Origin of the sequence: Acinetobacter sp. YWS30-1 (genome assembly GCF_033558715.1) — a bacterium.
Lineage (GTDB): Bacteria > Pseudomonadota > Gammaproteobacteria > Pseudomonadales > Moraxellaceae > Acinetobacter.
The window spans coordinates 2,710,563-2,768,233 of record NZ_CP114606.1; the positions used below are offsets into that span (position 1 = coordinate 2,710,563).

At 42.7% G+C, this 57,671-nt stretch carries 49 protein-coding genes, 2 tRNA genes and 1 pseudogene (2 of these 52 cut by a window edge); 22 read left to right on the forward strand and 30 right to left on the reverse strand.

Annotated features, from left to right (window positions below):
• Both O4M77_RS12895 and O4M77_RS12900 read right to left on the reverse strand, forming a co-directional pair.
• Window positions 1-519, reverse strand: partial view of a hypothetical protein gene (locus O4M77_RS12895; protein ID WP_323713541.1) — the 5' end (the start) only. Its footprint begins 1,419 nt before the window's first position; only the first 519 of its 1,938 coding nucleotides appear in the window; the start codon lies at window positions 517-519; its stop codon lies beyond the left edge, outside the window.
• Window positions 516-1,943, reverse strand: a complete 1,428-nt coding sequence (locus tag O4M77_RS12900; RefSeq protein ID WP_323713542.1) for a site-specific integrase — start codon at window positions 1,941-1,943, stop codon at window positions 516-518. The genes O4M77_RS12895 and O4M77_RS12900 overlap by 4 nt, the downstream gene beginning before the upstream one ends.
• 429 nt (window positions 1,944-2,372) lie before the next feature.
• Between O4M77_RS12900 and O4M77_RS12905 the strand changes: the two genes are divergently transcribed.
• Window positions 2,373-3,317: an Arc family DNA-binding protein gene (locus O4M77_RS12905; RefSeq protein WP_323713543.1), complete on the forward strand. Its 945-nt coding sequence runs from the start codon at window positions 2,373-2,375 to the stop codon at window positions 3,315-3,317.
• 60 nt (window positions 3,318-3,377) lie between these two features.
• On the opposite strand, the gene O4M77_RS12910 is transcribed toward O4M77_RS12905, so the two are convergent.
• Window positions 3,378-3,584, reverse strand: a complete 207-nt coding sequence (locus O4M77_RS12910) for a helix-turn-helix domain-containing protein (protein ID WP_004281170.1) — start codon at window positions 3,582-3,584, stop codon at window positions 3,378-3,380.
• A gap of 159 nt (window positions 3,585-3,743) precedes the next feature.
• Here O4M77_RS12910 and O4M77_RS12915 point away from each other — a divergent pair, with 159 nt between their 5' ends.
• Together O4M77_RS12915 and O4M77_RS12920 are read left to right on the forward strand one after the other, a co-directional pair.
• The gene (locus O4M77_RS12915) at window positions 3,744-4,010 is read left to right on the forward strand and encodes a hypothetical protein (RefSeq protein ID WP_178319230.1); all 267 of its coding nucleotides are present in this window, start codon (window positions 3,744-3,746) and stop codon (window positions 4,008-4,010) included.
• A 105-nt stretch (window positions 4,011-4,115) separates the two neighbouring features.
• The gene (locus tag O4M77_RS12920; protein WP_242757031.1) at window positions 4,116-4,736 is read left to right on the forward strand and encodes an HAD family hydrolase; all 621 of its coding nucleotides are present in this window, start codon (window positions 4,116-4,118) and stop codon (window positions 4,734-4,736) included.
• A gap of 42 nt (window positions 4,737-4,778) precedes the next feature.
• Here the strand turns inward: O4M77_RS12920 and O4M77_RS12925 are convergent, their stop codons facing one another.
• The 15 genes from O4M77_RS12925 to O4M77_RS12995 form a co-directional block, all read right to left on the reverse strand.
• Window positions 4,779-5,555 carry a hypothetical protein gene (locus O4M77_RS12925; RefSeq protein WP_227560706.1) on the reverse strand — a complete coding sequence of 259 codons (777 nt, stop codon included), beginning with the start codon at window positions 5,553-5,555 and terminating at the stop codon, window positions 4,779-4,781.
• 224 nt (window positions 5,556-5,779) lie between these two features.
• Window positions 5,780-6,310 (reverse strand): hypothetical protein, encoded by a 531-nt coding sequence (locus O4M77_RS12930; RefSeq protein WP_242757033.1) that lies wholly within the window; start codon window positions 6,308-6,310, stop codon window positions 5,780-5,782.
• Between the two features lie 319 nt (window positions 6,311-6,629).
• Window positions 6,630-7,190, reverse strand: coding sequence for a TPM domain-containing protein (locus tag O4M77_RS12935; RefSeq protein WP_323713544.1), 561 nt, complete (start codon window positions 7,188-7,190; stop codon window positions 6,630-6,632).
• The gene (locus O4M77_RS12940) at window positions 7,184-8,227 is read right to left on the reverse strand and encodes a TPM domain-containing protein (protein WP_416359234.1); all 1,044 of its coding nucleotides are present in this window, start codon (window positions 8,225-8,227) and stop codon (window positions 7,184-7,186) included. Before O4M77_RS12940 ends, O4M77_RS12935 begins: the two co-directional genes overlap by 7 nt.
• Window positions 8,228-8,263: 36 nt before the next feature.
• Window positions 8,264-8,857: a LemA family protein gene (locus tag O4M77_RS12945; RefSeq protein ID WP_004787108.1), complete on the reverse strand. Its 594-nt coding sequence runs from the start codon at window positions 8,855-8,857 to the stop codon at window positions 8,264-8,266.
• Between the two features lie 271 nt (window positions 8,858-9,128).
• Entirely contained in the window at window positions 9,129-10,550 is a 1,422-nt protein-coding gene (locus tag O4M77_RS12950) for an FAD-dependent oxidoreductase (protein WP_180025542.1), read from the reverse strand.
• A 72-nt stretch (window positions 10,551-10,622) separates the two neighbouring features.
• Window positions 10,623-15,098 carry a glutamate synthase large subunit gene (gltB, locus tag O4M77_RS12955; RefSeq protein WP_323713545.1) on the reverse strand — a complete coding sequence of 1,492 codons (4,476 nt, stop codon included), beginning with the start codon at window positions 15,096-15,098 and terminating at the stop codon, window positions 10,623-10,625.
• Window positions 15,099-15,548: 450 nt separating this feature from the next.
• Entirely contained in the window at window positions 15,549-16,400 is an 852-nt protein-coding gene (locus O4M77_RS12960; RefSeq protein WP_180016593.1) for a hypothetical protein, read from the reverse strand.
• A 12-nt stretch (window positions 16,401-16,412) separates the two neighbouring features.
• Complete coding sequence (gene aroB, locus O4M77_RS12965; protein ID WP_180013427.1) at window positions 16,413-17,492, reverse strand: 3-dehydroquinate synthase; 1,080 nt, start codon at window positions 17,490-17,492, stop codon at window positions 16,413-16,415.
• Window positions 17,493-17,520: 28 nt separating this feature from the next.
• Window positions 17,521-18,057 carry a shikimate kinase AroK gene (aroK, locus tag O4M77_RS12970; RefSeq protein WP_005233593.1) on the reverse strand — a complete coding sequence of 179 codons (537 nt, stop codon included), beginning with the start codon at window positions 18,055-18,057 and terminating at the stop codon, window positions 17,521-17,523.
• A gap of 36 nt (window positions 18,058-18,093) precedes the next feature.
• The gene (locus tag O4M77_RS12975; RefSeq protein ID WP_323714112.1) at window positions 18,094-20,217 is read right to left on the reverse strand and encodes a type IV pilus secretin PilQ family protein; all 2,124 of its coding nucleotides are present in this window, start codon (window positions 20,215-20,217) and stop codon (window positions 18,094-18,096) included.
• Between the two features lie 61 nt (window positions 20,218-20,278).
• Entirely contained in the window at window positions 20,279-20,806 is a 528-nt protein-coding gene (locus O4M77_RS12980; RefSeq protein WP_323713546.1) for a pilus assembly protein PilP, read from the reverse strand.
• Entirely contained in the window at window positions 20,806-21,522 is a 717-nt protein-coding gene (locus O4M77_RS12985; protein ID WP_180013423.1) for a type 4a pilus biogenesis protein PilO, read from the reverse strand. Before O4M77_RS12985 ends, O4M77_RS12980 begins: the two co-directional genes overlap by 1 nt.
• On the reverse strand, window positions 21,519-22,157 hold the full coding sequence (locus O4M77_RS12990) for a PilN domain-containing protein (RefSeq protein WP_005233586.1): 639 nt from the start codon (window positions 22,155-22,157) through the stop codon (window positions 21,519-21,521). Before O4M77_RS12990 ends, O4M77_RS12985 begins: the two co-directional genes overlap by 4 nt.
• Window positions 22,157-23,215 (reverse strand): pilus assembly protein PilM, encoded by a 1,059-nt coding sequence (locus O4M77_RS12995; RefSeq protein WP_180002742.1) that lies wholly within the window; start codon window positions 23,213-23,215, stop codon window positions 22,157-22,159. Before O4M77_RS12995 ends, O4M77_RS12990 begins: the two co-directional genes overlap by 1 nt.
• Window positions 23,216-23,381: 166 nt before the next feature.
• Here O4M77_RS12995 and ponA point away from each other — a divergent pair, with 166 nt between their 5' ends.
• A complete protein-coding gene (gene ponA, locus O4M77_RS13000; RefSeq protein ID WP_180033724.1) occupies window positions 23,382-25,910 on the forward strand; it encodes a penicillin-binding protein PBP1a in 2,529 nt (842 codons plus the stop codon).
• A 45-nt stretch (window positions 25,911-25,955) separates the two neighbouring features.
• On the opposite strand, the gene O4M77_RS13005 is transcribed toward ponA, so the two are convergent.
• The 11 genes and pseudogenes from O4M77_RS13005 to O4M77_RS13055 all read right to left on the reverse strand — a co-directional run bounded on the left by O4M77_RS13005 (window position 25,956) and on the right by O4M77_RS13055 (window position 38,393).
• Window positions 25,956-27,260 (reverse strand): IS4 family transposase, encoded by a 1,305-nt coding sequence (locus O4M77_RS13005; RefSeq protein WP_159124594.1) that lies wholly within the window; start codon window positions 27,258-27,260, stop codon window positions 25,956-25,958.
• Between the two features lie 112 nt (window positions 27,261-27,372).
• The gene (locus tag O4M77_RS13010; protein ID WP_180016597.1) at window positions 27,373-28,176 is read right to left on the reverse strand and encodes a putative RNA methyltransferase; all 804 of its coding nucleotides are present in this window, start codon (window positions 28,174-28,176) and stop codon (window positions 27,373-27,375) included.
• A gap of 58 nt (window positions 28,177-28,234) precedes the next feature.
• Window positions 28,235-29,353, reverse strand: a complete 1,119-nt coding sequence (gene mraY, locus O4M77_RS13015) for a phospho-N-acetylmuramoyl-pentapeptide-transferase (RefSeq protein ID WP_180025537.1) — start codon at window positions 29,351-29,353, stop codon at window positions 28,235-28,237.
• Window positions 29,354-30,757 carry a UDP-N-acetylmuramoyl-tripeptide--D-alanyl-D-alanine ligase gene (locus tag O4M77_RS13020; protein WP_323713547.1) on the reverse strand — a complete coding sequence of 468 codons (1,404 nt, stop codon included), beginning with the start codon at window positions 30,755-30,757 and terminating at the stop codon, window positions 29,354-29,356. It lies immediately after the preceding gene.
• 8 nt (window positions 30,758-30,765) lie between these two features.
• Window positions 30,766-32,262 carry a UDP-N-acetylmuramoyl-L-alanyl-D-glutamate--2,6-diaminopimelate ligase gene (locus O4M77_RS13025; protein ID WP_180033720.1) on the reverse strand — a complete coding sequence of 499 codons (1,497 nt, stop codon included), beginning with the start codon at window positions 32,260-32,262 and terminating at the stop codon, window positions 30,766-30,768.
• Window positions 32,263-32,273: 11 nt separating this feature from the next.
• Window positions 32,274-34,097, reverse strand: a complete 1,824-nt coding sequence (gene ftsI, locus O4M77_RS13030; protein ID WP_180033719.1) for a penicillin-binding protein PBP3 — start codon at window positions 34,095-34,097, stop codon at window positions 32,274-32,276.
• Window positions 34,098-34,112: 15 nt separating this feature from the next.
• Complete coding sequence (gene ftsL, locus O4M77_RS13035; protein ID WP_159122699.1) at window positions 34,113-34,445, reverse strand: cell division protein FtsL; 333 nt, start codon at window positions 34,443-34,445, stop codon at window positions 34,113-34,115.
• Window positions 34,446-34,455: 10 nt separating this feature from the next.
• Complete coding sequence (gene rsmH, locus O4M77_RS13040) at window positions 34,456-35,367, reverse strand: 16S rRNA (cytosine(1402)-N(4))-methyltransferase RsmH (RefSeq protein ID WP_034702209.1); 912 nt, start codon at window positions 35,365-35,367, stop codon at window positions 34,456-34,458.
• A 190-nt stretch (window positions 35,368-35,557) separates the two neighbouring features.
• Window positions 35,558-36,577 (reverse strand): sulfate ABC transporter substrate-binding protein, encoded by a 1,020-nt coding sequence (locus tag O4M77_RS13045; protein ID WP_180033717.1) that lies wholly within the window; start codon window positions 36,575-36,577, stop codon window positions 35,558-35,560.
• 242 nt (window positions 36,578-36,819) lie between these two features.
• Window positions 36,820-37,026 (reverse strand): annotated as a pseudogene (locus O4M77_RS13050) (sulfate ABC transporter substrate-binding protein); the annotation flags it as partial.
• 59 nt (window positions 37,027-37,085) lie between these two features.
• On the reverse strand, window positions 37,086-38,393 hold the full coding sequence (locus tag O4M77_RS13055) for an RNA-guided endonuclease InsQ/TnpB family protein (protein ID WP_131260640.1): 1,308 nt from the start codon (window positions 38,391-38,393) through the stop codon (window positions 37,086-37,088).
• 59 nt (window positions 38,394-38,452) lie between these two features.
• Between O4M77_RS13055 and tnpA the strand changes: the two genes are divergently transcribed.
• The 7 genes from tnpA (at window position 38,453) to O4M77_RS13090 (ending at window position 42,737) form a co-directional block, all read left to right on the forward strand.
• Entirely contained in the window at window positions 38,453-38,851 is a 399-nt protein-coding gene (gene tnpA / locus O4M77_RS13060) for an IS200/IS605 family transposase (protein WP_004970281.1), read from the forward strand.
• Between the two features lie 473 nt (window positions 38,852-39,324).
• Entirely contained in the window at window positions 39,325-39,630 is a 306-nt protein-coding gene (locus O4M77_RS13065; RefSeq protein WP_159122701.1) for a hypothetical protein, read from the forward strand.
• A gap of 139 nt (window positions 39,631-39,769) precedes the next feature.
• Entirely contained in the window at window positions 39,770-41,278 is a 1,509-nt protein-coding gene (gene gltX / locus O4M77_RS13070; protein ID WP_323713548.1) for a glutamate--tRNA ligase, read from the forward strand.
• A 57-nt stretch (window positions 41,279-41,335) separates the two neighbouring features.
• A tRNA-Ala gene (locus O4M77_RS13075) sits at window positions 41,336-41,411 on the forward strand.
• Between the two features lie 36 nt (window positions 41,412-41,447).
• A tRNA-Glu gene (locus tag O4M77_RS13080) sits at window positions 41,448-41,523 on the forward strand.
• A 143-nt stretch (window positions 41,524-41,666) separates the two neighbouring features.
• Complete coding sequence (locus O4M77_RS13085; RefSeq protein ID WP_004787163.1) at window positions 41,667-42,008, forward strand: hypothetical protein; 342 nt, start codon at window positions 41,667-41,669, stop codon at window positions 42,006-42,008.
• A gap of 318 nt (window positions 42,009-42,326) precedes the next feature.
• On the forward strand, window positions 42,327-42,737 hold the full coding sequence (locus O4M77_RS13090) for an SEL1-like repeat protein (protein WP_159122703.1): 411 nt from the start codon (window positions 42,327-42,329) through the stop codon (window positions 42,735-42,737).
• Between the two features lie 43 nt (window positions 42,738-42,780).
• Here O4M77_RS13090 and ettA read toward each other — a convergent pair whose 3' ends face one another.
• Entirely contained in the window at window positions 42,781-44,442 is a 1,662-nt protein-coding gene (ettA, locus tag O4M77_RS13095; protein WP_005233568.1) for an energy-dependent translational throttle protein EttA, read from the reverse strand.
• A gap of 319 nt (window positions 44,443-44,761) precedes the next feature.
• Between ettA and O4M77_RS13100 the strand changes: the two genes are divergently transcribed.
• The 11 genes from O4M77_RS13100 to O4M77_RS13150 form a co-directional block, all read left to right on the forward strand.
• The gene (locus O4M77_RS13100) at window positions 44,762-46,039 is read left to right on the forward strand and encodes a bifunctional O-acetylhomoserine aminocarboxypropyltransferase/cysteine synthase (protein WP_180016608.1); all 1,278 of its coding nucleotides are present in this window, start codon (window positions 44,762-44,764) and stop codon (window positions 46,037-46,039) included.
• 294 nt (window positions 46,040-46,333) lie between these two features.
• Entirely contained in the window at window positions 46,334-47,221 is an 888-nt protein-coding gene (locus O4M77_RS13105) for an SDR family NAD(P)-dependent oxidoreductase (protein ID WP_034169744.1), read from the forward strand.
• Between the two features lie 215 nt (window positions 47,222-47,436).
• Window positions 47,437-48,219, forward strand: coding sequence for a bifunctional phosphoribosyl-AMP cyclohydrolase/phosphoribosyl-ATP diphosphatase HisIE (gene hisIE / locus O4M77_RS13110; protein WP_159122705.1), 783 nt, complete (start codon window positions 47,437-47,439; stop codon window positions 48,217-48,219).
• A 19-nt stretch (window positions 48,220-48,238) separates the two neighbouring features.
• On the forward strand, window positions 48,239-49,741 hold the full coding sequence (locus tag O4M77_RS13115; protein WP_034590271.1) for an AAA family ATPase: 1,503 nt from the start codon (window positions 48,239-48,241) through the stop codon (window positions 49,739-49,741).
• A gap of 39 nt (window positions 49,742-49,780) precedes the next feature.
• Window positions 49,781-51,175: an AAA family ATPase gene (locus O4M77_RS13120; RefSeq protein WP_180033715.1), complete on the forward strand. Its 1,395-nt coding sequence runs from the start codon at window positions 49,781-49,783 to the stop codon at window positions 51,173-51,175.
• 437 nt (window positions 51,176-51,612) lie between these two features.
• On the forward strand, window positions 51,613-54,450 hold the full coding sequence (locus tag O4M77_RS13125; RefSeq protein WP_323713549.1) for a monovalent cation/H+ antiporter subunit A: 2,838 nt from the start codon (window positions 51,613-51,615) through the stop codon (window positions 54,448-54,450).
• Between the two features lie 4 nt (window positions 54,451-54,454).
• Window positions 54,455-54,820, forward strand: coding sequence for a Na+/H+ antiporter subunit C (locus O4M77_RS13130; protein ID WP_004787185.1), 366 nt, complete (start codon window positions 54,455-54,457; stop codon window positions 54,818-54,820).
• Window positions 54,820-56,628 (forward strand): monovalent cation/H+ antiporter subunit D, encoded by a 1,809-nt coding sequence (locus tag O4M77_RS13135; RefSeq protein WP_323713550.1) that lies wholly within the window; start codon window positions 54,820-54,822, stop codon window positions 56,626-56,628. The genes O4M77_RS13130 and O4M77_RS13135 overlap by 1 nt, the downstream gene beginning before the upstream one ends.
• A complete protein-coding gene (locus O4M77_RS13140; protein ID WP_180031280.1) occupies window positions 56,628-57,146 on the forward strand; it encodes a Na+/H+ antiporter subunit E in 519 nt (172 codons plus the stop codon). The genes O4M77_RS13135 and O4M77_RS13140 overlap by 1 nt, the downstream gene beginning before the upstream one ends.
• Window positions 57,143-57,418 (forward strand): monovalent cation/H+ antiporter subunit F, encoded by a 276-nt coding sequence (locus O4M77_RS13145; protein WP_004787192.1) that lies wholly within the window; start codon window positions 57,143-57,145, stop codon window positions 57,416-57,418. Before O4M77_RS13140 ends, O4M77_RS13145 begins: the two co-directional genes overlap by 4 nt.
• Before the next feature lie 10 nt (window positions 57,419-57,428).
• Window positions 57,429-57,671: the 5' portion of a Na+/H+ antiporter subunit G gene (locus tag O4M77_RS13150; protein WP_005233541.1), read on the forward strand. The gene runs 156 nt beyond the window's last position; the window shows 243 of its 399 coding nt (coding positions 1-243); the start codon lies at window positions 57,429-57,431; its stop codon lies beyond the right edge, outside the window.

Consider the following 57,671-nt stretch of genomic DNA (forward strand, 5'->3'; position numbering starts at 1 on the left):
AGCAATATCAATTTCATGACAATCAAATACATATGCGATCAGTTTTGCAACATAACGCTGATACTGCTTTGCGGTATGTGCAGCCAAGTTATCGTCATCAGTATCTGCAAGCAAAGTGCGATCAACTAAATATTTGCTGTAACGACGATAGGCATCGATCATGCTGTCCTTATTGGATAAATCAAAAACTTTCTTTTGCTGATCAATCCAGTCCAAAAATATTTTGATAATGGAATAGAACAACCCTTTTGATAGATCCGATCCATCCATTTGTAGTAAATAATCAGTGAAACATTTTAAAAAATAGCGTCTTTTTTCATCAAAAGAAGCAACAAGCTCATGGTCGGATACACCGGAAGAACATGCTCTTTTAGCAAAAAAGAATGTACCCATATCTAAAGTTTTAAAAGAAAATGAGGCTGTTTTATCTTTGAGCACAAGTATGAGATGCTCATGCTCAGTAATCTGCTTATGAGTATCAGTGATATGTACAAACAATGGAGTACGAATGAAATTCATGACAAATCTCCTGCTAAATTCACAGAGGACTGTACGTATTTCATCAAGCTAGACTCATACTCATGCTGAATTTTATTGCGCCATTGCAAGCGTGATTTATAGTTCAAATACTGCAAAGTCGTACTAATATTGCGATGCCCCATCCTAGCTTGCACATATTCGACTGCTGTCATAGCCGTATGCCCTTCGGGTAAATGCTGTAACTGGCTTTCCAATAGATTCATCCCAAAACTGGCACGTAAGTCATGGAATTTAAAGCTTGGAAATTGCGGATCAATCAAACGAATCTCGGGTAATAGCACGACTTTTAAATAACTACGCACCGCTTCACCTTCATATAGTTTAAGCCTCGCCCCAAACGAATCAGAGGCTTTGATCTTATCGATCAGTTCTTGCTGTTCAGCTTTGCTGGTGTAGAAAGGTGTGCCAAGCTTAGTGAGAAACACATAGTTTTCATCCGAGTCAGCATAGCTAGACTTCTGTCTACGCTGTTGCGCTTGTGGGCTATTAATATAAATTTTAAGATCTTGTGCCAACCAATTCGGGATGAGTAGCGTCATCGGCTTTTGAAATTTGGTATCAATGCCTGTACCCGACCCAATAGGTAGACGAATAAAACCCTGACTATCAGGCTTACAATTAAGTAAATTTTTGATTCGTAAAGTACAAATCGTCTGTAAGCGAGCACCTGTGAACAAAGCAAGATAGAACATCAACTGATATTCACGTGATGATTTTTGCAATGCTTTCAATATGACTGCTTGCGATTCAACACTGAGTGGGCTTAATTCACCATTATCCTTAATCACTTCAGAATTTGGGGCTTTGGCTGGAACATGAATCACAAGATCATGCGACTTAATTGCCATTTTTCTACGTGCGCCAAACTCATTATCTACAGCAATATATTTGTAAACATCTTGGAAAGGAAGTCCATAACGTTGATGGTCAACTAAGTCTTCCGTTACAAGAAATCGATAAAAGTTCACTACTGCATTAATTCGACCACGTGTAGAACTGGCTGAAATTAGACCTACATTCGCTTGCTCAATCAAACGAGCACGATATTTAAAAATCGCATTCGACTGTTTTAGTTTGTGGAATTTCAAACAGTCCAGCTGCTCATCTTCTAAAAAACGTTGAAAATCAACCAACTGATTCGCAATAGATGCAAACGTTTTAAAATCGTACTGTATTGTTTGCTGTAGTTTTTTCAGCAAGTACAGATTAAAAAATTCTGATGGGCTGCCATCTCCCTGAATAATCATAGGGAATTCTAGGTAAGCATCACCATATTTTTCGAATTCTGCATCATTTAAACAACGGGTTGCCTTAACCAACGTCAATAACTGAAATTTTTTAATGGTCACGACTTTAGCTTTAGACTGGTAGCGTGACTGACCATTTTTAAGTTTATTGCTCATTTTGAGCCTCCTGTTTATTAAAAACAGGCAAAAAGCGACTTTGAGGTAGGATTGACAAAAATGCCCCTATCCATCAAAATTGAAGTGTCTGGACGCCAATCAAGACATTCATAAAAGCTCATGTTCCCGCATGGGCTTTTATACTTTTTGCCGAATGAAAAAGTTAATTCAATTTTTTAATTGACCCTCCGTGTTTTGCTTAAATTGAGTTAGAATAAAATTCACTTGTGAATTTAATGATCTGTTTTGCAACAAAGCTTCTTCTTTCAACCAGCTTTTTAATACAGGTGAAATACGTAACTTGAGTTGTGTCGAAGAACTTGATAATTTCATATGAACCAACCTGGTTTAATAATGTGGTTCATCAATAAACCACTTTCCAATTAAAAATCTTTCCCATAATGTAGTCAATAATGGATTGTATTAATTATGTTAATATTACAAGATGCTCAACTGAAAATTCGTCTCCCAAGTGACCTAAAACAAAAAATTGAAGAAGTTGCAAATCAAGAAAAACGCTCAATGAATGCAGAGATAGTTGACCGCTTGGAAAAAAGCTTTCACTTTGTTACTCCCCCTGAAACAAACCCGAAAAATTTAAAACTTGCACACTATCAAATAATTGACCGAAAAGTAGAAGTTGCTGAAAGACTTGCTCATAGCCTAAATCTAATTAATAGCTTCAAAATGAATGCAGTAAAATACTCACACATTGCTCAAATATGTAAGTATGAAAATGCTGAAGTTTTTCTAAATTGGCTACAAGCCAAACAAGAACCTTCTTTTACTGAGTTAGAAAAAATTGCAGCCTATTTATATATTGATCAGGATTGGTTGATACACGGAGATGGGCATCCCATTCTATCCTCTAACTGGCAGATCGAAAATAATGTAGATTCAAACATCAATTCTCTGTTTTCTCATGTTGATCCTGTTTCCAAACAGGAGATTGAGGCTCAGAAAATCATTCTTGTTAGAAATATATCTGAAGAGGGCAATCTCCTTATCATTAAAGTATTACAAGACTGGCGTGTCGAAGTGCTAACTACCAATATTCACGTTTCTACGTACAATGGAGTGGGTGGACAAAATATGTTAGAAAGTTTTGCTCGCCTATGTTCACAACTATATAAATCTACAAAATATCTAACAAGAACAAATGCCTACTTAATTAATAATGAATTATTTGAAAAAATTCTAACGTGCGAAGAGCACCCATTAGCCCTATTAAAAAAAGAGCACACAAGTATTTGGTGGGAAGCCTTTTGGAATGCAACTGATTCTAATAACGTTCGAAAGGACTTTTTAGACGTATGGCATGACTGGGATCAAACATCCTCTATTGCCATTAATGCCCTTTCTAAAAAACTATAGATGAAGACTAATTTATGAAATCATCACAACTTTCAGCACATCACCCCATGTAGTGATGTGTTAACCATTGGTATATTCAAATAAATCCTGCATATTGCAATTAAAATATTTGCACAATGTATCAGCGACTGAAAGTTCAATTCGTATTGCTCGGTCATAGTAAAGGCTTGTTAGTGTATTGCGATTAATACCAGTCGCCTGAGCTACCTCACTTAACTTTAAAATTTTTCGCTCACCCATCAAATTTGACAACCTACATCTAATCATAACAACCTTTAAATTAAAAAATTAACCTATGGCAGGTTAATTTAACTTGATAAATAATCTTTAGCATGATAATTTAACCTATAGTAGGTTATTTTGTTTCATAGGGAAACAAGTCAACCTTTCTGTATATCATTATATAATTTCTATGCGAGTTCAGCTATGAATAACTATTTTTCTCCAAAATTCTCTGTTTCAGAAGAAGTCCGCTCAACTGCTATTGCTCTAATCAAAGAGTTTAATATTGACCGTACATTTGATTTAGCTTTGTTTCTGAATGTTAATCCCAACTTAAATGACCAAGATGCGACTTTAGCCTGGGTGAATTATTTTGAAAAAAATCAACATGATCTCAGTGACTTCAATCATGTTAGACGCCACTTCATGAAAAATTTTCCAAAAATTATGTTTGCAAATTTCAGTGAATAAAATAATCAAAGGGAGATATCAAATATCTCCCTTAATTTTTTATAGCAATGTCTCTTATGGTAATCTCAACAAAAAGTAAAATTCAATTTAATTGGTTGTAAAAATATGGAATCATTTATAAAAGCAGGCCATATGGAGCCTTCAGTCATTGTTTTTGACGTATTTGGCACACTTGTGAAGATAGGGGAAAGACGCTCCCCATATAGAAAATTAATGAAATGGCTTAAGGAAAATGGTCGACAGCCAAAACCTGATGATGCCAAATTTATTATGTCTCAAAATTTAAGTTTTACTGAACTTATAAAGTTGCTAGGGATAAATATTCCAGAGCAATTACTACAAGAACTTGCGCATGATTTAGACGAAGAAATACAATCTATTATTTTATATGAAGATACGCTATCAACTTTGGAAGAATTAAAAAAATTGGGATTCAGATTGGCATTATGCTCAAACTTAGCTATGCCATATGGAAAAGTTGTTTCTTCATTTTTACCTTCTCTTGATGCTTATGCTTGGAGTTATGAGGTTGGAGCAATTAAACCAGAGTCACAAATTTATCAATATTTAATTGATAAATTACAATGTCATGCCAAAGACATTTTGTTTATTGGAGATACAATTTTAGCTGATTACAGTGGTCCAAATGAATTTGGTATGTCAGCACGTTTAATTGATCGTAAGAATGGTCAAAAGCTGGCAGATGTTTTAAACGACATACTTTAACAACTCGTGGACGCCCCCCTAATAGTGAATACTCACAGCCCCTCATCTTTCCATTTTTTTAAATTCTGCAATTCGTTCATCAAGCTCCAGAACCCATGCTGGTTTTATATGTGGCACATCTGGACGCTCAACACCTTGATGGTCAAAAAACTTATACACCATTGCCGCCAACTTGATAAACGCCAGTTCAAACGTATCTGCCCAAACATCTAAACGATAATCATGATAATGCTCTTGGTATAATTTACCACCATCTTCTACTTTATTGAGATGTGAGCCAGTCTCTAAATAAATCACTAATTTCCCATCATCTTCATCATTATATGCGCCGTGATAAACATTTTGGCAATGCCCCCATGTATTCCAATGCCATGATGGTACATCGCCAATAACCGTCCAAAAAGCTGGGTGTGTATCAATAAAATGATAGGCAGTTAAAAAGTCCGTTGGATTTGCGAGATATGCTTGCTCATTTTCAAAGGCAGTCTGTAAAGCAGATTGTAAATGCTCAAATTTATTTTGATCGGTGTAGGAAAACAAACCACTAGAAAGATGCTCAGAGGTTTTAAAAAATAGGCAACCATTCTCTTTATCCTCACCAAAATATTGATAAACCTCTGGTAGAATCTGTAAATCTGTAGGTTTGACATGATGGATCTGGTGTTGTACGTCTTTTAAGCTTTCGTGAATTGCTTCCATACGATCAGGGTAAGTGACGACAAGTTTAGTATCTCGCAGTGATAAAATTGCTGGTTCAGTTATTTGGGGTAACTGTTCTAATAACCAGTCTGGTAATTGTTTTAATTCAGTCGGTTGCATTTTTAGTTATCCTATTTTTTAAAAATTTCAACTTGTTACATACGTTACACAACATAATTTGTGCAAGTTATTTATAGCATTGGTTATATAATGCCCGTATCATCTACTAAATAAAAATGAGTATCTGGAATGTTGCAAAGTGCCGTCCTAGATATTTTAAAAATAGAAAAAATGTGTTTTAACTGGTGGTATGGGTATATTTCCATTGAGCCATTATAGATTTTTCATCTTGGTTTAGATTTTCCTTTCTTTAGTTTTTCTATATAAGCCTCACATTGAGCAGGCAAACCAAGATGATATTTTAAAGTGCTATCCGCTTTTGCTGTCACATACTCAATATTTTGAATTTCACGCTGCTGAGCAAAAACTTGAATCGCAGGATATAACTGTTCTGAACAACTCGCATCATTACTAAAATATTTTAATGTCTTGGTTGTAGAATAATAAATGGCAGCAAACAATCGCCCATCTTTAAACACAATCGCTGATGAAGCATCTAAACTGCTTCCAGACCGACCTTCATAATACAGAGCCTCATCTGTTTTTAGTAAATAGGGCGCTGAGTAATTATCGAAATTAGATTGAAATTTTAGATAATCATGCTTTAACAATGTTTGAAGTTCTGTTTGGATTTTTGGATGCAAAACAATTTGAGGAATTGATGAAATATTTGAATATTGAATTAAGTCTAGTTCTTGAGCATGAGTAAAAACGGAGATCGAAAAAAGTAGAAAAAGATAATATTGATTCTTCATATCAAATTTATTATTTTTATGTCCATATTGACTTACTTATGGATTGTTCATTTTATATGGACACTTATGGAGTATCAATAAGGGTAAAACCCTTTTGTACTGTATTCATAACATTCTCCACAAATGTTTTTGTTTATTTATAAGCCTAAAGAAAAAGCTCATTTAGCTTAATTTTATATTTAGCACTAAGTGTGCCAAGTTTTATTATAATAAAATTGAGAGAAAAAACAGCAATTTAAAAAAATATTTTTATTTTTGTAATCTTTGTGTGTTCTTTTGTGCAACTAACTGACAAAAATTGTCAATTAGTTAACTAAAGTCACCCCAGTATGATTGGTTTATTCCCCAATTCATTGTTTAAATCATCTATTTTTCGATCATAGTAGTGATTTAAAATTTCTCCAATCTGCTTAATACCCAAAATCACCCCATTCTTATACTTCTGTTGCTTCAACTGCTGAATAATATTTTCACAAATCTGATCCCATACATCTTGGGTGGTTGCCTGTTTAATTCCTCGATCAATCACAATTTCTACTTTATGATCACAGAGGTTTAAATATAAAAGCACGCCACTATTATGCTCTGTATCCCACACACCCAATTCAGCAAAAAGTTGTCGGGCACGACACAGCGTATCTTGGTAATAAGCAGAACGAGAAGGTAGAGATCCTTCAATCACGACCTGAATTTCCCCCACATGCCCATGCTCTGCTTCTTCTACAGCTAATGCAATCGCATGCTGATCCTGCTTGGAGAAAAACCGCTTGGTTGCAGGCATATAAAAGAAGTGCTTAAGCCAGCGCTTAAAACTTGGTTGGGCATGCTCTTCCAGCTTAGGCTGCGTGACAATATCTGTTGTATCTGTAGTTGTTACCATGAGCCTGATGCTCCTCCCCCACCAAAACCACCGCCGCCTCCACCGAAGCCGCCGCCTCCAAAACCGCCACGCCCATTACTACCGCCACGACCTCCACCTGCCATGAAAGCATGCAGGATCAACTGAGCAAGTGAGGTCACGAGTAAAAAGAAAACTCCAGCACCAATTAATAGGCTAGCGATCAATCCCATTCCATTGACCAACCCAGCTGCAGTTCCAGCCACTGCGGCAGTGGCCGCACTCAGCTTCCTGCCAAAGATCATGGAACCAATAACACCAGCAACGATAATGAAAATAACCGAACCAAAAGTCGCTTGAGATGCTTGCTGCGCTTGATAAGCCTGTTCCTGACGTTCTTTAAGCTCAGCTGCTGCTTGAGCTGCAATTTCAGGATCCAGATTTAGAATACGCTCGATTTCTGCCAGCCCAGCATCTATCCCTTGTGCATACTGACCCTGCTTAAACAAAGGTGTAATTTTGTTATTAATAATCCGTCCAGCCACAATATCTGGCAGAACGCCTTCTAACCCATATCCAGTTAAAATCTGGATACGATGGTCATTTACCGCAATGGTCATTAACAGGCCATTATCGTGTTCTTTTGATCCCAGTTGCCAGCGATCTGCCACACGCATGGAATAGTCAAAAATATCTTCCTGGCCCGTGGTAGGGACAATTACTACGCCAATCTGAGCCTTACCCGCCTGATAAAGATTGATAATTCTTTGACTAAGTTGCTGTTTTTCTGCCGCTGTCAATAAATTTGCCTGATCAATGACTGGCTCATTCATGCTGGGCAAGTCGCGCTGAACCTGACCTTCTGCCATATCATTGGCAATTTTTGGCTGCGGAGCTGTAGCGGCTGATTCTACATTTTGATCCGTAGTATTCTTTTTAGGCTGCAAAATTTCACGTGCAACAATGACTTCTTCTGTATCAGTTGCCGTTGCTGTTTCACTCCAGGCAGGATTCATCAGGCTCATAATGAGGCTGAGAAATAGACCTATATAAAGTTTTACAGCGCTTATATGCATCATTGCAGCCACCTTATTAGTGATTACCCAAGATCAAGCTTAGTCAAATGAAACCTTAGGTGCCTGTTGCGCACTCTGCTCTGCACTAAAGTTTGGCTTGGTATCCATTCCAATCACTTTAGCCGTCATCACCTGCGGGAACTGACGTGCATAAGAGTTGAAATCTTGTACAGTGGTAATATAGCGGTTACGTGCTACTGCAATACGGTTTTCAGTACCTTCAAGTTGTACCTGCAGATCGCGGAACTGCTCGTTGGCTTTCAGATCAGGATAATTTTCAGTTACTGCCAGTAGACGTGACAAGGCACTGGTCATTTGTGCCTGTGCTTCCTGATAGCGCTGGAACAGTTCAGGATCTTCCAGCACTTCACGATCAACTTTCAAACCTGCTACATTGGCGCGTGCCTGAGTCACTTCAGTCAATACCTGCTCTTCATGCGCTGCATAGCCTTTTACCACATTCACCAGATTCGGCACCAAGTCAGCACGGCGCTGATACTGGTTCTGCACTTCAGACCATGCCGCAGTTACTGCCTCATCCTTGACTTGTAAGGTGTTATAGCCACAACCTGTAAGCGTCAGGGTACTGGCTAACATCAGAGCAATGAAAGATTTTTTTAATACAGGGATCATCTTTTATCCTCAATTCTTTATTGATATTTATTTAATTAATTTGATTTTAAACATATTTTTCCTAGTTTTTGTTAATTTTTATAATTTTTTACTTTTATCGTTTTTATTCCTTCTGTTCTGCTTCAGAGCTACGAATTAATATTGGATATATCTATAAGTTCAAATTCATATTTTATAAGCTCATAGGATTAAGCTAACCAAATATTCAAAACAAAGAAAAATAAAAAAACCCGCCGTAGCGGGTTTTTTTTAAATAGATGATTAAATTAGATTAAATATCAAGATAATCGAGAATACCTTCTGCAGCCTGACGACCTTCCCAGATCGCAGTCACCACCAGGTCAGAACCACGGACCATGTCGCCACCAGCAAAGATTTTTGGATTTGAAGTCTGGAATTTGTATTGCTGTTGTTCAGCTGCAAGTACGCGACCCGAACCATCCAGGTTAATTTCTACGTCAGTAAACCAGTCTGCAGGGCTAGTACGGAAACCAAATGCCAACAATACCGCATCTGCAGGCAGAATTTCTTCTGAACCTGGAATTGGTTCCGGACTACGGCGGCCACGGCTGTCTGGTTGACCCAGTTGAGTCGTTACCACTTTTACGCCAGTCACTTTGCCATTTTCACCCACGATTTCGATAGGTTGACGGTTGAACTGGAATTCCACACCTTCTTCACGCGCATTTTTTACTTCACGACGTGAACCCGGCATGTTCGCTTCATCACGACGATAAGCACAAACCACTGACTCAGCACCTTGACGGATTGAAGTACGGTTACAGTCCATCGCGGTATCACCACCACCCAAGACAATCACTTTTTTGCCTTCAACGCTGATGTATTCGGATGGATCTTTTTCCCACCCCTGGCAACGGTTCACGTTAGCAATCAGGAAATCCAGTGCATCATATACACCATCCAGATCTTCACCAGCAAAGCCACCTTTCATATAAGTGTATGTTCCCATACCCATAAAGACAGCATCATAGTCAGCGAGTAACTGGTCGATAGTAACATCGGTACCAATTTCAGTATTCAGACGGAATTCAACACCCATACCCGTGAAAATTTCACGTCGGCGTTTCATCACGTCTTTTTCCATCTTGAATTCTGGGATACCGAAAGTCAGCAGACCACCAATTTCAGGACGTTTATCAAATACAACTGGCTTCACACCATTACGTACCAGAATATCAGCACAACCTAGACCGGCAGGACCCGCACCAATGATGGCAACTTTCTTGTCAGTCCATTTCACATGAGACATATCTGGACGCCAGCCTAAAGCGAAAGCAGTGTCATTAATATATTTTTCAGCATTACCAATGGTGACTGCACCAAAACCATCATTTAAGGTACAAGCACCTTCACACAGACGGTCTTGGGGACAAACACGACCACAGACTTCTGGCAAAGTATTGGTTTGGTGACACAGTTCTGCTGCCTGGAAAATACGGCCTTCTGCCAGTAACTTCAACCAGTTTGGGATGTAGTTATGAACCGGACATTTCCATTCACAGTACGGGTTACCACAACCTAGACAACGATGTGACTGATTTGCAGCCACTTCTGTTGTGAAAGGTTTATAAATTTCCACAAATTCTGCTTTGCGGACGTCAATCTCTTTTTTCTCTGGATCTTGGCGTGCGACATCCAGGAATTGAAAGTCATTATTTAGGCGCTCTGCCATCTCTCTCTCCGTGGGTAGACCCAAGGCTTTATTCGCATTACCTTAGGTCTGCCTATATCTGCAGTAGTGGAATTATTGTGGATCAGCTTGAGTTGTTTTCAACAAGGTCAATAAGTTAGCTGCTTTTGGTTTTACCAGCCAGAACTTACGACTATAGAAATCAAACTCATGGCGGATCTTGTACGCCCAAGCACTACCTGTTTCTGCAATATGTTCATCTAAAATGCGAAGCAAAAAGGTCTGATGTTCTTCCATCGCTTCAGTTGAGATACGGTTCAGTTCAATCAACTCATGGTTGTAATGATCTACAAAATCATTGTCCAGGTCCAATACATAAGCAAAACCACCGGTCATACCTGCACCGAAGTTATGACCTACTTTACCTAGGACAGTCACAATACCGCCAGTCATATATTCACAGCAGTGATCGCCTGCACCCTCAATCACAGCAAAGGCACCAGAGTTACGAACTGCAAAACGTTCACCCGCAGTACCTGCAGCAAACAATTTACCACCAGTCGCACCATACAGACAGGTATTACCAATGATCGCAGTATTTTGAGTCTGGAATGGCGAACCTTTCGGTGGGAAAATCGAGATACGACCACCTGCCATACCTTTACCCACGTAGTCGTTCGCATCACCTTCCAGTTTCAGATGCAGACCACCGGCATTCCAGACACCGAGTGACTGACCCGCTGTACCAGTCAGATTTACTTTAACCGGATGTGCTTCCATACTCAGGTTGCCATAACGTTTGGCAATTTCACCTGACAGACGCGCACCAATCGAACGGTCACAGTTACCTACGGTAAAGCTGTATTCACCACCTGTACCTGCTTCGATTGCTGGAAGAATTTCTTCTACCATCTTCTCAGCCAGAATACCTTTATCGAACGGTTCATTACCCTGTACTTCACAGTACTGTGCTTTGCCTTCTGCTGCTGGATGTGACTCTAGCAGTTTGCTCAGATCAAGGTGAGCATGTTTGTCAGTTTCACCTGGCAGGATTTCCAGCAAATCTGTACGACCAATCAGGTCTTTCAGGCTAGATACGCCAAGTGCCGCCAACCATTCACGTGTTTCTTCAGCAATGAAAGTGAAGAAATTGATCAGCATTTGTGGTTCGCCGATGTAGTGCTCTTGACGCAGATGATCCTGCTGAGTCGCAACACCGGTCGCACAGTTATTCAAGTGACAAATACGCAGGTATTTACAACCTAAGGCAATCATTGGTGTTGAACCGAAGCCGAAGCTTTCTGCACCCAAGATCGCAGCTTTTACGACGTCCAGACCAGTTTTTAAACCACCATCAGTTTGAACGCGTACTTTGCCACGCAGGTCGTTTACACGAAGTGCTTGATGCGCTTCACTTAAACCTAATTCCCATGGAGAACCCGCATGGTGAATCGAGGATAATGGAGATGCTGCTGTACCACCGTCATAACCAGAAATGGTAATAAAATCGGCATAAGCTTTTGCCACACCTGCTGCAATCGTACCTACACCCGGTTCAGATACCAGTTTCACCGATACCATCGCTTGCGGATTGACCTGTTTCAAGTCAAAGATCAACTGCGATAAATCTTCGATCGAATAGATATCATGGTGTGGTGGTGGTGAAATCAGGGTCACACCTGGAACTGAATAACGTAAACGGGCAATCAAGCCATTCACTTTACCACCTGGCAACTGACCACCTTCACCTGGTTTTGCACCTTGAGCTACTTTAATTTGCAGTACTTCTGCTGATGTTAAGTACGCTGGAGTTACACCAAAACGTCCGGATGCAATCTGTTTGATTTTCGAGTTACGGATGGTGCCATAACGGGCTGGATCTTCACCGCCCTCACCAGAGTTAGAACGACCGCCAATGGTGTTCATGGCAATCGCAATCGCTTCATGTGCTTCAGGAGATAACGCACCCAAAGACATACCCGCAGAGTCAAAGCGAGGCAGAATATCTTCTACAGACTCAACCTGATCCACTGGAATTGAGTTGTCAGTTTTCAGCTTGAATAAGTCACGAATGGTTGCAATGGGACGATTGTTTACCAGCTCTGCATATTCTTTAAAGTCCGCATAATTACCAGAACGTACTGCTTTATGCAGTGAGTTAATCACATCCGGGTTAAACGCATGGTATTCCTTGCCGAAGACAAATTTCAGCATACCGCCCTGATCGATTGGCTTACGGTTTTTCCAGGCTAAATCTGCCAGTTGCCTCTGGTCATTTTCAAGATCAGCAAAAGTTGCACCTTGAATACGGCTCGGAACACCTACGAAGCATTTGTTCACAACTTCATTGGATAAACCGACTGCTTCAAATAACTGACCGCCACGATAAGAAGCCACAGTTGAAATACCCATCTTAGACAGGACTTTCAGCAAGCCTTTTTCAATACCCTTACGGAAATTGTTTTGCGCATATACCGGATCACCCAGCAATTCACCTTTAGCCACCAGATCATTGATCACGTCATATGCCAGGTACGGATAAATTGCTGTCGCACCAAAGCCAAGTAGAACGGCAAATTGATGTGGATCACGTGCAAAACCGGTTTCAACAATCAGGTTCGCATCAGTACGCAGACCAGTATTGATCAAATGATGGTGTACTGCACCAGTGACCATCACAGCATTGGCTGGCAAGAAACCTTCACGAATTTTCTTGTCTGAAAGTACCAATAAAGTTTTGCCGTCACGAATCGCTTGCGCTGATTCTTCGCAAATACGAGCAATCGCAGCTTCTAAGCCTTCAGTTTCAGCATAGTTCAGATCAATATCCGCAATCTCATAACCTGTACGGCCTAGCGTACGGATCTGATGCATTTTTGAATTAGACAGAACCGGACTTGAAATAATCAGACGGTCTGCATGTTCTGGACCCTGTTCGAAAACGTTTTGTTCACGACCTAAACAGGTTTCTAGTGACATTACAATCGATTCACGTAATGGATCGATTGGCGGATTCGTTACCTGAGCGAACTGCTGACGGAAATAGTCTGATACATGACGCACCTGACGTGACAGAACCGCCATCGGGGTATCATCACCCATAGAACCCACAGCTTCCTGACCGCTTTCAGCGATTGGACGCAGTAACTGGTCACGTTCCTCGAAAGTCACCATGAACATTTTCTGTGCCGCTTTCAGGTTGTCACCTTTCAAGCCTCGCTCACATAGATATTCTTCCAGCTCAGGGCTACCTTGTAGACGTACAGCATTTTCACGTAACCATTCACGGTACGGACGCATACGTTTCAGGTGATTATTCACATCCTGAGTATCTAATACTTTACCGGTATAAGTATCGATCACCAGCATTTGGCCAGGACCCACACGTCCTTTAGAAATGACATCTTCAGGTTCATAACCCCATACACCGATTTCTGACGCCAGTGTGATGTAGCCATTTTTAGTGATGACCCAACGTGCCGGACGCAAGCCGTTACGATCCAGCATACAGATCGCATGACGACCGTCTTGGATAACTAAACCAGCAGGGCCATCCCATGCTTCCATATGTTTAGAGTTGAACTCATAGAATGCACGTAAATCAGCATCAAGCGTTTCAACGTTTTGCCAAGCAGGTGGAACCAGCATACGTAGCGCACGGAACAGATCCATACCACCACCCACGAGGATTTCCAGCATGTTATCCAGACTAGATGAATCTGAACCAGTACGGTTTACGATTGGATTCAGCTCAGTCAGACCTGGCAGTAATGGGTTTTCAAATTTAGGTGTACGCGCCATTGCCCAGTTACGGTTAGCCGTAATAGTGTTAATCTCACCATTGTGGGCAAGGTAACGGAATGGCTGAGCCAATGGCCAGCGTGGCAATGTATTGGTAGAGAAACGTTGATGGAAAACCACGATATGTGATGCCAGACGTTCATCAGCCAGATCAGTATAGAAGTCAGCAATCGCTGCCGGCATCATCAGACCTTTATAGCTGATTACAGTTGAGCATAAGGTCGTCACATAGAAGTATGGATCACTAGTTAACTGCTGTTCAGCACGACGACGTGCAAGGAACAATTTACGGTTGAATTCAACTTCAGTTACACCGATTGGGCAGTTAACAATCACCTGCTCAAAAGCCGGCAGAGACTGCATTGCAATCTCACCAAGCGCATCATTATTCGTCGGTACAACACGCCATGCGATAACGCGACAGCCTTCTTCTTCAATTTCTTTGGTCAGGACTTGTTTTGCATGTGCGGCTAATGCTGGATCCAGATTCAGGAATACTGTACCCACAGCAAAAATCTCACTTAAGGTAATGTCACTTAAGCGTTTGGCTTCTTCACGGAAGAATTCTTTAGGCATTGCCAGCAATAGACCACAACCATCACCGGTCTTGCCATCAGCAGCAATACCGCCACGGTGGGTCATACAACTTAGACTATGAATTGCGGTCTTGACCAGATCATGACTGGCATCACCCTGCATATGGGCGATCAAACCGAAACCACAGTTATCTTTAAACTCATCCGGTTGGTATAAACCTTGAGCGGGAGCTACATTATTAGGCGATGGCATGTGCATAGCGTACCCTTCTTTTCACTAAGCCCGATAGGCTATTAAACAATCAAAATTCTGCTGTGCGTGACTGTCTGATTTACTCCGCAAGCTAAGCAGCTTTATAGAGCAAAATATCATTGAGTATCTTTTCAACATAATCCTTTTTCAGACGGAATGCATGAAAAATAACATTCATTTTGCTGATGGATAAGATAAAAATAAGCAACAAAGATGACAATTACGCCTATTCATCGAATCATTTTCGCGCCAAAACAGGGAGATTAATTCAATTCATGCACCAATAAAGCAAATTTCATGCCAACTTAAGGAGCAAAAATCAAAACAACACAAATGACAAAGATTTAGTCTACAAAAGAAAAATACTGGTTATTTATGGTGCATATTTTTTGCACCAAAAGCGCACATTTATAATAAAGATAAAGTGTCTGTGCGCTATTTTAGACCGACCTAGTTAAATGGATCACTAATCTCATTTTCTTGAGGTCGCGAATTGCCATTTGATGAGCGCGGACTTCCTTCGACATGGCTCTGAGATTTCTGTACATCCACTACATTACCTTCCTGATCACGTCGAACAATCGTGGTACTCGTGGTGCTTTCTTTAGGAGTGACTACAGGGGCTGAAGGTTGAGCTTTCGGTCTGATCTGTACGGATTCATCGACTTTCGGTAAAGGTACATTTTTCAACTGAATTTCATAAAGTTTTTGATTACTTGCCAGTTCTTCCGAACCCATACTGTTGACTAGACTGGCATATTGTTGCATGGCCACAACTTTAGGCTGGACGGATTTAGGCAGATTCAGATTGAGCACTGATAAAGCCTGTTGAGCTTCTGCTGCGGTTTTATACAGACCATATAACAATACATATTGTTCAGGCTGGTTCTCACCCGAAAGCCTTAAATAAACAAAAGGCTTACGATCCTGCTGCTTTTTCAGGAAGGTTTTTAGAATGGCTTCATTACCTACACGAAATAGCTCAATCGCATGCTGTTTCTTTACTTTACCAATATATTTGGTTCCGCGGAATTCAGGCTCATGACTAACATTGACAACAATCCGAGTATTGAGAGCAAGAGGCTTAACCTCATCAGAAAGTGCACCAAGATGGGTCATTGAGGCCACTTTTTCTGGTTGAATCTGTAATTCAACTTCCGTTTCCGGCTTCTTCTCTACTTCTACAACTTCATCTGTATCGGTAATAGCCCAAAAAACCAAGGCAGCAAATAGACAGCATACGCCACAGACCAGCCAGAAATAATGCTGAATCTTTTGCCAAGGGGTACGTAATGCTGTCATAAAAATTTAAACCTATGCCTGATGAGCTAAAATCGCCTGTTGCATCAACTCGACATCAAAGTCTCGAGTAATGACCGCTTTTCCAAGTTGCTGCAATAATACAAGACGAAGCTGCCCATTTAAAACTTTCTTGTCGTGAGCCATGTAAGCCAAGAAATCGTCAAGTGGGATTTTAGGACAAACAATAGGTAATTGCGCACGAGAAATGATTTTTTTTGTACGCTCAAGGTCTTCTAATGAAATCCAGCCCATGCGATGGGATAAATCTGCTGCCATCACCATACCGGTTGCTACCGCTTCTCCGTGCAGCCATTCACCATAACCCAGATAAGACTCAATCGCATGACCGAATGTATGACCGAGATTAAGTAAAGCACGCTCACCCTGCTCTTTTTCATCATTGGCTACAATACGAGCTTTATGTGCACAAGAACGATAAACTGCTTCGGCCAGCAATTGCTCATCACGAGCAATAAGACCTTCCATATTGGCTTCTAACCAGACCAGAAATTCTTCATCACCGAGCAAGGCATATTTAATCACTTCAGCCAAGCCTGCAGACAGTTCACGATCTGGTAAAGTTGACAGCTGTGACATATCTGCCAACACCACTTGTGGCTGCTGGAAAGCACCAATCATATTTTTACCCAGTGGATGATTAATGCCAGTTTTACCGCCCACGCTGGAATCCACTTGAGAGAGTAAAGTCGTTGGCACCTGAATAAAATAGACACCACGCTGGAAACAGGCAGAGGCAAAACCGGCCATATCTCCAATAACACCACCACCGAGTGCCAGAACCGTACAGTCGCGGTTAAAGCCTGCCTCAAGCAATGCATCAAAAATTAGGTTTAGATGCTCAATATTTTTGTATTTCTCACCATCTGGCAAAATACAGGTCGCCACAGTTTTACCCAAATTTTCCAATGCAGCCTTATAGCGATCCAGATAGAGTGGTGCCACCGTCTCATTACTGACAACCATCACCTGCTTGCCATGAATATAGGGCTCAAGCAATTCCTGAGGATTCAAGTTACTGCCAATAAAAATAGGATAACGACGTTCACCGAGTTCGACATATAAGGTTTTCATGAGGGGATAACCACTTTTTCAACTGAACTTATTTTTTTGGAAGAATGAGATTCAGAATACGCTGCGCCAAATCTCGTGCAGCCCCCTGATTGGTCTCAATGATGTAATGTGCGACTTCCCGGTATAACGGATCCCGCACTGCAAGCAGATCTCTGAGTTTCTGTTCAGGATTTTCGACTTGTAACAAGGGACGGTTTTTGTCGCGATAGGTTCGCTGAAGCTGAATTTCAACTGGAGTGTAAAGATAAACAACGATACCTCGCTGCTTTAAATAATCCCGATTAGGAGCCTGAGTAATTGCACCACCACCAGTTGCAAGTACCAGCTGTGGGCGTGAGGTTAACTCATCAATTACAACAGTTTCACGATGACGAAAACCCTTTTCACCCTCTTTTTCAAAGATCCAGGGAATAGTAGCCCCTGTTTTCCGCTCAATTTCATGATCGCTGTCCAGAAATTCTCGTCCTAACAGTTCTGCTAAATGTCGTCCTACTGTTGTTTTACCGGCCCCCATCGGCCCTACCAAATAGATATTTGGCAGGGTTTCAAACTCTTTGCTTGGCAAGGAGTCACCTATTCATTTTGTTAAATTCAAAATATATTAATGATTTCTTGAAACACTGTCATTAACAATTCGAGGTGTAACAAAAATCAGTAGCTCACGTTTGTTATCCGATTTTACATCTTTACGGAATAAACGACCTAAATAAGGTAGATCGCCCAAGAAAGGAACTTTAGTTTGTGCATTTCGAGTTTCTTGCTCAAAAATACCACCAAGTACTACTGTTTCACCATTATCAACCAGTACATTAGTATTGATCTGGTTTTTATTAATCGTTAACTGTCCAGTAGGTGTCGGATTTCCTGGTGAGTCACTGGTAATATTCAACTCCATCTGCACTTTACCATCTGGTGTAATACTTGGCGTTACATCTAAACTTAAAGTTGCATCAATAAATTCAGTAGTTGAAACTGCATTAGCACCACCACCTTCTGCGGACTGATAAGGAATTTGGGAACCAGATGCCACAGTCGCTTTTTGCTTGTCAGCAGTGAGCACTTTTGGTGTAGAAATTACTTCACCATAACCATCTGCCTGTAGCGCAGAAAGTTCAAGATCCAGCATAAAATCTGATAGGCTAATTAAACCAAAGGCGATGCGACTTGCTCCTGGACTAGTTACACCTAGATCCACATTAAGGTTATCCGGTCTCTGAATTTCATAGGTCCACCCCCCTCTTTCACTATCAAATTCAGGCTCCCTCAAATCCCAAAGAGTCGTATCACTACCACCAACGAGAAGGTGATTATTATTGGTAATCCCTTGAGATAGAATCCCCCACTTCACCCCCATTTCTTTAGTAAAGTCAGTGGTTGCACGGACAATACGCGCCTCTACCATCACCTGCTTTACCTGTACATCCAGCAGATCCACCATATTGCGAATTTTATCAATAAATGGCTGGGTATCATTCACAATAATGGTATTGGTACGAGCATCAATAGAGATAGAGCCACGTGAACTTAATAAACTTTCTTTATCATCGTTATTAGTACTATTACTTGAATTACCTGATCCTGATGCACTTTTATTTTGAGTAATCAGTTTTTCAATATCTGCTGCTTTTGCATAACTGAGCTGCATATATTCAGTTTGAATCGGTGCAAGTGCAACGCTTTGTTTTAAAGCCTTAGCTTCTTCTTCTTCGGCCTTAATTAGTTCTGCCACTGGTGCAATCCAGATCACATTACCATTACGACGTTTATCCAGATTTTTGGTTTTTAATACAATATCTAAAGCCTGATCCCAAGGCACTTCTTTGAGGCGTAAGGTAATATTACCCTGTACGCTATCTGCAGCAACCATATTGATATCGGTAAAATCGGCTAATAATTGTAGAACTCGACGAACTTCAATATCTTGGAAATCGAGGGAAATTTTCTTGCCTGTATAAGCGACTGATTTAGGACGTAATGGACCCTTAACTTCTGGACGCTTCAAACTAATCGTCAGCTTATTATCCGTCTGGAAAGCCATATATTCATAACTTTCTGTAGACTGAATAGTAATTACACCTGAACCATTTTGATTGACTGCATCTACGGTTGAAACAGGCGTGGCAAAATCATTCACATTCAAACGTCGGGTCAAATGTGCCGGAATCTTGGAGCCCAGAGTCCGCACAATCACTTTGGTTCCCTGCTGCTGTACATCGACTGGTGTGTTCTGACCTGCCAGATCAATTACCACCAGTCCTTCACCTTGCGCACCCCGCTGGAAACCAATATTAGTAATCCCCTGAGCGACCTGCTGTTGTACAGGCTGAGCAATAGCGACTGGAGTGGCAGAATTAATTTTTAAAATAAAGGTATTGCCTTCCACACGCGTCGTAAATGCACCTGCATTAGCGAGATTCACCGTCAGTCGAGAACGCTGTGCATCTGAGCTAACATCCACTGAACTGGCTTCAGCAGTTGCGACTGGAATACTAGACTGTTTTAGATTTTGTTGGGCCTCATTAAAATCCAGAATCAGGCGTGATGGAGATTCAAGCTGATAAGCTTGAGGCTGAGGTGGCAAGCCATTAAACATCACCCGGATTTCAGTTCCCTGTCCAGGAATTTGCATTGGCACTACATTGGTCATTGAAACTTGCGCACTCGCTACTTGCATCACAGCAATCGCGACAGCCCCCATAGAAAACTGACGAAACACATGATTCATTGTATTAGCATCCCCAAAAATAAATTCTTTAATACTCTTATTCATTTTTATTCCTTAAAACTTATGGCGCTGGCCCAATCAAAACCAGACTTCGTGGTCGTTCCACATATCCCTCACGGCCATCTGGAATAATCTCAATCAAGTCAATCTGTGTCGGCGTAATTCTCGTTACACGACCATGATTAAGTCCCATATAGCTGCCACGTTGTATCCGCTCAATTTCCCCATCAGGCGTTTGAATTAAAGCCAGAATCTGCCCCGCCTGATTCCGCATACTGCCTTTCATGCTTAAGGTTTCGAGTGGATAGCTTTCTAAAGGCTGTAATTGGCGTGACAAGTTCGGATAAACTCGCTTACCTGCCATAATTTTCAATTCAGCTGCTAAAGAGCTTGGCAGGAAAGGACTTTTCAGCTGATGAGCTGCGTAATTAAACATTTCTGTCGGAATAAAATCTGGTGCCGGTTCAATCGGTAATGGTGGTTGATTACGAATATTGGCCATTTCCTGATTGACTGCATCAATTCTTGATTCGCAGCCCACCAATAAAAGTCCGAGCGTTAAAGCTGAAGTAATTTTAATGATATTCATTACTGAGCTCCCTGCGTATCAGTTGTAGCTGGAGTAGATGACGCGTCTGCATTTCCTACATAACGGTAGGTTTTAGCTTTTACTACATAATCAATGACAGGAATTTCAGATTTCTTTTCTTTATTTTCAGTCCCTGTAATGGTGAAGTCATGCAGTGTAACGATGCGCGAAAGACCTGCAATACTGCTCACAAAAGAACCAAAGGCATGATAATCCCCAGTGGCTTCAATCGCGATCGGCTGCTCAATAAAGAATTCCTGTTTGATTTCAGGTTCCAAGCGAATATTCTTGAATTTCAGTCCGGAGTTCACTCCACTCAGGTTAATATCTTCAACCAGACCTGGAATTTCAGTTTCTTTCGGCAATTGTTCCAATTGCTGATTAAAACGTGCTTCCATCTCCTGCAACTGAATCTGATACTGCTGTAAATTACGAAGCTTAGATTCCTTTTCCCGGAATTCATTTAACAGGTTTTGTTCTTGAGCACTGGCTTGTGAAATCGCTTCTATCTTACCGCGAATAAACCCGAAATACCCCAGCATAAAAACCAGAATAACAATAAAGATCCAGCAGGTAATTTTGACTGATAATGGCCAGCTACCATAATTATTTGGATCTAGTGTATTGAATTGTTGAAAGAATTTTTCAACTGTCATTTTTTTTCTAGGAACAGCCACTACGTCTTGGCTTAATTCATCGAATCCGTCATTACTCATGATGATGCCTCCGCTGTAGTTGTGGCTGGTGTTTGTCCTTCTTTAAGTGTTGGCTCAGCGATTTGATCCAGATCAACCGTGACCGTAAAGCTGCCATAAGATTCTTCCACTCGAGGAATCACTGATGATGGCGCTTTATCTTTTGGTTCTTCAGCAACCAGGAAAGCATTCATAAATGCATTACGATACCAGGTAGAAGCCTCCAGATTACGTAGCAATTCAGCCACTGTATTCGGACTTTCCGCCTTACCTTCAATGGTGAATTTATCGCCGGTACGCTGGAATTTGGTAATGTACATATTGCTTGGTGTGACCCGTACAATTTCATCAATCAGGTGAACTGCGATCGGCCGTTGAGTCTGTAAACCCTGAATCAGCTTCATACGTTCAACAATTGCATTACGCTGGTCTTGTAAACCATCCAATGCTTTCAGCTGTACATCCAGATTCTGGTTAGTACTGACCACCAGCTGATTGGCCTGTTCCTGATCCTGAAGTTTTTGATCGTAATAGAACCAGGTTGAACCTGCTGCTGCCAATCCTAGAAAAAGTGCCCCTGCGCAAATCGCTACAAATTCATTATTTCTTTTAATTCTTAGCTCATCGCGCCAAGGGAGTAAGTTAATCTTTGCCATTAATCAAAACTCCTCAATGCCAAACCACATGCAACCATGAGTGAGGACGCGTCATTTTCAATTTTTTTAATATCAATTTGAGGAGAAAAGCCCATTTGCAGGAATGGATTGGCAATCGTGACCCGGTAGCCGAGTTTTTGCTGTAATAGTTTTGCCAGACCTGGAATATTGGCATTCCCCCCTGCCAATAAAATATGGTCAATCTCGTTAAACTGAGATGAAGAGAAGAAGAACTGTAATGAACGCGCTGCCTGCTGCACGACTGCATCTAGAAAAGGTTCCAGCACTTCGATATCATAATCATCGGGTAAGGCACGGGTTTTTTTAGCACGTCCTGCTTCCTCAAAAGACAATCCATAACGGTTCTGGATTTCCTGAGTCAGCTGCTTACCACCAAAAACCTGCTCACGAGTATAAATGATCTTGTTATTCTGCATGACGGATAAGGTCGTCATACTATGACCAATATCCAGGATCCCGACAGTATTTACCCCCATCGGTAAGGTATCCGAAAACACCTTGAATGCATTTTCTAATGCAAAACTTTCGACATCTGCAATTTTTGGATTGAGGTTGGCAATTTGCAGTACTTCAGAACGTGCTTCGACATTTTCGATTCGGGTCGCTACCAACAGGACATTAACCCGGTTCGGATTGGTTAAACGGTCTGGCAGAACTTCAAAGTCCAGACTGGCTTCATCAAGTGGGAAAGGAATATATTGTTCGGCATCTTCACGAATCTGAATTTCACGTTCATCATCCGACATATCAGCATCCATTTCGATGATCTTGGTGATGACCATAGAAGTTGGAATCGCAAAGGCTGACTGACTGGACTGGGTATTGGCCAAATTAATCGCACGCCCCAACGCATCACCCACCGCTTCTGGATTTAAAATATTTTTTTCAACGACACTACTTTCTGGTAGTGGGACCAAAGCATAACTTTCTACCCAGTACCGACCGTTCTTTACAGAGAGCTCTAAAACTTTAACAGAAGTCGAACTAATATCCACTCCTATTAACCCCTTATTTGGCTTACGATATAACCTGCGCACAATACAATTCCTATTATTTTTTTATCCCCAATAAAAACAAACTCACCAATCTGTGCCGGTCTATAATTTTATATAGATACAATAACTCATCTAACAATATGCATATCTAAAGGATATACTGACCGGTAATTAGTTTGCCATTAGCTCTTATTAAAACTTACTTGTTATGAAAAAGCTATCTTGTTCAGGCCTTGTTCATCCATTTTTTTTGATCATTATCATTATTTTGATCTCAATTCCGATGGGTTTCTATGGCATGTATCTCTATATTGCCCCATCTTTGCCTGAAATGTCTACGCTTAAAAAGGCGCCTTTATTAAAGCCTTTACAAGTTTTTAGCTCAGATAATGAGCTCATTGCAGAGTATGGTGGCAAGCTTTCTGTTCCTGTGAATTATGAACAGATTCCGAAAGAATTTATTCACGCCTTCCTCGCTGCAGAAGATTCCAGTTTCTTCGAACACAGCGGGATCAGCTTTAAAGGCTTAGGACGTGCAGTCAGTGAAACTATTACCGGCTCTGATGTACAGACTGGCGGTTCGACCATTACCATGCAGGTCGCCAAAAACTACTATTTAAGTCCCGAACGTACTTTAAAGCGTAAGCTGACTGAAATTTTCCTGGCACGTAAAATAGAACAGAATTTAAGTAAAGAAGAAATTCTGACTTTATATGTCAATAAAATTTTCTTGGGGAAAAATGCTTACGGCATTGCGGCAGCAGCGAAAATCTATTACAACAAAAGTTTAGATGAGCTTTCGATTGCGCAAATGGCAATGATTGCTGGCCTACCTAAAGCACCTTCTCGTTATAATCCGGTGGCCAACCCTAAACGTGCATTAGAACGCCGTAACTGGATTTTAGGTCGCATGCTGCAATTGGGGTATCTGAATCAAAGCCAATATCAGGAAGCCATTGCTGAACCGATTAACCTGGATATGCCTGACCGCAGTACGCGTAACAAATTTCCCTACGTCGGTGAAATGGTTCGCTCTGAACTGGTAGAAAATTTTGGTGAACAGGCCATAGATTCAGGTTATAAAGTCTACACAACGATTCATAGTGAACGTCAGGCTTATGCTGAACAGGCGGTACAGGACGGTTTAGAAGCTTATGATCGTCGTCATGGCTGGCGAGGTGCCGAAGCTCATGATCAGCCCCTGCAAAATTTCCGTGTCTATGCCAATACTTATCCTGCTGAAGTGACCAAGGTCAATAATAATAGCTTTGAAGCGTTGATGCAGGATGGTACAACCGTAACTGTGCCTTGGTCAGGCATGTCCTGGGCCCGTCCTTATCGTAGTGCAGATAGTGTAGGTGCTGCACCAAGCAGAGCATCACAGATTGTCAAAGTTAAAGATATTGTTCGTTTAAGGCCTAACGAGAATAAAAGTTCCTGGGCACTGGTACAAACGCCTCAGGTACAGGGCCAATTAATTGCATTGAACCCGAATAATGGTGCGATTGAAGCCATTGTGGGTGGTTATAATTTTTATCAATCCAAATTTAACCGTGCGACTCAAGGCTGGCGTCAGCCGGGTTCAACTATTAAACCCTTCGTTTACGCTCTGGCTTTAGAACGTGGTATGACTCCACACACCATGGTCAATGATGCACCGATTACTATTGGTAAATGGAGTCCGCGTAATTCGGATGGCCGTTATTTAGGGATGATTCCTTTACGTCGTGCTTTATATCTGTCACGTAACACGGTTTCAGTACGCCTATTACAAACTGTTGGTATTGAGCGTACACGTCAGTTATTTATGGATTTTGGCTTGCAGGATAACCAGATTCCACGGAACTATACCATTGCTCTAGGTACACCTCAGGTTTTACCAATCCAGATGGCTACTGGTTATGCTACGTTCGCCAATGGCGGTTATCGGATTCAGCCACATTTTATTACGCGGATCGAAGATGCCTATGGCAAGACCATTTTTGAGGCTAAGCCTGAATATGCCTGCATCTCGTGTATTAATGCTCAGGAAGAAAGTCCTCAACCAACAGCCGCACTCACTCCTGATGATGAAGCAATTGAAATCAATAACAAGACCCTAGCGCAAAAACCAGAGACACCAAAAATCTCGGCTGAAGACAGTAATTACCGTCAGGCAGAACGTATTTTAAAATCTAGTTCTGCTTATGATATGGCCAATATCCTGCGTGATGTGATTCAGCATGGTACAGGACGTGCTGCTTTAAGAATTGGTCGTAGCGATATTGGGGGTAAAACCGGTACCACCAATGATGCCAAAGATGCCTGGTTTGCAGGTTTTAATGGCAAGCTGGTCACCGTTACCTGGGTCGGTTTCGACCAGCCAAAAACTTTAGGTCGCCGTGAATACGGTGGCGTGGCAGCCTTACCAATCTGGACCGACTTTATGGGTAATGCCTTAAAAGGTACACCAGAAGCTTGGGTTCGCCTGGATCGTAATGCTAAAGCACCTATTAACCGTAATAAAGTAGTGCAAGGTGAGCAGGAACAGCATGATCCGTCTTCTCCACCTTTAGCGACGCCTCTGTATCGCCCTGCCCCGGTTGTAGCACCTAAACGACAAAGCAATGATTTTGAAGATTTGCCTGATCAGGAAATTCGCATACCGGATGATGAAAGAGTGGCCCCAAGAGACCAGCCACCACAGCCAAATCGGGTGGTGGATCCTTTGGAAAACTTGATTGAAGAACTTGAATAATCTGAACCAATAAAAAATCCCTCAATAATGAGTAATGCCAGTCAGTTAAGAGATTGACTGGCTTTTTCTTGGGTATTTTTGAGGTTTTCCTTTTACAACCCTTGGATAACTCCTCACTCTTCTCTCAGGTATAACATACCGATTAGATTTCTCCATTAAACTTTCCAGATGTTTGGGGAGATTACCTGCAGAAGCCAAAGAGTCGAATCTGAGTAAATTAAGAAGGGCAATAGATGCAATATGAAAACTGATTCTCAAAGGACTTACTTTAGCTCGTTGAGCCATATGTTTCATTTGTCGTCTCAGAACATTATAGGCAATCAAGACACCCCATAATTCTTGATAAATTAAGTCTGGTTGCTTGCTTCTTAAGAGCTTACCTTTCTGCAAATTGCTTTTAATTTCTCGGTAACACATTTCAATTTCCCAACGCTGAGCATATAACTTTGCCAAGGCTATAAGTGGGTATGTCTTTGAATCTAATAATGAAGTAATGTAACGTCTGATTTTTCCTGCCTGCTCAACTTCAATCAAACGTGCCTCCCAATAATCCCCTAACGTTGGGTTAAGCTTCTTGGCTCTAGGTGATATTGGCATCCTGATATGAAAATCATGTGGGGAATTCCGTTTAATAATTTCATAACGTAAATTATCTTTTGCTCGCATCAGCCAATGACTTGATTCTGCACGTGTTTGCCACCCTATTAGAAAATCAGCAGAGAAATAAGCTCGATCAAATAATGTAATACTTTGTGCTGGAGGAGATAATTGATTTGCTAATGTGAGTTCACCCTGATCCATACTGCCTATTTGGGCATCTATGATTTCATGGGTATTGGTATTGACTAGGCACGTGGCTCTCACTTGTGGGTAAGGTGCTACAGCAGTTTTACCTTTAGATGAGCCAAAATGATTAAAGTTCTCTTCGGTCAGCGGCATAGACCAAACCACCCCATCAACAGCACATATGCTAAGTCCTTGAAAGTTTGAATATTGTTGCTGTGTTTCATCAAACCATGCTTGGCTGAGCAGAGAGAATAAGGTACTTAAAGGCTCTTGTCCTAAACGTTGTCGTGCTTGGACTGCTGCACTAGGAACACAATATTCTGTTGTACCAAACACGAGGTTTAATTGCTCTACAACATAGCTGATGGGTTGATTTCGAAACAAGGCAAGCCCAATAACAAGCCAAACCACATGCTCAGCAGGTAATTTTCTCCTTCTGATTGATGCCTTACCTGTTTGATGCAGGCTTGTTTCAATCCAATTTAAATCAATAAGTTCACAAAAATGGTTGAGTGATGGGAGAGAATGTTCAAGAGTGGATTCTAAATGTTCAGATAAAGACATAAAAAAATGAGCGTATTTACATACACTCATTTTTACTACATTTTACTAAAATTTGCTTAACTGACTGGCATTACCTCAATAATGAGGGATTTTTTATTTCTAAATAACCGATTTACTTCTTCTGAAATACATAAATCTGGAATTGGGCCATTAAATCGAATTGATCCTGCTGCTCAAGTGCCAAACGGCGTTCAGGTTTGGCTTTATAAGCATAGGGAGTCATAGCAATCAGGTTTTTTAAATCCGCTTGAGGCAAAGTCATTGGCGCATCAATCACCTGTTCACTTACCAGATTAAATACATCCTGCAACTGCTCAACAAATTTCTGTGGCTCGTGTGCTTTCACTTCCTCAAATAAGGCTTCCCGCATCGCGTACAAATGTTGTGGTGCAGGCGTCACTACCATCAAATAAGATTTTGGCTTTAATACCCGCAAGATTTCCTGTTTCGGAATCGGGCTAAATAAGCTGGTACAGAGATCAATGGATTGATCCAATACCGGCAAGGTTGCCCCTGTCCCTACCACCCAGGTAATTTCTTTATTCAGTTTAGCTGCAACCTGAACTGCATTTTTGGCAATATCTACGCCGACACATTGCATGACTTCAGCCTGCATGGCATTGGTGTAATAGCCTTCGCCACAACCAATATCGAGCAGATTTTCAATCCGCAGCTCACGGATTTTCTTGACCACAGCCTGTTGCAAAGGCGCATAATGGCCTGCACTCAGAAATGCACGGCGTGCCTGCACAGATTCAGGCGTATCGCCCGGATTTTTACTATGTTTATGCTGCACCACATGCAGGTTCACATAACCCTGCTTGGCTACATCATAGCTATGCTGATTGTCACAGCGCCATGTACGTTCATTTAAGCGTAACTGCTCACGACAAACAGGACACATCAGTAGGTTCATTTTTAAATTTCTCCAAAACAAAAAAGCCGGCATGCGCCGACTTTTTCAAATGCATTTCTTAGCGTAATTTTAAGGTCATTAGGCCAAAAACTACCAGCATAATTGTAATAATCCAGAAACGGATGACGACTTGAGTTTCACGCCAACCTTTCTTTTCATAATGGTGATGCAAAGGTGCCATCAGGAATACCCGTTTATTACGCATTCTTAATGAACCGATTTGCAGGAAGACTGAAATTGCTTCCACCAGGAATACACCTGCCATAATCGCAAACACGATTTCCTGACGCACCATCACGGCAATCGTACCCAGCATCGCACCTAAAGATAACGCACCCACATCACCCATAAACACTTGAGCTGGATGAGCGTTATACCAGAGGAATGCCAGACCGGCACCGATCATCGCAGCACAGATCACCACCAGTTCAGAAGAATATTTCACATAAGGAATATGTAAGTAGTTAGCGAAACGTACATCGCCTGCCAAATAAGCAAATACCCCTAAACCTGCCGCAACCAGGACAATTGGCATAATTGCCAGACCATCCAGACCATCGGTCAGGTTTACGGCATTGGATGCACCATTAATCACGAAGTAAGTGAAAATAATGAAGCCAATTCCCAGCGGAATCACAGACAATGGAATGGTGTGATCCTTAAAGAATGGAATCAACACATCCAGCATGTTGGCAGTCACAACTGGATTCGGTTGCTGCTGTGCGATCACATACAGTGCAATACCAGCACCGATTGAACCTACAGACGTCCAAAAGAATTTCTTGCGTGCAGGTAAACCGGCATTGTCCTTATAACGGATTTTAATCCAGTCATCCGCCCAGCCAACGGCGCCGAAAATCACCATTACCGAGAGCACAATCCAGACATAAGGATTCGTCAGGTCCGCCCACAGTAAGGTGGAGATCCCGATCGAGAGCAGGATTAATACCCCACCCATGGTCGGTGTACCCATTTTCTTGGCATGATTCTCAGGAGCAAACGAACTTACTGCCTGACCATATTTTAGTGCCTGCAATTTGCGGATCATGATCGGACCCAAGACCAAACCGATAGTCATTGCGGTCAAGACGCTGAGCAAAGCACGTAAAGTTAGATAACGAACCACCTGAAACGTGCTATCAAAGCCCGCCAGCTGGTCAAATAGCCATAACAGCATTTAGAGTTTCTCCATCAATGCAGCCATTAATGTTTCCATATGGGTAAAACGCGACCCTTTAAATAGAAAAGACATTGGCTGGGGATGATGTGTTTCAATCAAATCAATTAAAAATGGTAAAGCCTGCTCCTGATTGAGGAAAGCCTGCATCTTCTTACCATATTGCGTACTACGTGCACCTTCTTGTGCAGCTGGAGCAAATTCACCCACAGCCACCACAAAATTAATGCCTTTGACCGATACCAGATCCCGACCAAGTTTATAATGCTCGATCGCGGCAGATGAACCCAGTTCACCGATATCACCGGTCACCATCACTCGAATACCCTGCTGCTGCGCTAAAACTTCAGCCGCTGCACGCATCGAGCTTGGATTGGCATTGTAGGTATCATCAATAAATAAAAATTCTTTGTGCGGAATAAAGTTCAAACGACCTTTGGCACCAACGGCCTGTTCAAGGCCAGCCACGATATCATTCAGACTGATACCAATCGCCAAAGAAAAAGCCACTGCTGCAGTTGCGTTTTGCACATTGTGTTCACCAGCAAATGGCAGATTTACGGTTTTACTGCCTTGCGGTGTATTTAGCGTGAAAGTCACAGATTGCGGATGTAGTTCTACGTCAGTCGCGTAGACGTCACCACCCTGACCAAAACTTAGGGTCTTCTCTGTTTTGACGTCTGCACGGATCTGCTCGGCGTAATCATCTGCTGCGGGCACAATCGAAGTTTCAGAAATATGCGAATAGATTTCAGACTTGGCGCGACAAATCCCATCACGACCACCAAACTCACCCAAATGTGCGGTACCGATATTAATGATACCGGCCACATGCGGCTGTACCAGATTGGAAGTGTAATCAATTTCACCCTGATGGCTCGCACCCAGCTCCATCACCGCATACTGATGTTCAGCACGCAGTTCCAGCAACATCATTGGGACACCCAAATCATTATTCAGGTTACCGCGAGTGACTAAAGTCGGTGCCAGACGTGACAAGATACTGCCCAGCATTTCCTTGGTCGTGGTTTTACCGCTACTGCCTGTCAAAGCAATGACTTTAAGCTGTGAGTTTTGCTGACGACGATAAGCGCCAAGATGACCCAGTGCCAGACGAGTGTCTTCAACTACTAGCTGGCAAATCTCTGCATCAACAGGTCGACTGACAATTGCGACTCCACAGCCCTTCTCAGCCACTTGGGCGATAAAGTCATGCGCATCAAAACGCTCACCTTTAAGTGCCAAAAAAACATCACCTGCTTCGGCATAACGGGAATCAGTTAAAATCCGCTTAATCTGACCTTCAGGTTTTTTATCATTCAGCCAATAACCCTGAGTGGCTTGCTGTAACTGTTCAATTGTCCATGGCTCTAGAGGCACGGTACTTGTTGTTGAAGTATGCATGTGAAATCCTAATGCGCTGGAAATGCTAAATCACGGTTGTGATGCTGGGCATCAATCGCGGCCTGTACCTCGACCACATCATCAAACCAATGTCGCACCCCATCAATCTCCTGATAATTTTCGTGTCCCTTACCGGCAATCACCACAATGTCACCTGGCTGTGCCTGGTCGACTACAAAGCGGATTGCTTCACGACGGTCATGAATTTCATGATAGGTTTTGTCTGAAAAATCGATACCCTGCTTCATGTCAGCGAAAATCTGGTTTGGATCTTCAGTACGTGGATTGTCCGAAGTCAGCACTGCAATATCAGCACCTTCGAGGGCCGCTTGAGTCATCAACGGACGTTTGCCACGATCACGATCACCGCCACAACCAAAAGCAACCCAGAGTTTTTGACTGACATGGCGCTTCAGCGTAAGCAAGACCTGAGTGAGGGCATCTGGAGTATGTGCATAATCCACAACAAATAAACGCTCATCATCACGAATGACCTGCATACGGCCTGGAGCACCTTTCAGCTCGGGCACAGTTGCAATTAAATCGGCTAATGCAAAACCGGCTTGCTCTGCCACAACCAGGCTCGCAACCAGATTTTCGATATTGAAATGACCCAGCAAAGGACTATGCACAGTAAATGTATCTTGTGCAGTGATCAATTTAAATTCAGCACCGGAAATACTGTATTGGATATCCTGAACCTGATAATCAGCTGCTTGTGACAAAGAATAAGTCAGAATTTTCGGCTGATTCGGATTGGCTTTTGCAGCATTCAGCATCACTTTTGCATGTGCGTCATCAATATTGATAACTGCAACTTTCAGAGATTCAAAACTGAATAAACGCGATTTTGCTTCTGCATAAGCTTCCAACGTACCGTGATAGTCGAGATGGTCACGGCTTAAATTGCTATAAGCCGCAATTTCAATCGCACACCCATTCAGACGGCCCTGCTCCAGACCATGCGAACTCGCCTCAATTGAAGCAAATTCCGCACCTGCCTGTGCATAAGCATGCAAGGCATTTTGCAATTGCAGGGCATCAAGGGTGGTATGAGAAGAGGCTTCCAGATTCGGCAAAATACCATTCCCAGTAGTCCCCATAACTGCACAAGCTTTGCCTTGCAGCATCAGCAACTCAGCAACCAGACGGGAAATTGTGGTTTTACCATTGGTACCAGTTACGGCCAGAATACGGGCAGCCTTGACTGGCTGAGTCGCTTGCAGATAGCGCTTTTGCCACTCGCCCATCAAGTGACGGACATTGGGTACTACCAAAGCTGGAGTAACACCTAGCTCTTGTTCTGAAATTACGGCCAGTGCACCCAATGACAGGGCTTTTTTGGCATATTCTGCGGTTTTTTCAGGTTGAGACAAGCTGGTCAGAGCAATAAAAATTTGCCCCAGTTTAACTTTGCGGCTGTCCAGTTCGAAACCCTGAAAGGATTGTCGCATCCACTCAGCAGGTTCTTGAACGGCGTAGAGATCTTGAAATGTAATGGACATTGATCACCTATTTACTGGACTTTGGGAGATTCTAAAGGTTTGTCCAACGGGACATTTAGCAGGCGTAAAGATTCCTGCATCACACGGGCAAAGACAGGTGCAGATACCGTACCACCATAATAAGACCCTTGCGGATTTTCCACGACCACCACCATAGCAATACGCGGATCACTCACGGGTGCTACACCAGCAAATAAAGCACGGTATTCACTGGTTGAATAGCCTTTACGGTCGGCACGCAATTTATGCGCAGTACCGGTTTTACCTGCAACACGATAACCAGGTACGGTTGCACGGGTTGCTGTACCACCAGGCAGAGTTGCTGTTTCCATCATCAGCAGAACCTGTTCTGCGATTTGTGGATCAATCATCTGCTCGCCCTGTGGCTGTTCTTCTAATTTATACAGGCTTAAAGGCACTTTCACACCTTTGTTCGCCAGCATGGCATAGGCATCAGCCAGTTGCAGCACAGTCGCATTCAGACCATAACCATAGGCCATAGTTGCTACTTCAGATACATTCCATTTACTTGGCGGCAGAATCAAACCGGAACTTTCACCCGGAAATTTCACTGCGGAACGCTGACCAAAACCAAGACGTTTATAGAAAGTCGGTAAAGTTTCATACGGCAGTGACAGAGCTAATTTAGCTACCCCGACGTTTGATGATTTCTGGATAATCCCACCCAACGTCAACTGACCATAGTTATGCGTATCACGAATAGTGTGGTTTCCGACCCGCATACTACCTGGACTCGTATTGATGACCGAATTGGCCGTATATTTCCCGCTCTCTAGAGCCATCGCCACAGTTAGCGGCTTCATGGTTGAACCCGGCTCGAAGGAATCGACAGCGCCACGATTACGCATTGCGTCTTTATTTAATAAGCCATTCTTGTCATTCGGGTTATAAGAGGGCCAAGAAGACATTGCCAGAATTTCACCGGTTTTGACGTCGACTGCAATCGCTGTTGCGGAGCGGGCATTATTGGCGACGCCTGCTGCAGTCAGTTCACGATACATAATGTACTGTAAACGTGAGTCGATACTCAGGGTAATGTTTTCACCTGGCTCAACTTCTTTAATCACTTCCGGTTCTTTAACCCGGTTGCCTTTTTTGTCACGGATAATCTGCTGTTCACCATCCTGACCGGCAAGACGGGTATTCAGCTGCATCTCCAGACCTTCGATCCCAATTCCCTCACTATTGGTCAGACCAATAATCTGGGAGTTTGGCTGGGGCTGAGGATAATAGCGCTTATAGTTTTTCTCGGTATACACACCTTGGAAATTACGCTTCATGATCAGTTCCGCCTGTTGTGGCGGCACTTCTTTTTTCAGGATCAGATAACGTGAACGTGGACGCTCTTCCATCTTTTTGCGCAATTCAGCACGATCCATGCCCACTGCATCAGCCAGCTCATCCAGATTCAGGTTTTTATCTGGGAGCTGGCGTTTTAGTTTACGGCTATTCGGCTCTTTCTGTAGCGCCAGCATGGTTTCATCATAGAGTCTTTTATTATCAAAATAGTCACGTGGGTCAATCACGATTTTCATAATCGGCGTACTGATCGCCAGTGGAATACCATTACGATCATAAATTACGCCACGCATGGCCTTGATGGTATTGGTTCGTAAAATATTGGCATTGGCTTTATTTTGCAGAAAATCCTTATTAATAATCTGCACATAGAAAGCTCGGCCGATTAGTGTCACAAAACACAGCAGCACCACGGCCCACATGATGTAAAAACGGTTGATATAAACATTTAAGGCATTTTTCTCGGTGACGGACTGCTTTTTACGTACCGGTTGCTTCTTTCTCTTGTCTACCATGTTCGAGCGCTAGCCTTATTTTTTCTCATCTGAAGGTTGTGGTAAGGAAATCACGACACTCTGTGAAATCGGAGGTGAATACATCCTTAACTGGGTCACTGCACGGGTACCAATCTGCGCGGTCGCACCGAAAGTCTGCTGTTCAATCAGCAAACGTCCCCACTCTGCATTCAGGTCATCCCGTTCGCGCAGATAGGTACTTAGTTTGCGGTTATCCTGACGGTATTCAAAGACTTGGAAGACGACAAATACCGCACTGATGAAGACCATCAATATCAATATGAGGTAAATAATGACTTTTTTCAGCCATAACTTTTCTGTTTTTTTATCAACCACTTCAGTTTTCATGATGTGCCTATTAAGCTAAACGTTCTGCCACGCGCAGCCATGCGCTACGTGAACGAGGATTGGCTTTAACTTCCTCATCACTTGCCTTGACCCGGGCGATTTTCTTTAAACGTCGCGTATCCTTTTGTTGTTGCGGCATTCCCCAGCCTGAATCTTCTTCAAGCGTTGATTCTTTTTGAATAAACTGTTTAATCAACCGGTCTTCTAATGAATGAAAGCTGATCACAGCCAAACGTCCCTCTGGTTTTAAAATTTCAACCGCTTGAGGGAGGAAAGTTTCAATATCTTCTAATTCTTTATTAATAGCAATACGAATTGCCTGGAAAGTTCGGGTGGCAGCATGTTTATTTTTTTCCCATTTTGGATGGGCAACTTTCACAATTTCCGCCAGTTTGGCTGTGGTATCAATATATCCGGCAGCCTTGATCGCTTTGGCTATACGACGACTATAACGCTCTTCCCCATACTGAAAAATCACATTGGCCAGTGCTTCTTCTTCAATATCCACCAGCCATTCTGCTGCAGTCGGACCTTGCGAGTTGTCCATACGCATATCCAGCGGGCCATCTTTCATAAAGCTGAAACCGCGTTCTGCCTGATCCAGCTGCGGTGAAGACACCCCTAAGTCAGCCATCACACCATCTACACTTTCAATACCCTGCTCAGCTAATGCCTGTTTTAAATCAGCGAAGCTGGCATGGATAATTTTAAAACGTGAATCTCCCTGTTCCAGTTCTGCGGCAACAGCCAATGCTTGCGGGTCTTTATCGAAAGCATAGACGCGTGCATTTTCATCTAATTTGGAAAGTAATAAACGTGTATGCCCACCGCGACCAAAGGTTCCATCCACATAAATTCCCGTATTGCGACCAGCCAGTAAGGCATCAATCGTTTCGTGAAGTAATACAGAAATATGTGACATAAAAACTCAATCAATAGGGCGAAAAATTTAACTGCACATTATCACTCTGTTTAGCTAAAGCTCCAAACGACTTTTTGTAGATAAATATTAATTTCTATAGAGAAAACCGTTTTTATTTTTCGACAGCCGATAAAAAAGCCTCCATCGAGGAAGCTTTTTTATATTTTAAATTTATTTTCTAATCAACAGATTAACGCTTCGAGTTATAGATCTGGTCGAAGATTGCGCCATTCACAAAGTGAGTTTTCTGTGCATTGGCCCAGCCACCGAATACTTCATCAATGGTAAAGGTTTTAATTTTTGGGAACTGTGATGAATATTTGGCTAATACTTTCTCATTACGTGGACGGTAGAAATGTCGTGCTGCCATGTCCTGACCAAGTGGAGAGTAAAGATAGTTGATATAACCTTTAGCTAACCATTTATTGCCATTTTTATCTACGGTACGATCTACGATGGCTACAGAGGGTTCAGTCAGAATGGTCAAAGATGGATAAACGATATCAAACTTATTTTTACCGAGAGTTTTTTGTGTTACTAGGGCTTCATTTTCCCAAGTTAACAACACATCACCAATATTACGTTCAGCAAATGTGGTCATCGATGCACGTGCAGCAGAGTCCATCACTTTGACGTTTTTATAAAGCTTGCCGACAAATTCTTGGGCTTTGGCTTTGCTACCACCCGGCTGTTTCTCTGCATAACCCCAAGCTGACAGATAAACCCAACGTGGCAAGCCACCAGTTTTCGGATTTGGTGTAATAATTTCTACACCCGGTTTAGTCAGATCTTTCCAGTCTTTAATTCCTTTGGGGTTATCCTTACGTACCATGAAGACAATCGTTGAAGTATAAGGTGCAGAATTGTGCGGGAACTCTTTTTGCCAGCCTGGCTGGATCTGACCAGATCTTACGATCTCTTCAATATCGTTTGCCAATGCCAAGGTCACCACATCACCTTTTAAACCGTCAACCACAGAACGGGCCTGTTTACCTGAACCGCCGTGAGACTGTTTAAAGTTCACATCAATACCGGTTCGTTTTTTCCAGTAGGCACCAAAAGATTTGTTGAATTCGTCATAGAATTCACGGGTCGCATCATAAGAAACGTTCAGGAATTCACGATCCGCGGCTTGGCTCGCAGTTGCAGTATATGTCAGACCTGTTGCCAATAAGGCAGCACTAACCAGTGATTTTAATTGAGTTTTCATAAGAGCATCGGGAGATTATCTTCATTAGATATAACTATATGAAATAAAATTATTTTTCGCAATTGAGCAAACAAAGTGCATACAGGGTAATATTTAGTTATTTTTTGTTTTAATTTCATGTTTTATATAATAAAAATATCTAAATTAAAGGCTTATTCTATTTTTATAGCATTTTATGCTTTAGATATAAAAAAAACGGATAATAAATTATCCGCTTTCTACTTATGGTTCAGTAATTAGAATTATTTACGGTTTTCCGCAGAGATTTGATCGTAGATGGCTCCATTCACAAAATGGGTTTTCTGCGCTTTTGCCCAGCCGCCAAAGACTTTATCAATGGTAAAAGTCTGGATTTTTGGGAATTGCGCCGCATATTTTGCTGCTGCTTTAGCATCACGTGGACGGAAGTAATATTTCGCTGCCAGCTCCTGCCCTTTTGGTGAATATAATTGACATACTCCCACCACTTTCGTTTTCACTCAAGTGGGGGATTCTAAAAGCAAAGCTCTTAGGCGACTTCCTCACGGATTTCGCTTGCTTTCTGCTTCTTAGGGCGACCTTTACCGCATCCACCCTCCACAGACAAAACGGCATGTCCTGCCGACAATATATTACGAGATGCGTTTAAATCCGCATTCGCAACATAACCGCATCCGACACACTCAAATTTAGCTTGAGTTTGTCGGTTTTCTTTTGCTACATGACCACATTCACAGCAGGTTTGACTTGTGTACTTCGGATCAACTTTTACAAGTAATCCACCTCGCCATTGTTGCTTATATTCCAACATACTAACGAGCATGCCCCAACCTTGATCTAGGATTGATTTGTTTAAGCCTGACTTAGCTTTTACATTCTTTCCTTGATTTTCGATTGTGCCACTTGCTGACTTCGACATATTTGCTACTTTTAAATCCTCAACAGCAATCATTGCGTGGTTTTTGCTGAGCGTTGTAGTGATTTTTTGCAAGTAGTCATGACGAATATTGGCAATGTGATGATGTAGTTTATTGATTTTAAAATTCAGTTTTTTCCAATTTTGACTAAATTTAACTTTCTTTCTCTGCTTCCGTTGAAGTCTAGCTAATTTAATCTGATTGGTTTTAAAGCTATTGATCGGGTCAAAGACCTGACCATTTGAGGTAGTGATTAATTTCTTAACACCAAGATCAACACCAATCGCTGATTTTGATGGGTGGATCGGCATTTCAGTAAGTTCTGTTTCAGTACAGAATGAAACGTACCAACGTCCTGACACCTTACTGATCGTCACATTTTTTATTGTGCCTAGAATCTCTTGCGACTTCCTGAATTTAATAACACCTACGCCATTAGGGAGTTTGAGTTTATTTCCTTTAACCCAACAGTATTTATCGAATTGTACAAGGCGAATGGAATCATAACCGTCTGATTTTTTCTTAAATCTAGGCATAAGTGGGCGCAACTGAACCTCAGTACCATCAGCCAATTTAAAAAATTTAGGTTTCTTAGGTTTGCGCTTTTTTTCTTTTAGTCGAGCATGTTCTTTAGGGTTGAAAAACTTCCCCCATGCTGATGCAAGATCACGAACTTTTTGTTGAAGTGACACAGCATTTGAATTTCCATCTAAAAAGCTAAACTGAGGATTCTTTTTCAGTGCTGTTATCTTTTTTACTAGATTCACCGCATTAATGTGTTTATTTTGAGCAAACATTTCAAATGAAATTGCTAATATTTGATTCCAAACAAAGCGTGCAGAGCCAACGAGATTATTTAAAATAACCTCTTGCTCGACATTAGGCTCAAGCCTAAATTTATACGCTTTATTGATTTTCATTAATGAGTGTGTATCTGGTAATATGGTGCTGATTCTAACATTTTAGGTATATTTTTTCAATGAGTGAGATATATAAAAACCGACATTCAGCCTTTAATCTTCATGTTCATTTAGTTTTTATAACGAAATATCGAAAAAAAATACTAGGTGAGTTGCATCATAAATATTTCAATGAGTGTGCAACTGAAATATGTAAAGATTTTGATGCTGAATTAAAGGAATGTAATGGTGAATCCGACCATGTTCACATGCTTATTCAGTATCCACCAACGGTACAGTTAAGCAAATTGGTTAATAATTTAAAGTCTGTAACAAGTAGAAGAATGCGAAATGAGTTTTTAGACTTGAGAGGGAATTATACAAAACCTGTTTTATGGTCAAGATCATATTTTGCAGGGTCTTGTGGTGGTGCGCCTTTGGAAATAATCAAACAATATATTCAGAATCAACAAGGTTGAAATTTGTGAAATTCACCTCCACCCTGACTGACGGGTGGAGTCCTCTTTCACTTGGAGATAGTAGAAGTTATTATCTTTTTCATGATGGGCACTCATTGCTAATTTACTCAGCACTATATAAACAAAAAAATTACTTAACAATCATGTGTTTATAATATTTTATCCAATCATATTCTATTTTTGATATATATGCTCACAATTCATTTCGGATACATTTTCCCCTAAAAATTTAATATCCTGCTACAATATAAGACAGTTCTTCACGATCTCTACACAGTTATCTGTTACAAATAGGCAACTTAAATGTGGAAATCCTGAGATTTAGTAATTTTCCACAGAGAAATATTAGTTTTTTGTAAAAAATGTGACTTGGTTCTACTTTTTCATATCTGAATGTGATTAGATTGTAGCCAGTATTATAACAACATTTTTAACAAAACAAGATTAACCAAAGCCAAGGAGGAAGTTTGGATATGAAATTTAAAATATTTACAGCCAGCATCCTAAGTCTTATCACGCTGTTCTCGATTCAACTTGGCCATGCCGTAGTTGTGAAAACAGAGCTACCTAAAGCCTCTGTAAGTGCAATTGAAGTGAAAACCTCACCAATTGAAAAAGCAATTCAGCAACATAAAGCTGATAAAAATGCTTTTCATACTGAGGATGAACTTAAAGCGCTGACTGCGTTCAAATCAAATCCGACTCAAAGCTTTTTTGCAGCTCAAAACTTGCGCTTTACCCGCTTTGTGCAAAGTATCTTTTCTCCGAGCAATTCATAAGACTTAGTTTTAGTTCTCCACATTCGTTATATTTTGCTCATCCTGAAAAGCCGCATCATTCAATGTTGAATAAAGCATTAAGTGATGTGGCTTTTTCGTTATAATAGCTGCAATTTTATATTTAAGATTAGATCCGGTTATGACTGTTCGTACTCGTATTGCACCTTCTCCTACCGGTTTCCCGCATGTGGGAACTGCCTATATTGCCCTGTTCAACCTGTGTTTTGCCAAACAGCACGGTGGCAAATTCATTCTTCGTATTGAAGATACGGATCAGCTGCGTTCTACTCCTGAATCTGAAAAAATGATTCTGGACTCCCTACGCTGGTTAGGCCTGAACTGGTCAGAAGGTCCAGATGTCAGTGGTCCACATGCACCGTACCGTCAGTCAGAACGCATGAGCATCTATAAAAAATACGCAGAAGAACTGGTAGATAAAGGTCATGCCTTCTACTGCTTCGCAACAGCGCAAGAACTGGATGAAATGCGTGCTGAACAGCAGGCTCGTGGCGAAACTCCACGCTATGATGGCCGCGGTCTAAAACTGTCTAAAGAAGAAGTGGCACGTCGTCTGGCAGCTGGTGAACCGCACGTGATCCGTATGAAAGTGCCGACTGAAGGGGTATGTACCTTTAATGACATGCTCCGTGGTGAAGTAGAAATTCCATGGGCGCAAGTCGACATGCAAATTCTGCTAAAAACGGATGGTCTGCCAACTTACCATTTGGCAAACGTGGTTGATGATCACCTGATGCAAATTACGCATGTGATTCGTGGTGAAGAATGGATTCCATCTGCACCGAAACATCAGTTGCTGTACAAATACTTTGGTTGGGACATGCCAGTCCTGTGCCACATGCCTCTACTGCGTAACCCAGACAAATCAAAACTGTCTAAACGTAAGAACCCGACCTCAATTAACTACTACAAAGATATCGGCGTATTGCCAGAAGCATTGCTGAACTATCTAGGCCGTATGGGCTGGTCAATGCCAGATGAGCGTGAAAAATTCACTTTGGCTGAAATGATTGAACACTTTGACATTAACCGTGTCTCTCTGGGTGGTCCTATCTTCGATATTGAGAAACTCAACTGGTTAAATGGCCAATGGATTAAAGCTCTCTCTCCTGCTGAACTGTTAGATACCTTACTGGCTTGGAAAGCAGACCGTGCCAAACTGGAAGAAATCGCTGCTGCAATTCAACCACGGATCAATCTGCTGTCTGAAGCAGTGAACTGGTCAGCGCACTATTTCAACCATTTCCCGACTTTGACTAAAGAACAGTTCGAAAGCAAAAAACTTTCTGAAGAACAAGTGCGTCAAAGCCTGCAATTTGCGATCTGGCGTCTAGAAAGCCTGTTCACCTGGAACAATGACACTGTTAGCCAAACGTTGATGGATCTGGCGAATCAGATGAGCATTAAATTACGTGACTTTATGCCAGCGTTCTTTATTGCGATTGCCGGTTCAACCGCTTCTACCCCAGTCATGCAGACCATGGTCACTATTGGTCCGGATCTAACTTTTGCCCGTCTGCGCCACGCGCTGGAAGTGGTCGGTGCTCCTAGCAAGAAAGAAGTAAAAGCTTGGGAAAAACTGAATGAGAGTCTGAAACTGCCGAAAAATGAAGCAGTTGATCAAGCTTAATTTATTTTTTAGTTGACGTCTAAGCGTTATATCCATAATATAGCGCTCACACAGACTGGGGTCATAGCTCAGTTGGTAGAGCGCTACAATGGCATTGTAGAGGTCAGGAGTTCGATCCTCCTTGACTCCACCAAATAAGTCTTGCTTTACCTATGTATTTGCCTCATTTGTCCCTATCGTCTAGAGGCCTAGGACATCGCCCTTTCACGGCGGTAACCGGGGTTCGAATCCCCGTAGGGACGCCATATTCAAGATGGCAACATCTTAATAAAAAACCCAAGCATTGTGACTTGGGTTTTTTATTGTCTGTCTGTTTTATATTGGCGGTATTTCGGTTTTTGCGTATCTTCCGATAAAATAATCAGTAATTTAGAATTTTGGAGTAGTAATGCAATATCGTTGCCCTAAATGTCAAAGCCCAAAAATCATGCCCGTTGCTCAGCCAGGTCAACCGGCGGCGCGCCCAGTCGTGCCTAAAAGCCTGATCATGCTGGTGCCTGCCCTGTTTGTATTATTGCTGCTGGTCATCATTAGCATCGCGATGTGGATTTTTGGAGATGGTGCAGGTACGACTTTACAGACCGCTACTGTGATCGTGTTTATTATCTGTCTGATCGCAGGCTTCATGTTCTATAAAGATTTGCCTGATTTTAAAATTTCCATGCAGGCTTTCATGCAAAGCCAAAAGAAATGGAAATGCCGTGAATGCAATCATGAGTGGGAAATCTGATTTCTAGAGTTCACTCATTTTCAAAGCCGAAAAATCTTGCATGTTTATGCAAGATTTTTTTATTAGTAAAACTAAATCTTCTAACCCCTAATATCAAAATGTCGACTAGAACAACAAATTCATATTTCTTCCAATTTGCTTCACTTTTAAAATGAAGTTTTTTTATTTCTACTGCTTGTTTTTGCTCATTAAATACACAAAAATATCAACATGAGACTAAAAGCATGTAATTCATTACCGAAATAAAACCGCTTTATATTGTAGTCTTTAGTGGATAGTTTAATTAATTGTTAATAATGGCAAAGGTGAGGAATAAAAATGCTTAAACTTAAAAAAGTCATACATTTTCTGTTTTCTCATGATGAGCCAACAGGTTCAGAAATGGAAAATTATATTTCTGAAGCAGACACCTATTATCTGGAAGCTGTACAGTTTGAAAAGCTTTGCCATATTTTAAAGCAACGCCAAGCTGAACAATTTCAAATTACGCAGCTAGAGCAGCAAGAAAATTATCAACGCAATGCTTTCTGGAACTACTTAAGTGCAGCAACACGTGGTCACGCCGAAGCGCAATATAGACTGGGTAAACACTTTCTTAAAGGTAGTCTAGGTTTAGATCAGAATTATTTTCATGCTGAGGAATGGCTGAATAAGGCTAAACAGCAAGGTCATTTAAAAGCTGCACAACTGTTATCAAATACTTATAGCCAAATGAGTGTCCAATATTAAAGAAAAAAACCAGCCCGAAAGCTGGTTTTTTTATGCGCTTTGATTAAGCACCAATTTTGCGATATTTCTGACGCTTCGCTGCCAGATCATCGCCATATTTCTTACGGCGATACTCTTCAAACTCGGTATAGTTACCGGTGAAGAATTCTGGAGTCTCATCTTCAAATGACAAGATGTGAGTCGCAATACGGTCCAGGAACCAACGGTCATGCGATACCACCATCACACAGCCCGGGAAGACCAAAATCGCATCTTCTAACGCACGTAAAGTTTCTACGTCCAAGTCGTTTGATGGTTCATCGAGCAGGATTACGTTCGCACCTTGTTGCAGGATTTTCGCAAGTTGTAAACGGTTACGCTCACCACCTGACAATTCACCTACACGTTTTTGCTGATCTTGGCCTTTAAAGTTAAAGCGCCCAATATAAGCACGAGATGCAATTTCGTAATCACCCACTTTCAGGATATCCAGACCGCCAGACACTTCTTCCCAAACGGTTTTATTGTCATCCAGGGTGTCACGAATCTGACCCACATAAGCAACTTTTACAGAATCACCCAAAGTCACTGTACCAGTATCGGGTTGCTGTTCGCCCGTCATCATACGGAACAATGTAGTTTTACCTGCACCGTTTGGACCTACGATACCGACAATCGCTGTTGGTGGTACTGTGAAAGACAAGTCTTTATACAGCAGTTTGTCACCAAACGATTTGCTAATCCCTTCAACTTCAACCACCTTGTTGCCCAGACGCGGACCAGGTGGAATATAGATTTCAGATGTTTCGTTACGTTGCTGGAATTCACGAGAGTTAAGCTCTTCGAAACGCTCCATACGTGCTTTGTTTTTCTTCTGCTGGCCTTTCGCATTTGAACGAACCCATTCAAGTTCTTTTTTCAATGCTTTAGCAAACGATTCTTCCTGCTTGTTCTCTTGTTCTAAACGCGCATTTTTCTGTTCCAGCCAAGAAGAATAGTTACCTTGGTAAGGAATACCATGTCCACGGTCAAGCTCCAGAATCCACTCGGCCACGTTATCAAGGAAGTAACGGTCGTGCGTAATCGCTACGATGGTGCCCGGGAAGTCTTTCAGGAAGCGTTCCAGCCAAGATACAGACTCTGCATCCAAGTGGTTAGTTGGTTCGTCGAGAAGCAGCATGTCTGGTTTAGACAGCAGTAAACGGCACAATGCAACACGACGGCGTTCACCACCTGAAAGCATGGTTACATCTGCATCCCATGCAGGCAGATTTAATGCTGCTGCAGCCTGTTCCAGCTGGTTATTCAGGTTATGCGCATCCCAAGTCTGGATAATTGCTTCCAGTTTTTCCTGCTCTTTTGCTAGTGCATCGAAGTCTGCATCTGGATCTGCATAGTCTGCAAATACCTGATCAAGGCGCTCTAATGCATCAAGTGCTTCACGTACGCCGTCTTCAACGTTGCCACGAACGTCTTTGGTTGGATCAAGTGGTGGTTCTTGCTCGAGGTAACCAATTTTGATACCCGGTTGCGCACGTGCTTCACCAGAGAAATCTTTATCTACGCCCGCCATAATACGAAGCAAAGTAGATTTACCTGCACCGTTCAGACCAAGCACACCAATTTTTGCGCCTGGGAAAAATGATAAGGAGATATCCTTGAGGATTTCGCGCTTTGGCGGAACCATCTTGGACACTCGGTTCATCGTATAAATATATTGGGCCACGTAGGACTCCTCAATTGAAAAACCAAATGGGGGAAGAAACAAACTCCCCCTGCTCAATCATGAGCGAAAAAATAATCGGCTATTATACGCAGAAAGTCTTCAAAACATAAGCCATTCACGTGAAGTTAATGCCTTGTTACAAGTTTAATCCTGTTTATTTTTCAAACAGCATTTCTGACACCTAAACTTGCATTATTTTATTGATGCTATATCGTTAATTAAGATATTCATTTGAATAAATATGCACTTTTCTTCATATTTCAAGTGCTAATATTTGAGCAGTTTCATTACAGCTAAAAACACAAGAAGACCAACGATCATGACTCATAAAGCAGAAACTTTAGCGATTCACGCAGGCTATAGCCCGGAACCTACTACTAAAGCTGTGGCAGTGCCAATTTATCAAACCACCTCATATGCCTTTGACAATACTCAGCACGGTGCCGATCTGTTTGACCTGAAAGTTCAGGGCAATATTTATACCCGCATTATGAACCCTACCACAGCGGTGCTAGAACAACGTATTGCAGCTCTGGAAGGTGGTATTGGTGCGCTGGCTTTAGCTTCGGGTATGGCTGCGATTACCTATGCGATTCAGACCATTGCTGAAGCGGGTGACAATATTGCTTCGGTGTCCACTTTATATGGTGGCACCTATAACCTGTTTGCACATACCCTGCCTAAACAAGGGATCGAAGTTCGCTTCTTTGATTATCAAGACCCGGAAGCATTACGTGGCCTAATTGATGACAAGACCAAACTGGTTTTTGTGGAATCAATTGGAAACCCACTGGGCAATATTATTGACCTCGAAGCGATTTCCAAGATTGCCCATGAATATGGCGTACCAGTCATCGTTGATAATACGGTTGCCACCCCAGTCCTACAAAAATCTTTTGATTTCGGTGCCGACATCGTGGTGCATTCACTCACCAAATACATTGGCGGTCATGGTAATTCGATCGGCGGTATTATCGTGGATAGTGGCAAGTTCCCATGGGGGCAACATGCCGAGCGTTTCCCTGCTCTGAATACACCTGATCCAAGCTATCACGGTGTCAATTATGTCGAAGCTTTAGGTGAAGCTGCCTATATCGCGCGTGCTCGTGTCGTACCTCTGCGTAATACCGGGGCAGCGATCAGCCCGCAAAATGTATTTTTAATTCTGCAAGGCTTGGAAACTTTGAGCCTGCGTATGGAACGTCATACCGAAAATGCGCTGAAGGTTGCAGAATATTTGCAACAACATCCAAAAGTAAAATGGGTCAATTATGCCGGTCTGAAAGATCACCCGCAGCATGCTTTGGCACAAAAATATGTGAAAGGTAAACCGTCTGCCATTCTGACTTTTGGTGTAGAAGGTGGCCGTGAAGGCGGTGCCCGTTTTATCGATGCCCTGCAACTGTTCACCCGTCTGGTCAATATTGGGGATGCTAAGAGTCTCGCCTGTCATCCTGCAACCACCACCCACCGCCAGCTCAATCCTGAAGAGCTCAAATCAGCAGGTGTGAGTGAAGATATGGTTCGCTTATCGATTGGAATTGAACACATTGATGACCTGATTGCGGATCTGGAACAATCTCTTGCAGCAGTTTAAGCGCCATTTTAAAGCAGAAAACTCCAGCAAAAATGCTGGAGTTTTTTTATTTATTTTTTGAATACAATCACTTGCTTTGTGATTTATTTTCATGATAAAAATCAATTGAAACGGCGAACACAATTAGAGCAATTACTCTAATTTTTATTTTATTTTCAATAGTTTAATGTATAGATTTTCTTAAATAATTAGTTATTATATTAGTACTCATCTTCGCTCTTATCTCTTTAGAGCCATCTTTGATTTTTTAATAAAAATAATTTGAACGCAGTCTTCAAATTAGGGATAACAAACGTGAAAACTAGACTACAGAAACAATTGGAAAAACGTATTGCAGGTAAAACTGTTCTCATTACAGGCGCATCCAGTGGTATAGGTTTAACGACGGCACATCAGCTGGCAGATGCTGGCGCACATGTTTTACTGGTCGCGCGTACCAAAGACACCCTAGAACAAGTAAAAAAAGAAATTGAATCCAAAGGCGGTAAAGCTTCAGTATTTCCATGTGATCTCAACAATATGGAATCCATTGATGAAGTGTCCAAACAGATTATTGCTTCAGTCGACCATATCGATATCCTGATTAACAATGCGGGCCGCTCGATTCGCCGTGCGGTGCATGAATCAGTAGATCGTTTTCATGATTTTGAACGTACCATGCAGCTAAATTATTTTGGTGCAGTGCGCCTGGTGATGAATATCCTGCCGCAAATGATGATTCGCCGTGCAGGTCATATCATCAATATCAGCTCGATTGGTGTATTGGCGAACGCCACCCGCTTCTCGGCTTATGTCGCATCTAAAGCGGCACTGGATGCTTTCAGCCGCTGTCTGTCTGCAGAAGTCCATTCACATAAAGTTGCAATCACTTCAATTTATATGCCTTTGGTTCGTACACCAATGATCGCACCGACCAAGATTTATAAATATGTGCCTACCTTGTCTCCGGAACAGGCAGCCGAACTGGTTGCTTATGCGATTGTGAAACGTCCGAAGAAAGTGGCGACCAATCTGGGACGTCTGGCTTCGATTACCTATGCGATTGCACCAGACATCAACAATGTCCTGATGTCGATCGGTTATAACCTGTTCCCAAGCTCTTCAGCATCAGTGGGTCAGCCACAAAAACTGAACTGGGTGCAAAAGGCCTATGCACGGATCTTCCCGGGCGAGCACTGGTAATTTCTTCAAGAATATTCCGGCCGCCTACTGGCGGCTATTTTATTTCTGTACTTTAGCGATTCAGCCGCTCAGGTTTATAATCTGAATGCGCCCAACGACACATCCTGTCTTTTCAGGCACAGATTTTTGCCGCAAATGCGACGAGATCACGTACACTATGGACGGATATTTCCTATCCATCTTTTTATATTCTGATTCAATTAATGGAAACCCTTATGAACAACGTGCAATGGCTCGATGAAGTAAAATTTAACGAACAAGGTCTGATTCCTGCCATTGCCCAGCACCATCAAACTGGTCGTGTATTGATGGTCGCCTGGATGAACCGTGAAGCGCTGGCTTTAACTGCCGAAAAAAATCAGGCAGTATATTTCTCCCGCTCACGTAACAAGTTATGGCATAAGGGCGAAGAATCTGGCCATTTCCAAACTGTGCATGAAATCCGTCTGGACTGTGATGCGGATGTAATTATTTTACAGATTGAACAGCATGGTGGTATTGCCTGCCATACCGGCCGTGAATCATGTTTCTACCGTAAATTAACCCCAAATGGCTGGGAAATTGTGGATGCACAAATCAAAGATCCAGCAGCAATCTATGGTGAAAAATCAACAAATCCACATACCCTTGCTATGAATGCCTCAACCGCTCAGTCTGAACAGGTTGAAGTATTGTCATACTTGGGCGAGATGATGGCAGAGCGTAAGAAAGCCGATCCGGAATCCTCTTATGTGGCCAAGCTGTACCATAAAGGCCTCAACAAGATTCTGGAAAAAGTCGGTGAAGAAAGCTTTGAGACCGTGATCGCGGCTAAAGATTTCAAAACTGAAGCCTCTGAAGACAACAAGAATGACCTGATCTATGAAGTGGCTGATCTATGGTTCCATACCATTGTGATGCTCGGTTACTTCGACCTGGATCCGCAACTGGTCCTGAATGAACTGGCACGCCGTCAGGGTCTATCCGGTCTGGTTGAAAAAGCCAATCGCCAACATTAAATCGTGAATGAATCTACCTGTGTCTGATCTGCAAAAACCCAAAGCGACCTATGAGCAGGCAACTGCTATTGATAACGCACGTCTGGGAAAATCTTTTAAAGTCATTGCCTATGCGGGCACAGGTAAAACTACGACCCTGCAAATGATCAGTGATGCCATGCCGGAACGGCGCGGCATGTATCTGGCGTTTAATAAATCCATTGCCTCAGAAGCACAAAACAAGTTTCATCGTGGTGTCGACTGCCGTACTTTCCACTCCCTGGCTTTTCGCAGTGTTCCACGTGGAGTCACGGATAAACTACGCCTACCGCGTTTAAGTCCAAGCTTTATTGCCAAAGAATATCGCCTTGAACCGATGACCTTGCGCCGGATGATGGGCGGACGTTATGAAAAATATGTGCTGATGCCTTCGCGTCTGGCCAGTCTGGTTGCGAACGCAGTCGGCTATTTCTGCTCGACCAGTTCGCAATATCCCGCCCCGCGACATATTCAGGCACCGAGCTGGCTACACCCAGATGATATTGAAGCATTGCAAAAGAAACTTTATCCAGCAGTTGAACGGCGTTGGTTAGAGTCAATTGATCCCAATCATCAGGCCGGGATTGGGCATGATATTTACCTGAAACTTTGGGCATTGTCTGAGCCCAATATTCCTGCCGACTATGTGCTGTTTGATGAAGCACAGGATGCCGATCCGCTAATGCTTGGAATTTTGCTAAAACAGCGTAGCACTCAGGTCATCTATGTCGGCGATGCGCACCAGCAAATTTATGCCTGGCGTGGCGCAGTGAATGCCATGCAGCAGCTGCCGCTACCCGAATCTCGTCTGACCACTTCCTTCCGTTTCGGGCCTGAAATTGCGCTGAATGCTAATGCGATTTTAGGAGCATTGAATGAAACCGTGCCCCTACTCGGCAATCCGCACTTAAATTCCAAAGTGGTCAATAAACCGCACACTAAACTACGCGATGCGATTCTATGCCGGACCAATGCGCGTGCTATGGAACTATTACTTGCCGGTTTAGTACGTGGCGATAAAGTCAGCCTGCAAGCGGATCATGTCAAACTGAACCGTTTTGTTGATGCCGCTGCGATGCTGAAACAGGGCAAGCGTGTGGTTGATGTGCCTGAACTGGCCTGGTTTAACTCATGGCATGATGTACACGAATACTGTGAGACCAATGAAGGCAGTGATATCAAGCCTTTAGTCAAACTGGTTGATGAACATGGCACTGATCCCCTGAAAACTGCCCTCGCCAAAATCACCCCAATCGGACAAGCGGACTACATCATCTCTACCGCGCATAAGGCCAAAGGTCTGGAATGGGATCGTGTGCATATTGAAGATGACTACCAGTTCAAGCTGAATGAGAAAGACCATAAAATTAGTGACGAAGAGTTACGTCTGCTTTACGTGGCCTGTACTCGTGCTAAAGTAAGCTTAAATATTCATCACATTTATGACCTCATTCAACAACTGAAAATCAGGATGCCACAGTCACTGCGCCAAGCCGTTGGCTAAGGTAAAACATAGATGTAAAAATCACGCTACAGGTGATCCATGCACATCGAAAAAATACAACTCAAACATGCTCTGCACTTTTCTAATATCCAGCTCGATTTTGATCTGCAAAAATCACCTGTGACTTTAATTCTGGGTGATCAGGGTTCGGGTAAAACCACCTTGCTGCGCTTAAGTTATCAGGCTTTGACCTGGTTTTCTGCACGTTTTCGTGACTTGCGTACCGCAGGTTTAAGCATGTTGGATCAGGATATCCTGCAAAACCGCCTGCAATCCAAAATTGATATTCAGGTGCGTTTTCCTGATGATTTGGGATCATTGCCTGAATCAGCACAGGGAGAAGCAGCCCCTGCCCAATCCTGTTCCTGGCAGTTATATAAAACCTTAAATAGTCAGGGCATTGGCTTTGCCAAAGCGGAAACCCAGCAACTCGATGCCATGGTGAATCTCTATCAAAAGGCAAGACAACATGACCCTTTGCTCGGTCTGCCTATGGTCGCCTATTATCCGGCTGAACGCTTCGTCAATGAAATCAATATACTCAGCAAAAATAATCAGGCCATTTTTCAGACTGCGCATGCCTATGAAATTACCGCCATTCCCTTTACGACTTTTGCACGTTTCTTTGAATGGTTTCGTGAAATCAGTGATATCGAAAATGCACAAAGTGCCAAGATCATTGACCAGATTCTAGATCAGGCGCTACAGCAATCGGATGATATACAAGCAGATCAGCTGGTCCAGCAAATTGAAAAAGCTAAAGCACATATGCATACACCGAGCCTGACTGCCTTGCGTGAAGCTTTATCCATTGTACTACCAGAACTTAGCCAGATTTATCTAGACTACCAGCCCAAGCTGCAATTGATGGTGCGTTATCAGGATCACACCTTTAGCTTTCAGCAGTTGTCGAGCAGTATCCGGAACTGGATTGCACTGGTGGGAGATGTTGTACGGCGCCTTTGTCTGCTTAATCCGCACAGCTTATTTCCCTGTCAGGAAGGTACTGGCATTTTACTGATTGATGAAATTGATCATCAACTGGATCAGGACATGGCCGCCGTCATTTTACCGCGTCTGCATCAGGCGTTTCCTAACTTGCAGATTATTGTGACTGGAAACCGGCCGGAATTGCTGGAGCAGGCTCAGGATTTTCAGTGTCTAAAACTGGAAAATAAACAGGTGCATCCCATCCATCTAAATCCAATGCAGGTTCAGTATGATCATTTTTATGCAGAGTTGCCGCTTGAGATGAGCCAAAATCATTCAGATATAGAAAAAGTTGAAGATGCACTTCAGGAACCAGAAATAGTCAACTTGACGGCTCAGTCTGTTTTGCAACTGATTCAGGAACAGCTAAGCACAGAACAGCAGCAAGAACTTTTACAACTGTTGAGTCAGGATAATTCACAAAGCCTGCCTCAATCTTCTTAACTAGTGCTGAAACGATAATGCAATTTAAAAATTAAAATCAGGATGCAAGAATAGGTTTTGATTTTCTGCATTCCTGATCAAGAAGTTATAAATTTTTATCAATAAATGCAGGGAGTTTGATCTTTATTTTCGGTCAAATTTGTACGAGATGTTCAAGCATGCACCCCATATCAAAACCAAGCTTACGTATAATCTACAAGTTCTACATAAAAACATTGATGTTGTGGTTATCCTGTAATATGATCGGTTTTACTTGCAATTTTCGTTGTAAAATCGGAATTTGCTATCGTTTATAAGTTGCGCAATACAACTGTTTTATTCTGTTTGAATATCATTCTGGCTTTCAAGATCGAGAAGTTTTGGGTCGCTCTTTGCGGTCCTGTAATCCTTGAAAGATAAAGATTCACCCTAGGTTGACCTTAACCTATATCACGACAATGGATACGAGTGTGCTGCCAATTATTATATTGTTACCGTTAGTATTAGGCACAACCCTTGTCTCGTGGCTGAAGCAATTTTCACGCGGGGTAACGGCTTTAGGAGCAATTGCCGTCAGCCTCAGCAGTTTCTTATTACTGTTGAGTCAGGCGCCTGCTGTATTTAATGGAACGGTAATTACCCAGACCTGGTCCTGGCTACCCCAGCTTGGAATCGACTTCAGTTTCCGGCTGGATGCTTTGGGCATGCTGTTTGCTCTGCTGATTAGTGGAATTGGTACCCTGATTTATATCTATGCCTATTACTATCTCAGTCCTAAAAACTCCCTGAGTAAACTCTATTTCCTGCTGATGCTGTTTATGGCAGCGATGCTCGGTATTTCATTGTCTAATAATCTTCTGATTCTCCTGATTTTCTGGGAACTCACCAGTATTTCTTCCTTCCTGCTAGTTGGTTACTGGAGCAATTACGAAGCGGCCCAACGCGGCTCACGCATGGCTCTAACCATTACCGGCATGGGCGGCTTATCTATGCTGGGTGGTTTTATTCTGCTCGGACAGATGACGGGTACCTATCAGATTGACCAGATCCTGATGATGGGCGAACAGATTCAGGCACATGCCCTATTTGTACCGACATTATTATTAATTTTACTCGGTGCTTTTACCAAAAGTGCGCAGTTCCCGTTTCACTTCTGGTTACCAAATGCCATGGCAGCACCGACGCCGGTGTCTGCCTATCTGCACTCTGCCACCATGGTCAAAGCGGGCCTGTTTTTAGTCGCACGTTTATTGCCGATTTTTGCAGGCGCGGCACTGTTCCATAATATTGTTACTTTTATCGGGTTATTTACCCTGTGTGTGGCAGCGTTCTTTGCCATCTTTAAAGAAGATCTGAAAGGTCTGTTGGCCTATTCAACTATTAGCCACTTGGGCCTGATCATGTGTTTGCTGGGTATTGGCTCACCACTGGCCGTGGCAGCAGCAATTTTCCATATCATTAACCATGCAACCTTTAAAGCTGCCCTATTCATGATTGCCGGGATCATTGACCATGAATCCGGTACTCGTGATCTGCGAAAATTGTCTGGTCTTTGGCAAATGCTGCCTTTTACCGCAACACTGACCATGATCACCGCCGCCTCCATGGCTGGTATTCCATTAACCAATGGTTTCTTGTCCAAGGAAATGTTCTTTACCGAACTGGTCGCAAACTTAAGTGGCCCAGTCATGGTCGGTGCTGCTATTGCAGGAACACTGGCCGGGATTTTCGCTGTCGCCTATTCGATTCGCCTGGTACATGGCGTGTTTTTTGATGGTCCATTAGGCCAGCAAGTCCCAAATAAAGCTGCGCATGAGCCGCCATTTGGTATGCGTGCACCGGCTATCTTACTGGCTTTTCTGTGTATTGCAGTTGGTCTGCTACCAGGATTACTGGTCGAAAAGATTGTAAATAGCACCACACAAGCGTCAACCCAGAATTTCGCCTTTGAAGGAACTCACCTCGCCCTCTGGCACGGTATTAATCTGCCTTTGGTGATGAGTATCATCGCGATATTCGGCGGTGCAATTTTCTATTTTGCACTGGCCAAAGGCGGTGCGATCCGGGAAATTGATCTGGATCCAAAACTGGGCAAACTGCAAGGCCGTGTACTGTTTGATCTGTTCCTGAAAAATCTGTTACTGAATTCAAGACGTTTCCGCCGTGCGACTGAAAATGGCAAATTGCAAAGTTATATTTTGTGGACGGTGCTGTTTACCATTGGTCTGGTGGGCTATCCACTCGTCGTCAATGGGATCGACACCGGTAGCCGCGAACTGACCCATGCACCAGTTCTGGCCATCGTTCTATGGTTACTGCTGTTCTCAGCCTGCTGGATGATGCTGTGGTTCCATCATGAACGGATTAAAGCCATCCTGATCAGCGGTGCGGTCGGTCTGGTCGTCACCATGGTTTTCATTGGTTTCTCGGCACCCGATCTGGCTTTGACCCAGATTACAGTCGATGTAGTAACAACTGTTCTGCTACTGATGAGCCTGTCACTCCTGCCACAATTAACGCCTTATGAATCCAGCCCGACCCGACGCTGGCGAGATGCAGTGATTGCGGTCTGCGGGGGTCTAGGAATTGCAACGGTTGCTTGGCTAGTTATGACACGTGACCATAATTCAATTTCCTGGTTCTTCATCCAACAATCGATTCCGCTTGGTGGCGGTACAAACGTCGTCAACGTAATTCTGGTCGATTTCCGTGGTTTCGATACCTTCGGCGAGATTACCGTACTTGGGATTGCTGCCATTGGGGTACTGAGTCTAATGGACGGTATGCGTGCTCATGGCACCACTATTACCCAAGGCCTGACTTACCGTTTTAACCCCTCCCCTTTGATGCTACGAATTACTGCATCATGGATTTTACCGGTAGCACTGGTGGTGAGTCTGTATATCTTTATGCGCGGCCATAATCTTCCGGGTGGCGGTTTTATTGCCGGTCTGGTCACCTCATTGGCCTTGATCATTCAATACGTTGCCATTGGTCAGGATCATGCAGAAAAAATGCTGGGAGCTAAATCTGGACGTCTCTATGAAATCTGGATTGGTATCGGTCTGACTATTGCAGGCCTAACCGGTATCGCAGCCTGGTTCTGGTCACGTCCATTCCTGACCAGTGCCCATATTCATGTCCATCCGCCATTACTTGGCGATATGCATCTGGCTTCTGCCGCGCTATTTGATGTCGGTGTCTATGTCACCGTAGTCGGGGCGACCATGTTGATGATTTCCGTTCTGGGTGACTCCCGTCACTCAAGTATGACTGGCCCAGTACCAAGAGGATAATAGAATGATTAGTTTAGAACTTTTATTAGCCTCAGCAATTGGCCTACTCACTGCCACCGGGATCTATCTGATTCTGCGAGCACGTACCTTTCCGGTCGTCCTTGGGCTGGCCATGATTGGTTATGCAGTGAACCTGTTTTTATTTGCCATGGGCCGTATTCAGATGAATTCGCCTGCAGTGCTCACCGAAGCCACGCAGGTCACCGATCCTTTACCTCAGGCGCTAGTGCTGACCGCCATTGTAATCGGTTTTGCTACCACCGCCTTTATTGTACAGCTGGCCTTACGTAGCCGTTATGAATCAGGAACAGACCACGTTGATTCCAAAGAAGAGATACCGCAACATGACCCACGTGAGGATGAGCCGTAATGACTGATCTTCTCAACTTCTTGAATCAACACACCCCTATTTTCAGTATTCTTTTACCGGCTTTTACCGCCTTTATTTTAGTACTGTTAGGTAACCCAGGTTCTGGTTCTCTGATTACCGACTGGCGTCAGCCGTGGCGTCGTGGCGTGAGTCATATTTCGACCCTACTGGGTTTGATTATGGCGATTGGCTACCTGATCAATAGCAGCCAAGGGCAAATTAATGTCTACACTTTAAGTGAATGGGCTGCCCCTTTTGGTATTGTGCTGGTCCTGGACCAGCTCTCTGCCTTGATGCTGGTACTGACCTATACACTCGCTTTGCCAATCGTTTGGTATGCCAGCAAAGAATGGGATATTCGCGGGCGTTATTTCCACGCCATGGTTCATTTTCTATTAATGGGGCTTAGTGGTGCCTTCCTGACCGGTGACTTGTTTAACCTGTTCGTATTCTTCGAGATCCTGTTAATGGCCTCCTATGTCCTACTTTTGCATGGGCAAGGCAAGGCACGCTTCCAGCTCGGTGTGCATTATGTGGCTATTAACCTGCTCGCTTCTGCCATGTTCCTGATCGGGCTCGGCATGATTTATGGCAGTGTCGGCAGCCTAAATATGGCTGATGTCGCTAGACTGATGCCAACTTTGGCAGGCGATGAACATAAGCTGGCCGTTGCGGGCGGACTGATGCTATTTGTGGTGTTCGGGATCAAGGCAGCCATGTTACCGGTAGGCCTGTGGCTTCCTAAAACGTATGCTGTGGCAACTACTCCGGTGGCTGCCCTGTTTACCATCATGACCAAAGTCGGGATCTACGCGATTATCCGGGTCAATGGTACTGTATTTGATGATGAATACAGTCATCAGATCCTGATGAACTGTCTGCTGGTCATTGGGGTGATTACCTCACTGTATGGCGCATTTGGTGCCATTGGGACTGAACGTCTACGCCGTTTTGTCGGCTTTATGATCCTGTCTTCAGTCGGCACCATTCTGATTGCGATTGCCATGAACAGTACTCAAGCCTGGGCAGGTGCCTTGTATTATATGGTGCACAGTACCCTGATTGGCGCAGCGTTTTATATCCTGTGTGGCTGGATTACTTCACAACGCGGTGAATTTAAAGATCACTTTAAAATTGCCCCACAGATGAAACAGAATAAGCTGGTTTCTATTGTGTATTTCATCATTGCCTTGATGATGGCCGGCTTGCCACCTTTCAGTGGCTTCTTCGGTAAAGTGTTTATCCTGCAAGCTTCAGGACAGTCTGAACATCAAATGCTGATTATCTTTACGGTTCTACTGGTCAGCTTACTAAGTATTCTGGCTTTTACCCGGGTCGGTTTTATTCTGTTCTGGCGTTCAAGCCGACCAGAACAGGATGAAAATTCTGAAGAATTCAGCAAATATGAATCCTTGCCCAGCAAGGCACCAGCACGAAATGACCGGGTCATTTATCTATTATTGCTCAGTCTGACAGCCTACGTTGTTTTTGCTGCACCGATTTATCAATATAATTATCAGACCGCAGCACAGATTAAGACCAATCCGATTTATGAAGCAGCACTGTTAAAACGTGATGCTGAAGGCAAGTTCATCAGTGTTCAGCCATTTGATCCGGGTTATTTACCAGAAACCCAATACGGTGGTGAAACGCCTGATCCAAATGCGCACCTGATTCCTTATGTCATTTCAGAAAATACCTTAAATGGCGATCATATTTCTGAATTTAAACAGCGTCAGATTGATAAACAGTATATTGAACAGAGCAAATACGACGACAATCAACTTAAACCGGCGGAGGGACTTTAATGGCTGAATCATTACTTCAACGCTGGTTCCCTCATCCTTTCGTGTCAGTAATTGTGGCGATGAGCTGGGTCATGCTGGCCCATAATATGGAAGCCGGCACACTCCTTATGGCAATATTTCTGGCCATCTTGATTCCGCGAATGGTCGCCCCTTTCATTGATTACACGCCGAATATCCGGTGGATCCCGGCGATGCGCCTGTTTTGGATCGTTGTTTGGGACATCATTGTCGCAAACATTAAGGTAGCGATTCTGGTGCTGGGACCGACCAAAAATCTGCATCCCAAATGGTTTCGGGTACCGCTGGATACCGAACATGAAGAAGTGAATACGTTGCTGGCAATGATTATTACCACGACACCAGGTACAGTCTCTGCGGGGATTGATCAGGACCGTGGCGATATTCTGGTGCATGCCTTAAGCACGGATGATGAAGAGGCTGAAATTGAAACCATCAAACAGCGCTATGAACAACCTTTGATTAAAATTTTTAGCGCACAATCAGGAGCTGAAGCATGACCATTCTGCCATATGCATTGCTGATTTGTCTGGGTGCTGTCACGATCTCCATGTTGTTGTGTCTGATCCGGCTGGTTATGGGCCCATCAATCGTCGACCGTTTGCTGGCACTGGACACCCTATTTTTAAATGCAACCTGTCTGGTGGTGATTCTGGGAATCTACTGGAGCAGCACTTTCATGTTTGAAGGTGCCCTACTGGTGGCCATGCTGGGCTTTGTTTCTACCGCTGCCCTTGCCCGCTATTTCACCACTGGACATGTCATCGACTAGGAGTTTTTAAATGCCTTTGATTTTAGAAATACTAGTTTCGATTTTTTTATTGATTGGCGCTTTCTTTATGCTGGTGGGCGGCATTGGGATGATACGTCTACCCGACCTTTTTATGCGTCTGCATGCACCGACCAAATCCAGTACCTTAGGTCTAGGAAGCTTTCTGATCGCTTCTATTATTTTTTCGGCTATCTATGGTCGTTTAGGTTTTGCTGAAGTACTGATTACCCTGTTTGCCTTCATTACTGCACCG

What these genes read in the sequence shown, in the direction of transcription:
- O4M77_RS12900 (WP_323713542.1), bottom strand. Translation starts at nt 1,943, where the DNA reads ATGAGCAATAAACTTAAAAATGGTCAGTCACGCTACCAGTCTAAAGCT.
- O4M77_RS12905 (WP_323713543.1), top strand. Translation starts at nt 2,373, where the DNA reads ATGTTAATATTACAAGATGCTCAACTGAAAATTCGTCTCCCAAGTGAC.
- O4M77_RS12910 (WP_004281170.1), bottom strand. Translation starts at nt 3,584, where the DNA reads ATGATTAGATGTAGGTTGTCAAATTTGATGGGTGAGCGAAAAATTTTA.
- O4M77_RS12915 (WP_178319230.1), top strand. Translation starts at nt 3,744, where the DNA reads ATGAATAACTATTTTTCTCCAAAATTCTCTGTTTCAGAAGAAGTCCGC.
- O4M77_RS12920 (WP_242757031.1), top strand. Translation starts at nt 4,116, where the DNA reads ATGGAATCATTTATAAAAGCAGGCCATATGGAGCCTTCAGTCATTGTT.
- O4M77_RS12925 (WP_227560706.1), bottom strand. Translation starts at nt 5,555, where the DNA reads ATGCAACCGACTGAATTAAAACAATTACCAGACTGGTTATTAGAACAG.
- O4M77_RS12930 (WP_242757033.1), bottom strand. Translation starts at nt 6,310, where the DNA reads ATGAAGAATCAATATTATCTTTTTCTACTTTTTTCGATCTCCGTTTTT.
- O4M77_RS12935 (WP_323713544.1), bottom strand. Translation starts at nt 7,190, where the DNA reads ATGGTAACAACTACAGATACAACAGATATTGTCACGCAGCCTAAGCTG.
- O4M77_RS12940 (WP_416359234.1), bottom strand. Translation starts at nt 8,227, where the DNA reads ATGATGCATATAAGCGCTGTAAAACTTTATATAGGTCTATTTCTCAGC.
- O4M77_RS12945 (WP_004787108.1), bottom strand. Translation starts at nt 8,857, where the DNA reads ATGATCCCTGTATTAAAAAAATCTTTCATTGCTCTGATGTTAGCCAGT.
- O4M77_RS12950 (WP_180025542.1), bottom strand. Translation starts at nt 10,550, where the DNA reads ATGGCAGAGCGCCTAAATAATGACTTTCAATTCCTGGATGTCGCACGC.
- gltB (WP_323713545.1), bottom strand. Translation starts at nt 15,098, where the DNA reads ATGCCATCGCCTAATAATGTAGCTCCCGCTCAAGGTTTATACCAACCG.
- O4M77_RS12960 (WP_180016593.1), bottom strand. Translation starts at nt 16,400, where the DNA reads ATGACAGCATTACGTACCCCTTGGCAAAAGATTCAGCATTATTTCTGG.
- aroB (WP_180013427.1), bottom strand. Translation starts at nt 17,492, where the DNA reads ATGAAAACCTTATATGTCGAACTCGGTGAACGTCGTTATCCTATTTTT.
- O4M77_RS12975 (WP_323714112.1), bottom strand. Translation starts at nt 20,217, where the DNA reads ATGAATCATGTGTTTCGTCAGTTTTCTATGGGGGCTGTCGCGATTGCT.
- O4M77_RS12980 (WP_323713546.1), bottom strand. Translation starts at nt 20,806, where the DNA reads ATGAATATCATTAAAATTACTTCAGCTTTAACGCTCGGACTTTTATTG.
- O4M77_RS12985 (WP_180013423.1), bottom strand. Translation starts at nt 21,522, where the DNA reads ATGAGTAATGACGGATTCGATGAATTAAGCCAAGACGTAGTGGCTGTT.
- O4M77_RS12990 (WP_005233586.1), bottom strand. Translation starts at nt 22,157, where the DNA reads ATGGCAAAGATTAACTTACTCCCTTGGCGCGATGAGCTAAGAATTAAA.
- ponA (WP_180033724.1), top strand. Translation starts at nt 23,382, where the DNA reads ATGAAAAAGCTATCTTGTTCAGGCCTTGTTCATCCATTTTTTTTGATC.
- O4M77_RS13005 (WP_159124594.1), bottom strand. Translation starts at nt 27,260, where the DNA reads ATGTCTTTATCTGAACATTTAGAATCCACTCTTGAACATTCTCTCCCA.
- O4M77_RS13010 (WP_180016597.1), bottom strand. Translation starts at nt 28,176, where the DNA reads ATGAACCTACTGATGTGTCCTGTTTGTCGTGAGCAGTTACGCTTAAAT.
- mraY (WP_180025537.1), bottom strand. Translation starts at nt 29,353, where the DNA reads ATGCTGTTATGGCTATTTGACCAGCTGGCGGGCTTTGATAGCACGTTT.
- O4M77_RS13020 (WP_323713547.1), bottom strand. Translation starts at nt 30,757, where the DNA reads ATGCATACTTCAACAACAAGTACCGTGCCTCTAGAGCCATGGACAATT.
- O4M77_RS13025 (WP_180033720.1), bottom strand. Translation starts at nt 32,262, where the DNA reads ATGTCCATTACATTTCAAGATCTCTACGCCGTTCAAGAACCTGCTGAG.
- ftsI (WP_180033719.1), bottom strand. Translation starts at nt 34,097, where the DNA reads ATGGTAGACAAGAGAAAGAAGCAACCGGTACGTAAAAAGCAGTCCGTC.
- ftsL (WP_159122699.1), bottom strand. Translation starts at nt 34,445, where the DNA reads ATGAAAACTGAAGTGGTTGATAAAAAAACAGAAAAGTTATGGCTGAAA.
- rsmH (WP_034702209.1), bottom strand. Translation starts at nt 35,367, where the DNA reads ATGTCACATATTTCTGTATTACTTCACGAAACGATTGATGCCTTACTG.
- O4M77_RS13045 (WP_180033717.1), bottom strand. Translation starts at nt 36,577, where the DNA reads ATGAAAACTCAATTAAAATCACTGGTTAGTGCTGCCTTATTGGCAACA.
- O4M77_RS13055 (WP_131260640.1), bottom strand. Translation starts at nt 38,393, where the DNA reads ATGAAAATCAATAAAGCGTATAAATTTAGGCTTGAGCCTAATGTCGAG.
- tnpA (WP_004970281.1), top strand. Translation starts at nt 38,453, where the DNA reads ATGAGTGAGATATATAAAAACCGACATTCAGCCTTTAATCTTCATGTT.
- O4M77_RS13065 (WP_159122701.1), top strand. Translation starts at nt 39,325, where the DNA reads ATGAAATTTAAAATATTTACAGCCAGCATCCTAAGTCTTATCACGCTG.
- gltX (WP_323713548.1), top strand. Translation starts at nt 39,770, where the DNA reads ATGACTGTTCGTACTCGTATTGCACCTTCTCCTACCGGTTTCCCGCAT.
- O4M77_RS13085 (WP_004787163.1), top strand. Translation starts at nt 41,667, where the DNA reads ATGCAATATCGTTGCCCTAAATGTCAAAGCCCAAAAATCATGCCCGTT.
- O4M77_RS13090 (WP_159122703.1), top strand. Translation starts at nt 42,327, where the DNA reads ATGCTTAAACTTAAAAAAGTCATACATTTTCTGTTTTCTCATGATGAG.
- O4M77_RS13100 (WP_180016608.1), top strand. Translation starts at nt 44,762, where the DNA reads ATGACTCATAAAGCAGAAACTTTAGCGATTCACGCAGGCTATAGCCCG.
- hisIE (WP_159122705.1), top strand. Translation starts at nt 47,437, where the DNA reads ATGAACAACGTGCAATGGCTCGATGAAGTAAAATTTAACGAACAAGGT.
- O4M77_RS13120 (WP_180033715.1), top strand. Translation starts at nt 49,781, where the DNA reads ATGCACATCGAAAAAATACAACTCAAACATGCTCTGCACTTTTCTAAT.
- O4M77_RS13125 (WP_323713549.1), top strand. Translation starts at nt 51,613, where the DNA reads ATGGATACGAGTGTGCTGCCAATTATTATATTGTTACCGTTAGTATTA.
- O4M77_RS13130 (WP_004787185.1), top strand. Translation starts at nt 54,455, where the DNA reads ATGATTAGTTTAGAACTTTTATTAGCCTCAGCAATTGGCCTACTCACT.
- O4M77_RS13135 (WP_323713550.1), top strand. Translation starts at nt 54,820, where the DNA reads ATGACTGATCTTCTCAACTTCTTGAATCAACACACCCCTATTTTCAGT.
- O4M77_RS13140 (WP_180031280.1), top strand. Translation starts at nt 56,628, where the DNA reads ATGGCTGAATCATTACTTCAACGCTGGTTCCCTCATCCTTTCGTGTCA.
- O4M77_RS13145 (WP_004787192.1), top strand. Translation starts at nt 57,143, where the DNA reads ATGACCATTCTGCCATATGCATTGCTGATTTGTCTGGGTGCTGTCACG.